Origin of the sequence: Blastococcus mobilis, from assembly GCF_900188025.1 — a bacterium.
GTDB classification, from domain to species: domain Bacteria; phylum Actinomycetota; class Actinomycetes; order Mycobacteriales; family Geodermatophilaceae; genus Blastococcus_B; species Blastococcus_B mobilis.
On sequence record NZ_FZNO01000032.1, the window covers coordinates 1 to 49,032 of the forward strand.

Sequence of the window (49,032 nt, forward strand, 5' to 3'; positions counted from 1 at the left end):
CCAGCCGGGCCCACTCCACATCAGTCAGATCGTGACGATCGCGCACACACCAGGCCTACCGAACCCGCCGGTCAAGATCGGTGAGACACGCCCTAGAGCGGCTCCGGCCGGAGCCGCTGCAGCGCCTCCGGGTGGATGTCCCGGTCGTGCAGGGGCAGGACCAGCTCGGTGACCAGGTCGGTGAGCTCGGCCACTCGCAGGTTGAGCCGTCGGGCCTCGTGCAGGCCGTCGCGCAGCTCGGCGACCTCGCCCGACAGCTCGTCGGCCCGCTCCAAGCGCTCCTCCGCTCCCCGCAGCCGCTCTCGGAGGTCCTCGACGGCCGCCTGGAGGGCGGCGTTCTCGGCGAGCAGCCGGGCGGCCTCACCCTCGAGCTCCAGCGCGGCCGGCGCGAGCACACGCCGCACCGCACGCACAGGCCCTCGCAGACGGTTGTGCCCAGCGGGCTCGTGCGGCGTACTCATCGGGTCCTCCGTCGGAACGTCATGCGATGCATCTCCACGATCTGCTCCTCGCCCTGCCCGAACCACCGCAGCGGCTCCAGGCGCGGTACTGCCTCCTCGAGCACCAGGCGGTGGTCCGCAGCCTCCGCGACGACCTGCGGCACGCTCACGTGCCGGTAGGAGTGAATCCCCGGATAGTCGTGATCGGCCACGACGTCGAAGTAGGCGGACTCACCAGCCCGCAGCAGCATGGAGGAGAGCCGGAAGACGTTGTGCCGTCCTCGGTCCTCCAGCGCATTGAGCAGGCGGCGGCCGAGAACGGTCCACGACTGCCGCGAGCTCGCCAGTTCGGCGCCGAGCCGGATGACCTGACGCGTATCGAGCAGGTTCAGGACGTCGAAGGACACGTCGAGCTCACGGCCGGCCAGACGTGCCTGCGCCGCTCGGACGGCGTACCGCGAGAAATCGACCGCGCGGACGGCGTGCCCGGCCTCGGCCAGGGCGAGGGCATCCGAGCCGATGCCGCAGCCCAGCTCCAGCAGCGCCGAGCCCTGCGGGGCCCGCTCGTGCACCCATCGGCCGAAGGCGCTGATCTGAACCGGCTCGTCGGCCGGGTCGTGGAGGGCCAGGAGCAGCTCGTCGTCCCAGTCCTCCCGCTCGACGTTGTAGTCGGCGAACCAGCCGTAGAAGCGGTCGCTGGTGGATGCCGGCAGCCGGAAGGCGAAGGACGGATCGGGCGTGCGCCAGTCCGGCCCGAAAGTGGCCTCGAGCATGAGCTCCGGCTGCCGCGGTGCCGGCTCCTCCCGGCCTTCGACCAGCACGGTGCTGGGGGGCAGCAGGTCCTCCCGCTCGGCCGCCCTGCGGATGGCGAAGTGCTGGTGCCAGCGGCCGTCCAGGACGAAGCCGGTGAAGACGTCCACGTAGTGGTCGGGCGCGCCCTCGTGCGTGAAGTGGATCTGCAGGTGTCCGGCAGAGAGTCGCACCACCTCGTAGCCGGCGGCGCCGAGCAGCCGGCCGATCTCGAAGGCCTCCAGCGCGACGTCCACCGGGTGGGACCGCCGGCTCAGGTACGCCAGGTCGGCGTCGTCGTCGTGGGGCAGCACGCGCCCTTCCCGCACCGGGCCCAGCAACGTTCCACCGGTGACGAAGACGGCCGGTCCCAGGTGCTTCTCCAGCAGCGTCCGGACGTCGTCCATGTGATCGAGCATCCGCTCGACCATGCCGGGACCGGCGTCGACGATCGCACGCCCGAGCCGACCCCACTTGTTGACGACCAGCGGCCGCCCGAACCGGTCGGTGAGTTCGGGCGACCCGGGTGCTGCGCCGAGATCCGCGGTCGCCTCCGTGCCCCGGTCGTCACCGGCCGCCACCAGCCGGACCTGGAATCGGCCGGCCAGGCGGGGCCGGAGCAGGACCGGCCAGGGCTGGAAACGGACGCAGCCCGCACCGGCCCCTGCGGGGAGTGGTCCGGGGGGTGCCGGTTCCGCGGACTCGCGGAACGACCACACCCGGCGGCCGTCGACCAGGACGTCGATGACCCGATCCCCCGGACCGTCGACCTCGAAGATCAGCCCGTCCTCGGACGGCCAGACACGACGGATCGAGTTCATGGCTCCTGCTGCGGAACGATGCGCGCTGGCTGGCCCCTTGCCGGGCCCGACGGACACGCTGCGAGTCCTCAGGCTAACAGTGCGACACCATCTTCCATACGCGTCGTTGCTTACCCGATACGTTCCGTCAGCGCAGCAGGGACCGGGCGATGACCATGCGCTGCACCTGGTTGGTGCCCTCGTAGATCTGGGTGGTCTAGGACCTCAGCGCCCTACTCCCCTGCTGACCTGGCCGTTCTCCCCGAGCCGTCACACAGTTGTCACGTACGCCGTGCCGATCGAGGCCGCTCTACGCCGCCGATCTGCGAGCGACTGACTAGCGCCCGGCAGGTCCGGACCGGTCAGATCATGGCCAACGACACCACGAGGCCCCCCGCCGACACGGCCTGGGGACCGAAGCACATCGCCCACTACCTCGACGTCAGCGAGCGGCACGTCCGCGACATTCGGCGGGAGGACGAGACGTTCCCGCCGCCGCGGATGGTCGGCAGCCGGCCGCGCTGGTGCCCCGACGCCGTCCGGCGCTGGGTCGCCGACGGCGGCTCCACCCGGCCGCCGACCCGCCAGACCGGTCCGAAGCGGAAGGGGCCGGGGCGTGTCTGAGAAGCCGAAGGTGAGGCGCAAGCCCAAGGTCACGCGGCGCCGGGACGCCGACCCGGTGCGCGTGTACGACGACGGCCGCATCGCCTACTGGACCGGCGGCCGGCCCGGCTCCGGCACGCGCAAGCTGGAGCGATGCGGCAGTCGGGAGGCGGCCGAGCTGCGCGCGGCCGACGTGCGCAAGCATCTGCTCGAGCACCGACCCGCCCCCAAGGGGAACGCCACGCTCGACGAGCTGATGCGGGCCGCGGTGAAGCACTGGGAGACGGTCGGCCACCCGACCGGCACCATCCGGCAGTACCGCTCCGACTGGAACACCCACGTCCCCTCGGCCATCGGTGCCGTCCGCTGCCGGGAGGTCGGCATCTCGCACTACACGGCCATCTTCAACAGGCTCAACGAGGAGCGGGCCTCCGAGCAGGTCATCGACGCGGTCGCTCGCACCCTCGGCGCGGTGACGGTCAAGTTCGGTGTGCTGAACGGGTACTTCTCGGACGGCCGACCCTTCGGAGGGCCGGACCTGCGGCGCGCGACGGTGTCCGGTGCCCGTGCGACCGCCGCCCGGCAGAACCGGGCCCGCAAGGAGACGCGGGTCCACCTGGACGAGTGCCCGACGCCCGCCGACGTCGACAAGTTCGCGGCGGCGTTCGAAGAGGAGTACCCCGGCTACGGCGCCCGGCTGGTCCACCTGGCCTTCGGAACCGGCCTGCGCATCAACGAGGCACTCGCCCTGCGGCACGACTCCATCAACCTCGACACCCTGGAGGTCGCGGTCGACTGGCAGCTGGACCGCTACGGGATGTGGCCGGCCTTGGCGCTGCCGAAGGGCAACAAGACGCGCACCACGCAGCTGTGGGCCTACTACGCGGACGTCGCGGCGAGCCTCATCCAGGATGCGCTCGACCGGGAGGGCCCCGACCACGGGTGGCTGTTCCCGCGCCACCGTTCGGTGAAGAAGTGGGCCGACCAGGCCGGCAAGCTGGCCGGTGCGGCGCGCGCACGTTGCGAGTGGCCGTGGAGTGGCTTCCACTGGCTGCGCCACGGCTTCGCGTCCTGGAGCCTCGCCCCGACGTCGGACGGCGGCTACGGCTTCAACGCGACGCGGGTCCAGGAGTGGCTGGGTCACGAGAAGCTGAGCACGACCACGGACACGTACGTGCACAAGCCGCGGGGCGACGACTCGCATGTCCGCGAGGCCACCCGCCGCCTGCCGGGGAGGACCGACACGTAGTGGGATGACCGCTAGGACCCGAAGGTCCGGCGGCCGGGACATGCCCCGCCGCAGTCTGGTGGCCCCCCGCCCGGTCCCGGCCCGAGAGAGAAGGGCCGGGGCCGAGCGGAGGAGGCGATCGGGTTGGTCCAGCCCCGACCGCGGCGCGCCGCCGTGTCTGGACCACGTCGCCGCGCACTGACGACATCGGCCGCATCGCCGCGGCGCTGAAGCGCGCGGCGTCCGAACTCACCCCACAGAGGTGGAGGCGCGCAGCGATCGTCCGCCCGGTGACTGCGCACCGGTGAAACGCGCCGAACGGTCCCCGGCATGACCACCCCCACCATGACTCCCTTCCAGACCGAGACCTGGCGCCTCCTGAGCAACGCGGAGATGCAGGCCGCCGAAGCCGCTCAGCTCACCGGCGCCGACGCGCTCGAGTTGTTCGCTGACGCGGCCAACCACATCTACGCCGTCGAGCGCTCCCTGCGCGGTGCGTTCGGCGACACCATCACGGACGCTGACGAGGCCACTGTCACCGAGTGGCTGACCGTCACCCGCATGACGGTCCTGCACTTCCTCGCCGACCTCGCCTGACCGCGGACAAGTCACAGCCCCTCACCCGTGCAGGTGGGGGGCCGTGACGCTGTGGAGCCAGCCACCAGAGGCGAGGAGTTCAGCCGGGCTGGCCGGGGGTGACCGCCAGCTCCACCGCAGCCCAGGCCAGGTCATCAGCCGTCCGCCGTACCGCCACGGGTGCCCAGGCCGTCGTGGGCAGCGCCACGGGGCTGCATGTGCCGGCAGCCACGCCGGCCCGGCCGGCCAACTGCGTACCGCGGCGTCTGGCGCCGTCACGCAAAGCCAGCGGAGCGCGGCGGCCTCACGGGCCGGCTCCAGCAGGGCCACCAACGGCCGATGGCACGGCCCCTTCGCCACCGGCCCGGCCGCCACCGACGCCTCGGCCCGCACCGGCGCCGAGATTCGGCGGTGCGGACACTGCCGGCCACCGGCGTAGCCGCCCTCCCTCCGGCGAGCAGCCGCCCGGCGAACGTGCTCGGCTGCGAGCCGGAACCCGCCTAGAGTGACCCGTCGTGACCGCTACACCACTCGACGTCGGACAGCTGGTGCGGGTCCGCGGTCAGCAGTGGGTCGTCTCCGAGCTGAGCACCGCCCGCCTGCCCGCCGACGAACTCGCCGCCGCGACCCTGCCGGGCCGGACCCTGGTGACGCTGACCTCGGTGTCGGAGGACGACCTGGGCGAGGAGCTCTCAGTCGTGTGGGAGGTAGAGCCCGGCCGGGCGGTCATCCCCTCCGGCGCCCTGCCGGACGTGCCCGACCCGGAGGCGTGGGACACCCCGCAGACCCTCGGCGCGCTGATCGACGCCGTCCGCTGGGGCAGCGTGGCATCGGCTGACGTCAGCACGCTGCAGGCCCCATTCCGGGCTGGCATCCAGATCAAGGACTACCAACTGGAGCCGGTGGCGAAAGCGCTACGCATGCCACGCGTGGCCCTCCTGATCGCCGATGACGTGGGGTTGGGCAAGACGATCGAGGCCGGGCTGGTCGTGCAGGAGATGCTGCTGCGTCACCGGGCCCGGCGGGTGCTGGTCGTCTGCCCGGCCCCTCTGACCCTGAAGTGGCGCGAGGAGATGCGCGAGAAGTTCGGCCTGGACTTCGTGATCCTCGACGCCGCCGCGCTCAAGGATCTGCGCCGCACCCACGGATTGCAGGCCAACCCGTTCACCGTCCACCCGCGCATGATCATCAGCTTGCCGTGGCTACGAACGCCTCGGGTTCAGCGGCTGCTGGACGAAGTACTGGACGGCTCGGCGCGGCACCCCGGGTTCGTCGACCTGCTGATCGTGGACGAGGCCCAGCACGTCGCACCGCCGGCGCCGGCGAAGGGCCGCCGCGGCTACGCGGTGGACAGCAAGCAGACCCGGGCAGTGCGCCGGCTCAGCGAGTACAGCCAGCACCGACTGCTGCTGTCCGCGACCCCGCACAACGGCTACAGCGAGTCCTGGCAGGCGCTGCTGGAGATGGTCGACCCCCGCCGGTTCGCCCGAGGCGTGGAGCCCGATCCAACCGCCCTCGCGGAGGTTCTGGTTCGGCGACTGAAGGACGAGATCGTCGACACCGACGGCCTGCCCGAGTTCGCCCCTCGACTGCCCGCCGTGGTCCTCGAGGTCGACTACACCGACGCGGAACGGGCCGGGCACGCCCTGCTGACCCGCTACGCGGAGCTGCGCACCGGATCCCCTCGACGCAACGACCTGGCCACCCTGCTGCTGAAGAAGCGTCTGTTTTCCTCACCGGCGGCCCTGAACAAGACGGTAGAGCAGCACGCCCAGACGGTGCGCGGCTTGTCCGGCGGTGGCGACGCCGACCCACTCGACGTCGACTACGACTGGGACGACGAACCGGACGACGCGGCCGGCTCCGAGGCCGAGGGCACGTTCATGATTGGCACCGCGACACCACTGTCGGCCGAGGCCGACGCCGCGCTGACGGAGCTGCAGGAGTGGGCCTGGTCCCGCGTCGGCCCGGCTGACAGCAAGGCCGAGCGGCTGGTCGCGGAGCTGAGCGCGGTGTGCCGCCCGGGCGAAGAGTGGAACGACGAGCGGATCGTCGTGTTCACCGAGTACCGCGCCACCCAGACCTGGCTGGCCGGGCTGCTCAACGCTCGCGGCCTGGGCGGGGACCGGCTGGGCCTGCTCTACGGCGGCATGGAGACCAAGACCCGAGAGCACCTCAAGGCAGCGTTCCAGGCTGCCCCCGACCGGCACCCGATCCGCATCCTGCTCGCCACTGACGCGGCCAGCGAGGGAATCGACCTGCAGGCCCACTGCTGCCGAGTGATCCACTACGACATCCCGTTCAACCCCAACCGCCTCGAGCAGCGGATCGGCCGGGTCGACCGGTTCGGGCAAACCCGCCCGGTGCACGTCGCCCACTTCGCCGGAAGGGGCTGGGAGAGCGCCGCCGCCGGCTCCTACGAGGGTGACCTGGAGTTCCTCAGCCGCGTGGCGGAGAAGGTGGCCCGCGAACGGGAAGACCTCGGCCGGGTCAACCCGGTGCTGGCCCGCGCCGTCGAATCGCGAATGCTCGGTCGGCCGGTGCTCGACGACCCGTTCACAACCCAGCCCACCACCACGGCCTTGCGTGCTGAGCAGGACCTGCGCGCGCAGGTGGCCAGACTCCGCCGACAGCTCGCCGAGAGCACGCAGACGCTGCACGTGGCGACCCCGAACGTGCGCCGCGTCGTCGATACCGCGCTGGCCCTAGCCGGGCAGCCACCGCTGGTCGACCGCGCCGACGGGCTGATCGAGCCGCCGGAACTGACCCGCGGCTGGCAGCGCACCGTCGAGGGCCTGGAGGACCCGCTCGACGCGGCCATCCGACGCCCGCTGACCTTCGACGCCGACCGCGCCGGCCCCGACGTCGTGCACGCCCACCTCGGCTCCCGGCTGGTCGAGCAGGCGCAGCGGCTGCTGCGCAGCGCCGTCTGGGGAGAGGTGGCCACGCTCAGCAGGGTGACCGGCGTGACCGCGGACCTGCCGCCCGAGGTCCGCCCCGACGAGCTGCTGGTCACCGTCGTCACCCGGCTGGTGCTCGTCGGGGCCGACGGCACGCGGCTGCACGAGGAAATCTTGCTGGCGTCCCGAGCCGTACCGGCCCGTGGCCGGTCCCGGCGCCTGGAAGTGGAGGAGCGCCGGTTCGAGGCACTACGGAGCGCGGTGGAAGCGGCGCTGGAGCCGGACGCCTGCACCCCGGCCGACCTCGCCGCCTGCCGCCGACTGGCCGCCGACTGGGCCGAACTGAACCCGCTTCTGGCCGGCGACATTGCCGCCCGCGCCGCCGTCCGCAAGGCCGCCCTCGAGCGTGACCTCGCCCGCCGCCAGGCCGACGAACTGACCCGCGTCGACGTGATCACCGAGCACATGCGGCGCAACCTGACCGAGGCTCTGGCCGAGCCCGGGTTCGTCCAACTGCGCCTCGACGAGCTCGACGAGCCCGAGCAGCGGCAGCTGGAGGTCGACCGGGCCGCCTGGCTGGCTCGGCTCGACGGGCTCGACGCAGAACGCGATCGCGAGCGGGCCACCGTGGAGCGCCGCTACACCGGGATCCGCGAGCTGACCTTCCCCGTCGCCGTCGTCCTGCTCACCCACCCGGATCGTGCATCATGACTTCCTCGGCCGCGGCCCAGCGGCACGCCTGGCTGGAGCTGCTCCAGCAGTCGGGCCCCTTCCTCACCGTCCCGGTCGCCGACGAGATCTGGCCGGCCGGACTGCCCGCGGTCCCGCAACCGGTGCGCGCCGGGCTCCGCGCCGCCGTCACCCAGCTGCTCGACGACAGCGGAGCCAGCCGAGCCGCGATCGCCCGTCACGTGTTCTGCGACGCGCTGCGCTGGGGCGATGCCCTGGTCGAGGGACCAGAGCTGCCGGCCATGCTCACCGAAGTCGTCGCTGAGCACGGGGTGGTGCTGCGCCCCGACTTCGCGTTCCGTACCCACGACGACCTCGTCCTGGACGACGAGGGCGAGGACGCCGACGAGCTGGACGACGCCGACGAGGACGAGGACGGCGGAGCGGCCGAGCCCGCTGCCGCCCCCGCGCCCGTCGGGCCCTGGCGGCTGCTGGGGATGTGGGCGCCATGGGGAACTCACCCCCTGCGGCGTACCGTCCAGGCCGGCTGGGCGGCCAGCCCAGTCGAGCGCCTCGCCGCGCTCCTGCGCGCCCGCGACGTCCCCCTCGGCCTGGTCTCCGACGGCCGGTGGTGGGCCCTGGTCTGGGCACCGCGTGGCAAGCCGGTCGGCGCCGCGGTCTTCGACGCAAGCCTGTGGAGCGAAGAGCCGGAGACGCTGGCCGCGTTCGTCGCCCTCCTCGAGCGCCGCCGGTTCCTCGGCGTGCCAGTCCGCGAGCAGCTGCCCGCGCTGCTCAAGCGCAGCGCCAGTGCCCAGGAGGAGGTCACCACCGCGCTCGGCGGGCAAGTCCGGGCCGCTGTCGAGATGCTCGTCCGCAAGCTCGACGAGCTCGACCGCAACGCCGGCGGCACCCTGCTCACCGATGTCAGCGACGACGAGCTGTACGCCGGCGTGGTCACCGTGATGATGCGGGTGGTCTTCCTGCTCTTCGCCGAGGAACGCCGGCTGCTGCCCAGCGACGACGCCCGGTATGAGGCCGCCTACTCCGTGGGCCGCCTCGTGGAACAGCTCGAGCAGCGCGCCGCCGTACACGGCGAGCAGACCCTCGAACACCGCACCGGCGCCTGGCACCGGCTGCTCGCGCTCACCCGGGCCCTACATGGCGGCGTGGCTCACGAGGACCTGCGGCTGCCGCCGTACGGCGGCGCCCTATTCGACCCGGACCGCTACGCCTGGCTGGAAGGCCACGACGGCACGCCGCCGCCGGTCGACGACCTCACCGTGCTGCGGATGCTCGACGCGGTGCAGTACGTCCGGCTCTACGGCGAACGGCGCCGGCTCAGCTTCCGCGCCCTGGACGTGGAGCAGATCGGCTACGTGTACGAGGGGCTGCTGGAGAGCGAGGTGCGCACCGCCACCGAGCCGGTGCTCCTGCTGCGACCGCAGCGCAACGGCATCGACCTCATCCCCGCCTCGATCGCTATCGAGATCGTCACCGACAACCTGCACGGCTGGGTCGCCAGCGCCTACGTCGGCAAGAGAACGGCGAGCGCCGCGACCCGCAAGCGCGCCACCCGGCTGCTCGCTGAGCCCGTCGCGCCATCCGTCCCCATGGCGCTCCACTCGGTTTTCGAGCAGCAGCTCGCCGAGCGGCTCGCGGAGTTCGGCCCGCTGCTGCGACTGGACGAACGCGACCGCCCGCTCTTGGTCCCGGTCGGCGGCCGGTACGTCGCCCCCTCCACCCGGCGGGCGGCGACCGGCGCGCACTACACGCCCCGATCGCTGGCCGAGGAGGTCGTCCAACACGCCCTGGAACCGTTGATCTACCGGCCCGGGCCACTGGAGACCCTTGAGCGGGACACGTGGGTGCTGCGACCGTCCACCGAGCTGCTGGCACTGCGGGTGGCCGACATCGCGATGGGCAGCGGCGCGTTTCTGGTCGCTGCCTGCCGGTTCCTGGCCGACCGCCTGATGGAGGCGTGGGACATCGAGGGCGACACCGAGGCCACTCGAGCCCTAATGCACCGCACTATCGACACAGCGGACGCCGAGGTCGAGGGTGTGCTGCTGCGCGCCCGCCGGCTGGTCGCGGAGCACTGCCTCTACGGAGTCGACGTCAACCCGCTCGCCGTGGAGATGGCCAAGCTCTCCCTCTGGCTGGTCACGATGGACCGCGAGCGCCCCTTCGGCTTCCTCGACGACCGGCTCGTCTGCGGCGACTCGCTGCTCGGGATCTCCTCGATGGAGCAACTGGAGGCCCTGCACCTCGATCCTGTCGCCGGGCGCCGGCTGCACGAGAACACCCTCGACTACGGCAAGGGCTGGCACGACATGCTCGCCCACGCCGCCGACGCCCGCCGGCGAATCACCGCCACCCCGGTCGTCACCGTCCGCGATGTAGAGCACAAGGCCCGGCTGCTGGCGGACGCCGAAGCGGCATCGGGCCCCCTGCAGGTCGTGGCTGATGCGCTCACCGGCGCCGGGCTCCGCGCAGCCACGCAGTCGCCGCGGCAGCGCGACGGCATCTTCCGGCAACTGTACGCGGCCGTGCTCGACTACGACTCCAGCGCCGATCCGGAGGTCTTCCGCCAGTTCACCGGCGCCGTCAACGCAGGTCTGCCGTCCGGCAAGGAGCCGCGCCGGCCACTGCACTGGCCACTTGCATTCCCAGAGGTATTCGCCGACGTCGATCAAGTTGGCTTCGATGCCATCATCGGCAATCCTCCATTCCTCGGCGGAAAGAGGATTTCACGACCACTCGGGAATGATTACTTGGCGTGGCTCACCACCTGGGACGGCCGTGGCGTCAAAGGCAATGCCGATCTAGCATCGCGATTTCTCCTCCGCGCCGACGCCCTCTTAGGCTTACGGGGCCAGCTCGGTGTCGTCGCAACCAACTCCGTGACTGAAGGCGACACGCTAACAGTAGGAGTACTCCAACTCGAGCAACGTGGATGGACGATGCGCCGAGGCGTGAGCTCCCACCCGTGGCCGAGTGCTAGCGCGAGTCTTTCGATTGTCGAACTGTGGGAAAGTAGGGCAGCAGTTCACGCTTCGGCCGTCTTGGATAACGAGCCAGTTCCTCGACTCGGGGCTGACCTCCAGCCCTACCTTCGCGAGACGGGGCGCCCCCGACCGCTCGCCGAGAACGAAGGGTTCGCCTTCCAGGGACACAACGTCTTGGGAGCCGGATTCATGCTGACTGAGGACTACGCGCTCGAGCTCATCGAGCAGGATCCCCAGAACGCCGACGTAGTCTTCCCCTACATCAGTGGGGCAGATATCAGCCGCCGACCCGACGCATCGGCAAGTCGATGGATCATCAACTTCCGCGAGCAGTCCGAAGCGTGGGCGCGGCGCTACCCCGGCCCCTGGGCGCGTGTCCAGCAGAATGTCTGGCCGGAACGGTCCACGAAGGATGCGGTCAAGTATCCGCGAATGGTGAATGAATGGTGGAAGTTCTGGCAATATCGCCAGGGGCTTGAAGAGGCAACCAAGAGCCTCAACTACGTGCTTGCGATTTCTTTGACCAGTAGCACTGTCTCACCAGTTCGCATTCCAACAGGACCGACCTTCGATCAGACTTGCGTGGTATTTGCGTTCGAGGACTGCGCCAGCCTGGCGGTGCTCGCGTCCGGCGTTCATCAGGCTTGGGTGCTGCGATACGGTTCAACTCTCGAGACACGGGTGCGCTACATTCATTCCAATGTATTCCAGACGTTCCCCCGACCGACGCTCACGCCAGAACTCCTCGTCGCTGGTGAGCATCTCGACAGGGAGCGTCGTGCGATCATGTTGGGTCGCGCGCTCGGGCTGACGAAGCTGTACAACCAGGTTCACGACCCTTCGGTGACCGACCCGGCGATTATCCGGCTGCGAGAACTGCACACCCAGATCGACCACGCGGTCCTGGCCGCCTACGGGTGGAACGACCTGGATCCGCAGATCGGGCACCATCCCACCAAGATCGGCATTCGGTGGACGGTGTCACCCGAAGCCCGGTTCGAGCTGCTCGACCGGCTGCTGGTGGAGAACCACCGTCGGGCGGCCCAGGCGTGACCTGGCGTCGGAGTGCGGCATGGCACCCCACGGCACTGTCGGCGGTCGCGGCTACCGTCCCGGTCATCGCGGCGATCGCCACGGCCTGCAGGACATCGGAGCGGAAGTGACAGAGGGCATCACGGGCTATGACGCCCGCGCGCAGCTCGAAGACATGATCGAGCGCGACCTCCACGGACCGTGGGACGGCCCCACCGAGGAGCTCCCGGCCGGCACCACCCCCGGCGAGCACTACCTGCTCGGCAAACTCGTCCCTCGGCGCGCCGACACCGACGAACCGGTCACCGACCCGGATGCGGCCGAGGATGACGACGTCGAGGACCGCCCCGAACTGCTCGACGAGGCCGGCCTGGACCTCGACCCGGACGACCCGCAGGGCCAGCCTTCCCCCGCCGCGGTCCGCAGCCGGGCGATGGCCGCCTCCTCCCTCGGCCTCGCCTTCGCTGTGCCCGAGGACGTCGACGCGGTCGCCGTGCGGGCCGACTGGGGTCGCTACGAGCGCGGCCCGTCCGCCACCCAGTTCACAGACACCGGCCGGCCGCGCACCGTCTGGCATCGTGTGCCAGCCGGCGGCGAGGTCACCGTCCCCGTCGACGCGGAGGGCGACGGGAAGGGCATCCCCGACCCCGTGCGGGACCAGGTGTTCGTCCGCTGGCGGGTCCGGCACCGCGACGCCCGCCGGGTGATCGAGGTGTTCCTGGTCAACCAACAGCCCGTCCGCGCGGACACCCCCGACCGGGAACGCCTGTTCCAAGTCACCCTCACCGTGACAGCCCTGGACGGCGCATCGGCGATCTTCCTCGGCCACAACGACCCCGACCTCCCGCTGCTGCGCCACGAGAGCGACGACGAGCTGCGGCTGCTGGCCCTGCAGCACCGCGCGCAGCGGCTGTACGCGACCGGCCGGCAGTGCGCAGTCGATGCCGACGCCCGCGACGGCGAAGCGCGGGCGTGGCGGCTGCGCACGACCAGCTTCCCGGCCGCCGACGTCCCGATGGTCGTGGCCGGTGACCCCGCCGACATGCCCGGTGTGGTCCTGGACATGGCCCGGCTCGGCAGCCCGGACCTGCACCCCGACGACCTCGTCCGTGCGCTGCGGCCGCTGGTCGAGGGGTACCGCCGCTGGCTCGACGGCCAGGCCCCACGGATCGACGCAGAGCCGGAGATCGCCCGCTTCGCCGACGTCGCCCGCCCCGCCCTCGAGCGCGCCCGGCAGGTCGCCGACCGGCTGGAGCGGGCCGTGGAGATGCTCCGCGACAACGCCCAGGCCCGGGAGGCGTTCCGGTTCGCCAACCAGGCGATGGCCCGCCAGCGCGTGCGCAGCGAGCTCGTCCGTCTGCGCGTCGCCGAGCCCGACACAAACCTGAAGAGCCTGCTGGACGCCGTGGACGTCCCGGCCAACCGCAGCTGGCGACCGTTCCAGCTGGCCTTCGTGCTGCTGTGCCTGCCCGGGCTCACCGACCCGGCCCACGCCGATGCCGGCCGCGGACCCCTGCTGGACGGGCAAGCGCAGCTGCTGTTCTTCCCCACCGGCGGTGGCAAGACCGAGGCATACCTCGGCCTGACGGCCTACACGATCGCGATCCGCCGGCTGCAGGGCATCGTCGGCGACGGCGCCCAGGCGCGAGACGGCACCCGGGGTGTCGGCATCCTCATGCGCTACACGCTGCGCCTGCTCACCGCTCAGCAGTTCCAGCGCGCGACAGCGCTGGTCGCCGCCTGCGAACTGCTCCGCCGCGAGCGAGTCGCCGGCGGGGACCTGCGCTGGGGCGCGACGCCGGTGCGGATCGGGCTGTGGGTCGGTGTCGGGGTCACCCCCAACACCTTCGAGGACGCGCTCCGCCAGCTGGAGGACGCCACCGGCCGCGCCGGCGAGGGCCAGGTTGGCGGCCTGCAGCAGTTCGCCACCTGCCCGTGGTGCGGCAGCGGCATCGACCTCGGCCGTGACGGCCACCCGGACCGAGCCCGCCGCCGGGTGCTGCTGTTCTGCGGCGACCCGGACGGCCGCTGCCCGTTCAGCCGCTCCCGCTCCGACGAGGGACTTCCGGCGCTGGTCGTCGACGAGGAGATCTACCGGCTCAGCCCCGACTTGATCATCGGCACGGTCGACAAGTTCGCCGCGCTGCCGTGGCGAGCCGCGACCGCCCACCTGTTCGGGCACGTCACCACCGAATGCGAGCGGCACGGCTTCCGCAGCGCCGACACCGCGGACTGGTGCAAGGACGGCGGCCACCCGCGCTCCGGTTCACTGCCCGGCACGCGCCCCGCCCCGGCGCAGCGGCTGCGCCCGCCGGACCTGATTATTCAGGACGAGCTGCACCTCATCAGCGACGCCCTCGGCTCGATGGTCGGCCTGTACGAGACGCTGATCGACGCCTTGTGCACCCGAGAGCAGAACGGCGTCCCGGTCCGCCCGGTGTTCGTCGCCTCGACCGCCACCGTGCGCCGGGCCCGCGCCCAGGTGCAGCAGGTCTTTGCCCGCGGGCTCACGGTGTTCCCCCCGCCGCTGTTCGACGCCGGCAACACCTTCTTCTCCCGCCGCGTCGCCCCCAGTCCGCAGACGCCCGCGCGGCGCTACCGCGGGATCATGGCGCCGGGCGAGCGGCTGACCGCGGTGGAGATCCGGGTGATGACCGCGCTGCTGGAGTTCGGGCAGTACCTGTTCGACCGGCACGGCACCGCCGTGGACCCGTACCTGACCGTCGTCGACTACTTCACCAGCACCCGGGAGCTCGCCGGCATGCGGCGCCTAACCGAGGACGACGTGACCGACCGCCTCAGCCGTCAGGGCGCGTTGGTCCGGCGCCGCCGCCCGGTGGTGGCCGAGCTGACCAGCCGGATGGACAGTCGCAAGATCACCCAGTCGCTGGCCGACCTGGAACGCCGGTTCGACCCCATGCAGGACAGCAACCCCGGCCTGCAGGCGCTGCGCCAGCTCCGGAGCACGGACAAGGCCGCGTGGGAGCGCACCGTGCGACCGGGCTACCTGCGTCCGATCGACGTGCTGCTGGCGACGTCGATGCTGCAGGTCGGTGTCGATGTTCAGCGCCTGGGACTGATGGTCGTCACCGGCCAGCCGAAGAACATGGCCGAGTACATCCAGGCCAGCTCTCGGGTCGGCCGGTCGACCGCCGGGCCGGGGTTGGTGCTGACGATCTACCAGTGGAATCGGCCTCGCGACCTCGCCCACTACGAGCACTTCGGGTACGACCACGCCACCTTCGGCCGTCGGGTGGAGGGGCTGACGACCACCCCGTTCAGCAAGCGCGCGTTGGACCGGGGCCTGGCCGGCGTGCTCGTCGGCGCGATCCGGCACGCGACCGACAGCGCACTGCCCAACCTCGGCGCGCAGGTCGCGCCGCTCGGCGCCGCCGCCGTCGCCCCGCTGCTGGACTTGCTGCGCGACCGTGCCGAGCTGGTCGCCGACTCCGCACCGGTCGGCCAGGACGTCGCCGAGCGCGCCCGGCGCCAGCTCGACCGATGGCTGCACCGACGCACTACGCTCCCGGCCGGTCAGCTCGGCTACCGCGCGGATGCACGCGCCGCCGCCGGCCTCCTCCGGGAACCCGACGAGGTGCCGTGGGACTCGTGGAGCGCGCCGATGAGCCTGCGTGACGTCGAGCCGGAGGTGCTCCTGCAGCTGCGCCGGGACGACGCCAGCTGGCAGTCCGCCCCGGCGTGGGACTTCAGCCCCGCCCCCGCCACCAACCAGGGAGGCACCCCGTGACCGCGGCCCGGCGAGACCCGACTCGCATCGGCAACGCGCGCCCGAGCCAGCTGATGACCACCGCCGGGGTCGGCGCCGTGGTGGACCTGCCCGGGATGAGCGTGATCGTCCGCGGCCTCGACGCCTGGGGCGCCGGAGGTCTGCCGATCAGCGAGCCGCGGCTGCTGGCGCAGGTCCAGCAGGCGCTCCCCGGGAGCGGCGTCACTTCACTGCGGGCCGCGCCCAACGACCCGCAGACCGCTGACGACCCGTACACCCACGTCGGCGTGCCGGTGACCACGTTCCCTCGCTGGCTGCGCTGCCCGGCTTGCTACCAGCTGCTACCGATCGACGGCGTCGACCAGCTCGAGCTGCACCACCGCTACGGGCGCCGACCGGACCTGGCCAAGTGGGTGCACCGGCACTGCCCCCGGCAGAGCGTGGCACCGGCGAAGCGGCGGGCGTGCATCCCGGCCCGGTTCGTGGTGGCGTGCAACCGCGGCCACCTCGACGAGTTCCCCTACGTCGACTTCGTCCACCAGGCCGCCCAGCGACCGTGTCCGGGACCGCAACTGGAGATGCGCGACGCCGGCAGCGTGCTCGGTCCGCGCGTGACGGTTAGCTGCACCGCCGGCTGCGGCGCCACTCGCAACATCTCCTCCGCCGCCGGCCGGGCGGGCGCCGCCAACCTGCCCCGATGCCGCGGACGCCACCCGCACCTCCAGACCTACGGCCCCTGCGACCAGGTGCTCAAGCTGATGGTCCTGGGAGCCTCGAACCTGTGGTTCGGGGTGTCCGTGAGCGCGCTGCATCTTCCGCAGGACGATCCGGTCGCCGGCACCATCGCCGAGCACTGGGACGTGCTCTCGGTGCAGCCGTCCGAGGAGGTGCTCGCCGCTGTGGTGGCCGGCATGCCCGCCCTGCACGCCTTGCGCGAGCTGTCCACCGACGAACTCACCGCGGCCATCCAGGCCGAGCGGGACCGGCGCGCGCAGGCCACCGACGACCAGCCCCTCCCCGGCCTGCTCGACGCCGAGTGGGAGCTGTTCAGCCACCCGACGACCACCCAGCACGACGACGACTTCTTGGCCGTTCCCACTCCGACGCCCGAGCGGTACACCGGCTTGCTGCGTCAGGTCGTCCAGGTGGAGCGGCTGCGCGAGGTGCAGGCGATGGTGGGCTTCACCCGGATCGACGCACCGGCACAGGGTGACCTGCAGCCGACGTTCCGCGCCCCACTGTCGGCCGGCCGGGTGGGCTGGGTGCCCGCCGTGGAGCGACGAGGTGAGGGCATCTTCCTCGAACTACGCGAGTCCGAGGTGGTCGCGTGGAGCGCCCAGGTCGAGGACCATCCACATGTCGAGGCACTGCGGTCGTCCTACGCCCGGTGGCGCAGCAACCGTGACCTCTCCCCCGACCCCGGGTTCACCATCCCGCGCTACTTGCTGATCCACACGCTCAGCCACCTGCTGCTGCGCCAGGTCGCGCTCGAGTGCGGCTACTCCTCGGCCAGCATCCGCGAACGCCTCTACGTCGGCACCCGTGACCGCCCCACCGCCGGGGTGCTGCTGTCCACCGCCGCCAGCGACAGCGAGGGCACGCTCGGCGGCCTGGTTGCACTGGCCGACGCGCGGTTCCTCGGCCGGCTGCTGGACCAGGCGCTCGAAGACGCGCAGACCTGCTCGTCGGACCCGCTGTGCCGAGAGCGTGTCCCGGAGTCGCCGAGCGACCAACTGCACGCGGCCGCCTGCCACGCCTGCCTGTTCGCCTCCGAAACCAGCTGCGAGGCCGGCAATCGGTGGCTGCACCGCGGAGTGCTGGTCGACATCGCCGACGGCCTCGCCATCAAGCTGTGACCCTCGACCCCACCGTGATCGCAGGGCGCTGGGCCGACGAGCTGCCCCGCGAGTTCGCCCGGCAGTTGGCGCTGGCACTCCGCATCGGGCCGCCTGCGCTCCTCCTCCTGCGTTCCGAGGCGGCGTTGCCCTCCTCGGCCGCCGCCGTACGCACCGCGCTGGAGTTGGCCGAGCAGGGCGAAGGCCCCTACGCGGCCGGCGTGCTGGCCGGCCGACTGGATGCACTCGACGAGCGGCCGCGGATCACAGCGGTGTGGACCGGGCCCGAGTCCGACAGCGAGTCCGGCCGACTCACTCTCGCCGTCGTCGCCGACCTCATCGACGAGGCACAGGCTGAGATCCTCTTGGTCAGCTACGCGACCCTGCCCGGCGAGAACGTGCGCCGGGCGTTGGACGCCGCGGCGAACCGCGGCGTGGCGATCACGCTGCTGCTGGAGCGGAACCTCGACAACCCGAACTTCACCGGCCACGGCGACCCGTTCCCCCATCTCCGCGCCCGCCGGCTCGCCTGGCCGGCGGAGGCTCGCCCGGCCCGGGCCTCCATGCACGGGAAGGTGCTCATCGTTGACCGGCGCACCGCCCTCGTCGGCAGCGCCAACCTGACCGGCCACGCTCTGGAGCGCAACCTTGAGTGCGGGCTCCTGGTCCGCGGCGGCGACGTCCCCGGCCGCATCGCGGACCACCTGCTCGGGGTCCGAGGGGTAGTCGAGACGTAGGTCTCCACACGGCCCGCGGACTCCGGCGTGCCGCCGCAGGTCATCGCAGGCCCGAGGCCGTCGCCGGCATTGCGCCGCTGCCGCACGCACCCGCGACCATCGTCAAGCTGCACGGCGACTACGCCGACCTGCAGTACGTGGCCGTCGGGCAGGCGACGTCGCCGCGCGGTCGTGCAGCAAGGGCTCGTCATCGGCCTCGTCGTCGTCCAGTCCGTCGCAGTCGAAGTAGCTGCACGTAGGGCGTAGGCCCTACACGTCCTGCCGACACACGGTTCTCCGGTTCGCGCTCCCGGCACGGTGCGCGGCCCGACGCGGTCGTCAATCACCGTGCCGCCCCGAGCCCCTACCGCCATCGTCGGTGAGGTGCAGAGCTGGCCACCTCATGGCGCCCTTGTGCCCCTTCCGCCGCGGCCGTCCTGGAGGGATCTGGAGCCGCAGGTCGACGGGGTCACCGCTCGGACCACCGCTGGCGTGTAGGGCGATTGGGGGATGGAGAAACCGGGTTTGCGGGCGACGCGAGCAGACCTGGTCCTCGCAGAAGCTGGGTGAGCCCCGGACACGGGGCCAGACGGACGCCGACACCGAGCCCGACCACCGGCTTCACCAGGTGATTGCCCCCGGTCGGGACATCGGCACCGTCTCCCCGCCACTCCCCGACATCCCTGGAGGCTCCCATGTCCAGCACCATCGCCACCACCGTCACCTGGCCGGCCAACACCGCGACCCCGCCCGCGGGCTGGGACCGGCTCACCGACACCGACGGCAGCCAGCCGAGCGGCTGGTTCACCGCCAACAGCGGCGAGTTCCGGCTCGTGGTGAAGGGCTACCCCACCTGGGACGACGCCCCGTGGGACATCCCCGCCGACCTGCGCCACCACGACGAGGACGACGAGTACGCGTTCCTGGCGGCCCTGTTCGACCTGACCTACACGACGTACGTCTTCCCCTACCTGAGCACCGCCGCTGGCCCCTCGACCCACAGCTTCGGCAACCTGGACTTCTGCGGCGGGTGGCAGCACCCGGTCACTGGGGTGCACAGCGGTCTGCGCCAGGACGACGCGCTCCTCGATCGCGTGCTGTCCGGCGCAAAGCCGGCGGCGGAGCTCGTCGGTTCCGACGCCGATGCGGGGAGCTGGGTGGCCGCTGCCCAGGCCGCAGGGCTGGAGGCGCTGGTCTACCGGGACTGGAACACGAAGGTGTGGATCGCCCCCGCCTGCCTCGGGGACCGCGTGAGCCACCGCGCGCTGAGGGCCACGTGGCACGCGGTCGCCGCCGGCGACCCGGACCGGGCGCGGGCCAATCGGCTGCTGGACGTCATCGACCGCGGCCTGCAGCAGGCCTTCGCCCTCGACCTGCGCCAGCCGCCGGTCAAGCGCGGCTCGATCGTGACGCCGCCGTGGTGGGACGAGGACAGCGACGAGGGCTTCGTCGTGCTCGGCGCGGTCCTCGGCTACCCGCCGGCGTCGACCTACGCCCGGCTGACCGGCAACTGACGACGCGGTCCACCCCCGAGCCCCGCACCCGGTCGACCGGGTGCGGGGCTCGACAGCGTCCACGCACCCCCCCAACCCGCTTGCGCCCGCGCGTCGCGCCCTGACGGTCCCTGCCGGACACCTGACGTGTCCCGCGCGGATCGTTCGCCGGGGCAGCAGGGCTCCCGGCACGCGCCTCTCATCGGAGGGCCCGCATGCCCGAACCGATCATCCGCACCGCGTCGAGCGCCGCTCGTGCGGTACCCCGGCAGCGCGGACGGCCGCGACCGCCGCTCGTGCGCCAGCTGCGCGAGCAGGACTGGCGGACGCTGGTCGGGACCTACCGCCTGCTGTCGCGCCTGGTGGTGGAGCGCACCAAGCACCATCTGATCGACGACGCGGACAGCTTCGCCCGAGACGCGGTACTCGTCGAGAAGGAGCTGGAGCGCGACTTCCCGTTCCGCTGGGCGCGCCGGCGGTCCGAACTCCTGCTGGAGCAGTCCACCTGGTGGGCCCAGCCGCACGAGGACGATCCCCTGAGCTGTCGGGCGTGCCAGCTGCAGCTCGGACGCTCGTCTGACCGGGCGACACCACCGCCACGGCGCCGCGTCGGCGAGTAGCCCAGACCGTTGAGGCCCCGGACCATCGTGGTCCGGGGCCTCATCGCGCTCGCTGTGTCAGGCGTTCACCTGGTTGCGGCGGCGGAGGTCGACGCGAGCACCTGCGCCCGCTCCCCGATGTAGACGTCTTCCACCAGGTTCACCATCCCGGTCAGGCTCACGGCGAGCTCGATGCGGCTGCCCTCGGGCATCGTCCCGAGCGGCGTCCCCGGCGACGCCGTCACCTGGACGTTGCCCGCTGCGGTCTCGACCCGCAGCCAGACGTTCCGGTACCCCCCGCCGTAGTGGCCGCCGCCCCGGGCGGCGACCACCCCGCGGATCCGGACGCGCTGCCGGTTGGTGGCGGCCGCGCGCAGCTGTGTGCGGGTCTTGATCATCATCAGGTCATGTGCGGGCATGACGCCTCCCTCATCACCCGGGCTGTCCCCGGCTGCATCGGAAGGTCACGGACTCGCGCCCCGGCGCACTCAGGTGAGCTCCCCTGAGTCGCGCCCAGGTCAGCGTGTCCACGGTGACCTGCGTCTCCGCCCGTCCGCTGCACAGTCCATGTACCGGCGAATGCGCAGCGGCGCGGCGGCCGCACCGTCACGGCCATGACGGCCCGGCACTCCCCCGGCGGAGAGATGGTCCCGCTCGACATGCTGCGCACGGCGGCGCGACTGCGGCCGGCGGATCCCGCGCACGTGGAGCGCCTCGCGACCGCACTCGACGACACCCCGCCGGTCCTGGTCCGGCGGGACGACGACGGCTGCTGGGTGCTCGTGGACGGATTCATGCGGGTAGACGCCGCCCGCGCCCTCGGCCGGTCCACGGTGCGCGTGCAGTGGGTGGACGGGGACGAGGCCGAGGCGTGGGAACGGGCGATTCGCGCGAATGCCAGCCACGGCCTGCCACTCACCGCGAAGCAGCGGCGCGAGGCGGCACTGCGCCTGCTGGCGCTGGCCCCGGAGTGGTCCGATCGCCGCATCAGCTCGGCCTGTGGGGTGGATGCCCGATCGGTGGCCCGGTGGCGCAAGAGCCCGGGCCGCTCAGGTGAGGAGATGCCGCACGCGAGCAGCGGGGAACGGATCGGTCGTGACGGCCGGCGATACCTCTCGGCCGAGGATCTGGAAGCCCGGCGTCAGGCGGTGCGCGAACTCCTGCGCCGCGATCCCGGACTGTCGGACCGGGAGCTGGGTCGCCGGGCAGGCTTGTCGGCGTCGGCGGTCCGCCGCGTGCGGGTGCAGTCGCTGCCTACGGCACCGGCGGTCCGAGCGGTCGGGCGCCGGCGGGCCGCCTGGGCGGTGGCAGCAGGGATGCTCCGGTCGGCGGGCAGGGCTGTCCGCCGGGCGGCTGTCCTGCTTGGGCGTCTGCTGCGAACGTGAGCTGGGGGAGGAACGTGCGTTCCTCCCCCAGCGTCAGTTCAGCCGCCCTGCGTGCCTGCCCTCAGCGCATGGTGCGCGTCCTGGATCTGCACGGTCAGGGCCTGGCGGAGCCCATCCGCTGTAGCGCGGATGTTGGTCAGCGTCTTCTCCGCGGTGGAGACGTGCTTGCTGACGTCGTCGAAACGGGACAGCAGGTCGAGCAGGTGGTCCACCGCCGTCCGGGCGCGGCCGATGTCGACCGAGCTGTCGGCGCCGGTCTGCGCCGCCGCGAGGATGGTGAGCTCGCGGACGATCCCGAGGACCAGCGTCAGCAGCTCGGGCCGGTCGGCGGCCACCACCCAGCAGGTTCGATCCACGCGTGCCCAGCTTCCCGGGCCCGGTACATCGTCTGCCGTCTCCACCACCGCGAGTGCGCTGTGCGCACCGCGGACCCGGAGGGCGTCGTTCAGCTCGTCGCGGAACGCCCGCATCGACGGCCGACGCTGGCGGCGCTTGGCCTCCACGATGAGTACCGGCCGGGTGGAGGTGCTGGTGATGATGCGCACCAGCACGTCTCCGACCCGGCGGGTGGTACCCGGTGCCGGCTGGCTGCCCACGTGCTCGATGAGGTCACCCGTGGCCTGCGCCCAGCTGGCGACGCCAACGGCGACGCGGTCCTCCCAGTCCTTGCCCACGGCAGCGGAGTTCTTCCGCGCCGCGGCCTGCCCGGCTTGCTGGGCCTGGACCAGCGCCTGCAGCGCGGCCAGACCCTCGCCGAGTTCGCGCCGTGCGCCGTCGACGGCGGCGGTGAGGTCGCGTCGAAGGGCGCTGAGCGGCGAGGCCGGGTTCTCGGTGGAGACGACGGACCGCACACTGTCGCTGTGCGTTCGCACCACGGACTCGAGCTGGCCGAGGGCCTCCCGCTGGGCGGTCACGGCGGCCTGCCGGACGGCCTCGCGGACGTCGCCGGCACCGCCGGTGAGCGCCGCAGCGAGTCCCTGCTCGATGCGGCGGGGCAGGTCGGCTAGGGCGGCCTCGGCCGCCTGACGGGTGGCCTGCTCGCTGGCCGTCACCTGGTTCAGCAGCCCATCGAGCTGCGTGAGGGTGTCGGTGGCGCGCTGCTCCAGCGCACGGTCGAAGCCGGCCAGCGCCCTCTGCATCACGGCCGCGTGGTTGCCGCCGCTGCGCTGCAGCCCGGCGGCGACCATGCCGACGACCAGGGCCGCCGACACGGTGTCGGTCAACGCCTCCGGGCCGTGCTCCGCCAGTTCGCGAGCGGCGAGCGCGACCGTCTCCGGATGATCGAGCCGCAGGTGGCGGATCACCAGCTGATCGTCGAGGACGGTGACCGGCTCGTTGCTGCCTCGCTGGGCGGGGATGGCGACGGTCATCGCGGCGCCTCCCCCATCAGCAGCTGCGTGATCGACGGCAGGCCGTCGACCGCGCGCCGGCAGTTCAGGCAGTCGCTCGGCGCCGTGGACTGGTCGCCGGCGTGCTCGGCCTCCAACAGGAGGAGCTGCAGCACCGGCTGAACCTGCCGCCAGACCTTGCGGTGACGGTGCCGAAGAGCCTCCTCGACGCCGGTGAGGGCGTCGCAGAGCTCCACCTCGTCGGCACCGCCGTGGGCCTGGGCGGTGATGAACCGGACCGCCAGCGACCGCCAGACGGCCAGCAGCCGGCGCAGGTCGCGATCGCGGTGCGCGGCGTCGGCCGCGTGCTCAGCCGGCGCAACCGCCGGCAGGAAGCGGATGGATTGGGACACGAGTGCCTCCAGATGATGTGGGCGCCGTGTTGTCGGGGGACGAACGTCCCCCGACAACACGGGGGTGGCGTTCGACCACCGCCGGCCACCGTGGCGGCGCGGCTTCCGCACACAACCCCTGGATCACCGATCGCCGTCGGGATGCTGTTCGCGCACCCACAGCAGGCCGACCAGTCCCCCGGCGTCGACCTCCTCGGCGCGGGCCTGAAGGAACTTCCAGTCCTCGTCGGTGAGGACCACAGGTCCGTACGAGGCGTAGATGGCGTCGAGCGCCACGAACGGCTGGGCGCTCAGCAGCCAGGACGGCGCGCTGCAGCTGGTCCCGAAGTCCGCACACACGCATGACCGAGCGGAGCGGGTCAGTCCGCACGCGAAACAGGTCACGCAGAGCTCGGTCGCGGCGACGTCGAGCGGCTCCACATCGGGCAACCGGTCCGAGGCGGCCTTCAGGCACACCCGGTCGCAGACCATGACATGGGCGCCGCGACCAACAGGCACGAACAACACAGGAGCCTCCGTTGGGGCTCGGCCGGCGACCCGCCGGCGGGGACGACGCCTGCCGGCGACCGCCGCCGGACGATGCCGCCGGGGCCCGGCCGTGCATTCACCCCGCAGGGCGCGGTGCCCGCTCCCCTCCCCCGGCGCCCGGGCGCCGCGCACGGAGCTGGTTCCCCGGCGATCGCAGGCCGCTGCGGGATAGCAACTCTGGCTCTCGATTAGACGAAAAATCGCGAGTCAGAGTTGGCAGTTGATTGCCGTTCTCGCAGGTCACAGCACGGTGCCTCGGGTCCGCCGCGGTGCAACCGGCACCCGGCCCGCCACCTGGAGGACCGAAGTGCCTTCCCCGTCCGACACCGCCGTGACCGACCCCACCGGGCCGGCCCCCGACCTCGCCGAAGCACTGCTCACCCGGGGCGCGCAGGCGCTCGTCGACGACCTGGTCGAGGCCGAGCTCGCGGTCGCCGGCACCCGCACCGCCATGCTCGCCTCGGTCGAGTTCACCCCCATGCCCGAGCTGGGCGAGGAGCTGCCGGTCGACCTGCGCCCCGAGCTGGCGCTGGCCCGTGAGCTCGCCCGCGAGTCGCTGGCCGAGGCCACCCGGCGGGGCTACACGAGCGGCTGGAAGCAGTTTGCCACGTGGTGCGTCGAGCACGGCGCGTCGCCGCTGCCCGCTCAGCCGGGGATCGTCGCCGCCTACCTCGCGGTGCTCGCCGTCGCGGTCGACGAGCGCGGCGACGTGCTCCGTGACGAGGAGGGTAGGCCGCTGCGCGGCAAGGTGCCGGGCACCGTGGCCCTGCGGCTGCAGGCGATCAACAAGGCGCACGAGGCGCGCGGCCTGCCCATCCCCGGGAAGGACCCGCAGGTCGCCGCCGTCCTCGCCGGCATCCGCCGCACCTACGGCGTCCGCCCCGAGCACCAGCGCGTGGCGATCGACCTCGACCGGCTCCGGGCCCTGCTCGACGCCGTCGACGCTCCGCAGGTGGCTGCGCTGACCGCCAACGCCATCCGCCTGCTGGGCGGCCGGCTGGGCTGGACCGCCGGCCAGATGGCGAGGCTGCGCTGGCCCGACATCCGGTTCGGCGACGACCGGGTCACCCTGGACGCGCCAGCCACCACCGCCCGCGGTCAGGCGACCGTGATCACCGTCCGCCGGCACCGCAACCCGAGGCTCTGCCTCGTGACCGCGCTGGCCGAGCTGCACAGCCGGCGGCGGCACAACCAGGAGGTCATCGCCGACCCCAGCGGACGGCCCTACACCCGGCAGGGCCTGCACAAGGCCCTGCTGCGGCTTGCCGCGGAGGTGCCGGGGTGGCGGCCCGGTGCCGGTCCGGTCCCCGACCGTCAGCTGCTGTCCTGCCTCCCGGAGCCGGAGCAGCGCACGACCAAGCAGCTGCGCGACCGCGCGCTGCTGCTGACCGGCTGGTCCTGCGCCCTGCGCCGGTCGAACCTGACGATGCTCACCTGGCGCGACCTCACTCCCGAAGCCGGTGAGTGGGGCCTCCTCGTCCGCCGCTCGAAGACCGACCAGACGGGGGCGAACCCGCACCGGCACTGGCTGCCCCTGGCCGGGGACGACATGCCCTGCCCGGCGACGGCGCTGACCGCCTGGCACCAGGAGGTCACCCGCCTGCTGGGCCACGACCCCCGGGTTCACCGCCCCGATCAGCCGGTGTTCTGCCCGATCGACCGGCACGGCAACGTCCGGGTCGCGGCCGGCGGCAAGCTCACGTCGCTCTCCGGGGAGGCGATCAACGAGCTGGTCCAGGATCTTGCCTACGCCGCCGGTCTGGCGGTGCGGCCCACTCGGATCCGCGGCCAGCGCGTCTACCACCAGTGGGGCGCGCACGGCCTGCGCGCCGGGTTCATCACCGAGGGGCTTCGGGACGGCAAGCTGACCATCGAGGAGGTGCAGCAGATCTCCGGGCACAAGTGCCTCGAGGTGCTGCTCGGCTACCGCCGGGAGGTCAACGCCCGGGCGAACAACCCCGCGCGCAAGCTGTTCAAGCCGCGGCCCAGCTGATCCCCCGCTGAGTCTGCCCGGGCCGCGAGCGCCCCGGGCAGGCTCATTGCGCCACGCGGCCCGCTCCGGACGTTGCGGGTCATGCCTACCACCCGCAGCACCGACCTCACGCTCGGTGCCCTCCTGACCGGCCTGCGGCAGGCCGGAGACGACCGCCTGCTCGACGAGACCGTCGGCGGTGAGCACTGGGCCGTCTTCCGCGACTGGTGCCACACCCGCGGAATCGACGGCGACGTCGACAGCCTCGCCGAGTGGTGCGCGGTCACCGAAGCCGCCCTCACCGGCGACGACTACGCCGCCCTGCGGCGCCTCGCGCAGCGGGCACGGGCATGAACAACGACCACGACGGGGCGGTCGACGCCCAGGCCGGTGACCTGCTCGGCACCGAGCCCGAGGCCAGGGCACCCCGGTATCGCCCCCCGGTACCGATGACCGACCCCGACGAGCTGGACGCCGACATCGACCGGTTCCTCGCCGAGAACCGCCGCGCGAAGTCCACCCTGACCAAGCACCCCTACCGCCTCCGGGTCTTCACCAACTGGTGCCGCAAGACCGGCCGCTCCAGCGAGCTGCCCTACCCGCCGGAACTGGTCTGCGAGTACATCGCCGCGCTCGTCGACAGCAAGGCCCTCCCCTCGGGTCGGCCGCCGTCGCCCAGCTACTTCTCCCGGCTCCTGGCGGCGATCCGGCACGAGCACACCGACAACGGCTTCGCTACCCCGACGATGAACCCGACCGTCCGCGCCGTGCGGGCCGGCGCGAAGAAGCGGCTCGCGGACCTGCACACTCCCCGCCAGGCTCCTCCCCTGCTGCCCGACGACGCGGTCCAGATCGCGGAAATCGAGGTCGAGTCCACCCTCACCGACATCCGCCGTCGGGCGGCCGTTCTGCTGGCCTGGGACACCCAGGCCTCGGCCGCCCAGATGATGCGGCTCGACCGGAGCACCATCCGAACCGGCAGTGACACGCTCACCCTCCAGCTCCCAGCGGTCCTGTTCGGATCCCATCCCGCGCCGCCGGTGGACATCACCCTGCGATGCCGTCGGGCGCTCGACTGCGGGTACGCCTGTACCCTCTGCGCGCTACGGGAGCTGGACGAGCGGCTGCCCGACGCGGCAGGCCCCCTGTTCGCCTTCGTGTTCAGCCCTGACGGCACGGTCGCGCTCCCGGTGGACCTCACCGACCTCTCGGCGCGTCGCGTCGCCACGCGGACGCTCCGGATGGCGGTTCAGCGGGTCGTCGAGCGCTGCGGAGGGCCCGTCGCGCTCGGACCGGGGGGTCGGGTCGAGGTGAAGACCGACGACCCCGCCGAACGAGATCAGGTCAAGCGTCGGCTGGGCCTCGTAGCCGACCCTGCGACCGTCCAGTACGTCCGCGACCGGGCCGCGCTACTTCTCGCGTGGCACGACGCGCTCCGCAACATCGAGGTGCGGACCATGCAGCGGGGACAGCTCGAGAGGATCCGCGATGGATTCACGGTCGCTCCTGGCGTCCGCAAGACCCGCCAGGACGGGGACAGTGACCGGCTCTCCGTGGTCAGGGCCCGTGACGAGCGCCTGTGCGCCGTGCGCGCCCTCGAGGACTGGCTCGACATCTACGACACGGCCGTGGCCGCGTCGGGCATCGGCGCCGAGGGCTACGTCTTCTGCCCCGCCAACAAGGGACGCCTGCGGCCCGAGCGCCCCATGACCTACGACAACCACCTGACCCGGATCAAGCGGCTGGGGATCCGCGCCGGCCTCGACAAGTCCCTGAGCGGGCACTCGCCCCGGCGCGGTTTCGCGCAGACGGCAGCGGCCTTCAAGGCCACCGACGAGCAGATCCGCACGACGATGGGTCTGGAGACCCCAGAGCTGGTGGCGACCTACCGCAACGGCCCGACGGTCCCGTCGGCCGCGCCGCTGCGTCGCCTGCTCACGGGGGGCGGTGGGTCCGATGCCCGTTGACCGGCCCGAGGGCGTGCCCCTCCCCGTCGATGTCCGTGACCTGCTGTCGGACACCGAGGTGAGCCTGGTCGAGGAGTTCGCCGCCCGCCACGTCTCCGCGAGACGCCGCCGTCAGCACGAGTACGCGTTCGCCGCCTTCCAGCGGTGGTGCGCGCTGCGCCCCGTGGAGGCGTTGCCGGCGTCCCCGCGCGACATCCTCCGCTACCTGCACCTCCACCGTGACCGCTGGGGATGGGGACAGATGTGGGGGGTGGTCGCCGCGATCAGCTTCATGCACCTCGAGGCGGGTCTACTCGATGCAACCCGGGAGGGGCGCATCCGCGAGTACCTGTCGGCGGTGCGCCGCAGCAAGGGCCGGTACGTGGAGAAGAAGCAGATGGACGCCATCCGCACCGAGGACGTGGCGGCGATGGCACGGACGTTGGGCGCCGCATCCCCCGACGTCGCCCGCGTCCGCTTCGTCATCGCCATCCTGTACGCGACCGGGACGGACCGACTCGCCGACGTCCTCGACAGCGGACGCCTGCGAATCCAACTCCACGATGACGCTGCCCGAGTCAGCATCGGGACCCGCCGCGGCATCCTCGACGATCTGACCCCCGGCGCGCTCGCCGCCGTCTGCGAGTTCACCAGCAGCGGTGAGCACCTCACGAAGACCGACCAGACTGGGCTCGAAAGCCAGATCGGTGATGCCTGGGCGCGCGCGGGCCTCCCCGGCTCCTGGTCGAAGAACCTGTCCCGCCTGGCCCCGGCTGACCTGCAGTGGCTGCTGGCCAACGCCGAGCCCGGCTACCATGAGACCGCGCGCGCGGTCGCGTACCTCCTCGTGGGCCACGCGCTCGGCCGCCGTCACGCCGAGATGGCCAACCTCCTGCTCTGCCACCTCACCGAGCGTCCCGGCGGCTGGCAGGTGCTGATCGCCCAGTCGAAGACGGACCCGCACGGGCGTGGAGAGACGCTCCCGCTCGACCACGACGACGACAACGGACTCGACTGCGACACGATCTGCGGCGCCTGCGCCCTCGAGGCTCTGCTCGAGGTGCACCTCCGGTGCCACGGGCGGTCCCTCGCCGACTCGGCGCGGATCTTCCCGGCCGACCTGGCCAGCGGCGCGCGGTGGTCGACGGCCCAGGCAGCGCGCTTCCTGCGGACGTGGTGGGCCGAGACCGGGCTGGATCCCGAGGCGCGCATCGGCACCCGCGGCATCCGGGCCGGCACCGCCACGTCGCTCAGCGAGCGGGAGGTGCCGCTGATCGACATCAGCCAGATCACGCTGCACCGCAACCTGACCGTGCTGCTGCGCTACATCCGCCGGTACGACCCGGTCCGGTGGCACTACCACCTGCCCGTGTAGGTCCCAGCTCTGCATCCCAGGGCGATCACCAGCCGCGCTTCCACCAGATGTCTGCGGAGTGAGGCGATCTTCGGGCTATCCGCGGCTGAACAGGCGGCCCAGGAACCCGCGGCGCCGACCTGAGTCCTCCGCCTCCGGAGGAGGCGGGTCCGCCGCGGCCGCTGGCGAAGGGAGTACGGGCTGAGACTGGCCACCCTGGCCGGCTGTGTGGCCGGCGGCGGGGCGGTCGGCCGGCACGGCAGCAGGCGCCGCGGCGGGTGTCGGCGGCGCGTTGGTCGGGGCGATGCCGCGAACCGTCGGCAGCGCGGTTCGGGCCTCGGTGACCGCGGCGGCGTAGCGCTCGAAGGTCAGGCCCTCGGGCCACCGGTGATCACCGAGGCCGAGCTCCTGGGCGGCGGGTGGCCGGTCGAGCAGCTCCTCCTGCTGCACGAACCCGATTGCGACGTGGGCGGCGCGGCGCACCGCGCAGGAGCGCTGGTAGGCGTCGTTGTTCCCGGCGGCCTGGCTGTCGGGCACGTACCGGCCGCCGAGGACGTCGAAGACGCGGTTGCAGAAGGCGGCCCGGTCGTACGGCAGCAGCCGGACCCGGGTCGGCTCGATCGGCGGCGTGTGCCCCACGGCGATGTAGACGGCGGCCAGGCCGCCGCCGAACCAGGCGTTCGCCACCGGCTCGGCGAGCTTGGCGAACTGCTTGACGGTGGGCGGCTTGCCGCGGCCAGCGATGGCCACCTGCAGCTGCCGGGCGACCTCGCGCAACGGCTCCTCCCAGGCGCGGCGCAGCGCGGACTCCAGGTGCTGCTCGGCCCAGGCCCGGCGGTGCGTGACGATGATGTCGCGGAGGATCTCGTACCCATCGCGGCGGGTGCCGCCGCCGATGGAGACCTCGAGGGTGAACCCGGGCGCGATGTCACGCGTGTGCCGGTCACGGACGATCTCCTGCGGCCGGCCGAGGCGTCGTTCGGCGGCCTGCAGCTCGGTGAACAGCGCCGTGGGCACCGGCGTGCCCATCACGGCGAGCGCGGCGACCTCCTCCGCGTAGTGCCGGGCCAGGCCGGCCAGATCGGTGCGCGCGTGCGGGCCCTCGCAGATGTGCCAGGCGGTGACGGCGAGTTCGTGCCAGAACCGCAGCGCCGTGCCGAACGCGTCCGCCATCTGCTCGTGCGGCGAGCGCGCCGAGACGATCCGGTCGGGGTAGCGCGGCTGCAGCTGGCCGCTCCACAGCGTCTCGACGTCAGCCAGCAGGGACGCCGGCAGCAGCCGCTCGTACGCCGGTGGACGGAACGGTTCGCGGTCGCCGGGCATGAGCACGCCGTCGTCGAGCAGCCCGGTCAGCGGCCGCATCCCGGGGCGCTGCTGGGCGTGCGTCGCATCCAGCGCCGCCCAGAACGCGCGCAGCGCCTCGACTCGGCGCGCCGCCGGCGAGCCGGCCTCCTCACCACCGTGGATCTCCGCCCCGGCGGCGCCCGGCTGATCCGGCGCCGGCGACTGCACGTACAGCTGCGGCTCGGGCAGCGCGGTGGTGATCTCCTCACCGGCCGCGGGCTGCTCGCCGAGGTAGTCCAACAGCGCCAGCCAGTCCCCGGCGAAGAACGCCGCCAGCGTCGGCTGCAGCGCCTTCGTCAGCACCGCCCGCGACGACGGCGCCGCCTTCTTCGCCTTCGCGTAGTACTTGTCCAGCAGCGGGCGCATCGCCACCGCCCGCCACCGGCGCACCGTGTCCGGGCCGACCGTGCCGCGCAGCGCCTCGACCAGCGCGACGCGTGCCGCGGTCTGCTCCGCGGTAGTCAGCCGCGACCAGCCGTGCCCGGGCCGCATCGCGGTCACCGCCGCGGCGACGGCGTCGCCGGTCAGGCCGAGGGCGGCGTAGGAAGTCTCGACCGCCGCCCACGCCGCGTCGCGGGCGGCCGGGGCCAGCGCTCCGGAGTCCGGGCCGCGCAGCATCAGCGGCGCGAGCAGGATGTCGGCGAACGGCGCGAGCAGTGCCCAGCAGGCCAGCGCGTCCGGGCAGCCGGGCAGCTCGACCCGGCCGGCGTCGGCTGCGGCAGCGTTCATCGCCCACCGCGGCTCGATCCCGACGTATGCGGGCAGGTTCACCGCGCCGGGCTTGAGCACCACCGACTCCGGCAGCCACCAGGCGCCCTTCGCCCGCTGCGCCTCGAGGTCGAACACCTCGCGCGCGGTGGTCCGGGCGGCCGCCGGCACGTGCTTGAGCGCGATCGGTGGCGCGGACTCCAGGTCGCTGACCTGCACCGGCGGCTTACCGGCGAACGACGCCTTCATCACGGCGGCGACCAGGGACTCCACCGCGGCGAACCGGGCACCGGCGTCGGCCTCGACGGCCAGCCACTCCTCGGGAGTGGTGGTCGCGACCAGGCGGCGGCCGAGGTCGCCGCTCATCGGGTGCTGTCCTCCGCGGCGAGCGCCGCCATCCGGGTCCGGGCCTTCTCCGTCGCGGGGGTGTCGCCCTGCCTGAACCGCTCGGCGATCGGCAGCACCCGGGCGGCGTCGCCGAGCGCGCCCTCGGTCAGATACAGATCCAGCAGCGTCTTGAACGCGGTGACGTGGGCGTACTGCTGCCCGTCCTCGGGGTGGTCGTAGATGACCACCTCCGGACACGCCTGGATCAGCTGCAGATCCAGCCAGCACAGGCGCTCCAGCTCGGCGAAGACGTGCGGCCCCTCGCCGCCGCGCGACCGCATCTGGGACACGACCCCCTGGATGGCGAAGTGGTAGTCGGCCGGCTCCCCGGGCAGCTCGAGGACCTCGGCCAGGTTGCGCAGCACCCGCGCCGTCGTGGCCTTGCGCGAATCGGCGAGCACGTGGGCGCTCGCCGGCGACTCGGTCGTGTCCCCCCACCACAGGGTCGGCGGCAGGTCCGGGTAGCGGGAGATCTCCGGGCTGGCGTTGCGCCGCCGGAGCTTGGTGACGTCCAGCTCCGCCGGCGTCGCGTAGCTGATGCCGGGCACGGCCGCCAGACGCGCAAACCACAGCGGATCCTGCAAGCCCATCCCGACGACCTCCCCGTCACAGCGGCCGGGCGCAGTCAACCCGCCGCAGAAGGGTCGCAGCGCGCCGCCCGAGTTCCGTATCGGCGTCGGACGGTACGCGCTCGACAGCACGTTGTAGTGACCGTAGCCGGACGCGTGTCGGCCGCACGGAAGCTCTACGAAGACGCCGCTGCGGCGACTGGGCTTCGCCCGGTTCCTGTCCCCGCCTGGCACCGGCGCTCCCCCCGGAGCAGCTGCGGGGGCTCCTAGACAGTGGGCGGCGGTGCGAAGGCGGGGCCGTGCACCTCGACGGTGACCGGCCCGGCGTTCAGGCCGGGCAGCTGTGGTGCCGGCATTGCCCGGGTCAGCAGACTCCGTAGCCCGGCCCGGAGGTCCTCCGCGGCGTCGTTGACCACCAGGCCCCCGCCCGCGTCAGCGGAGCTGGGCTCGAGGCCGGGCTCCCCGCGGGTCTTGGCGGCGCGCTCGGCGGCGATGGCCGCGTCGATGAGCGCGTCCTCGCTGGCCGCGGCGATCACCGCAGGGTCGGCGACGGTGAAGGTGACCGTCAGGGTGGCCGTGACCTGCTGGCCGGCCGCGGGCACCGCCGGGACGTCGGTCGGGGTCGCCCCGACAGCGGCGCGTGCCCGCGCGAGGCGCGCGTGCAGGCTACGCGGGTGCGCGGCGTCGACGAGCACGTCGCGGGTGGCCGGGTCGCCGATCTCGGCGAACGGCGTGGACGGCAGGTCGGCGGCGAGGGCGGCGATCACGCGGTGGTCGTCGCATGGATCGGCGTCGACGCGCGGCGCCGGGCCGAGCGCGACCGCGATCCCCAGTGGCAACCGGGCGGTCAGGAACCCGAACGACTGGGAGCCGTAGGGCTCGCTGTCGGCGGTATCCACGACGTCGAAGGCGTAGCCGAGCAGCTCCTGGTAGTCGGCGAGCGGCGGGTCGAGGAAGCGGCCGCGCCAGACGATGATCTGCTCGGGGGCGGCCGCGCGCTCGGCGAGCTCGTCGCGCCACAAGTCGACCACCGCCGCGACCGGCGCGGGATCGACCCCGGCCGGACGGGTCGGCTCCAGGCGTCCGAGGCGCTCGGCCAGCAGCACGCCGGCCGCGGCGGCCAGGGCGGCGACGTCGTCGCGGACCTCCTTGCCGAGCTGCCAGCAGGCGGTGGTCAGCGCCTGCGCGGCCGGGGTGTTGGGGCGCCGATCCCAGGCGCGCAGTGCGGCGATCTCGGCGAGCGGCAGGTGCACGGAGACGTGCTCGGTCAGCGCCGCGGGCAGCCACTCGGCAGCGGTCAAGGCGGCCGGGGCGGCCGCGACGAGGTCGGCGGCCCAGCCGCCGAGGGTGATCCGCTGCGCGGGCACGGTCTCCCACGAGTGGGCGGGCTGCCAGGTGCCCTCGTCGGTGCGGGTGACGGCGGCGGCGAGCTTGCGGGCGGCGTCGAGCAGCTCGAGGAGTCGGGCGGGGTCGGTGGGGGTGCCGGTGAGGACGGTCCGCAGCTCGTCGAGGGTGCGCCAGTCGGTGGTCAGGGCACGGGCGGCGGTGAGCGCGCCGAACACGTCCGCGCCGCCACAGCAGCGCCGCTCCGGCTCCCAGCCGGTGGTCAGGGCATCGTCTGGAACGACCACCTCGACCTTCGTGCCGTTCCGCTGCGCCGTCGCGGCGTGGTGGCAGCCGCGGCCCTCGGCGGCGTGCAGCGTTCCGGTGCGGGAGGCAGCGAACACGACCCGGTGCCCGGCGAAGCCCGAGGTGTCGACGTCGCCGACGGCGAACGGCGGCGCGGGTACGGGCGGTGCGGCGGTCACGAAGGTCGCCTCCTCGACGAGTGGGCGCCCGCGGTGAGCACCAGCGGGTTGCAGTGTGCACGCTGCCGGGGACAGCGCACGGCCGATCGGGGGCCGGGTCGGCGCGGGCGACGGTGCGTGGCGGCCTACCGGCAGGAGCCGCTGCGGCCGGGGGTCGTTCAGGCGCCGGGCCGCAGGCGGCCCGGGACGACGGCATGGTCCAGGCGGCGGTGCAACAGCGAGAGGGTGCCGAGCAGGTCCAGGGCGTCGTCCTCGGACAGGTGCCACAGCAGCTTCGGCGTGTGCGCTTGGGGGTTGCGGACGGCGCTGAACAGCCCCTTCAGGATGGTGGCCAGGCCGCGCTGCTCGTTGTAGTCGGTCTCGGTCTGCAGCGCGTTGAACACGAGGACCGGCTGCTGGCCTCCGAAGGCCGCGTCGACAAGCCTGGCGCCGTCGGCGTCGATGCCGGACATCTCGCGGATGCGTTGCGCGAGCCCCTTGACCGCCTCGAAGACGGCGTTGAAGCAGTCGTCGGCGAGCAGCTCGGCGTTGCAGTAGGCGAACACCTGCGCATGCCCGTTGCGGGCGGTGAGCGCATCGCGCAGTCGCCGGGTGCGGGCCGCGGCCTCGCTCAGCGTCGTCGCCGCCCGGCGGCGCGCCACCCGTCCGTCTTCGCGCACCCGGAGCCCGGCGAAGGCCAGCGCCTCGTTCAACGCCGCGCGCTGCGCCTCGAAGTGCCCGTGCTGGCCGGTCCAGCGGGCCGGGTGCATCGCGCCGTGCAGGAACGCCACCACCGCGGCGCCGGATCCGGTGCGGCGCTGCTCGGCCAGCAGCGCCTCGGTGATCCGGGCGCGCTTGGTGATGGGGCCGGGGTCGGGCAGCCGGCAGCGGGTCAGCAGCTGGGCGATCTGGCTGCCGGTGAAGCCGTTGGCCGTGTCGCCGAGGATGCCGCCGATCCGCTCGACGACGTCCTCCGGGAGCGGCGCGACCGCGCTCATCAGCCGTCCCCGCGATCACTGGAGCGGAGGTCTGACAGCAGCACCGGAAGGAGGGCCTCCTCGTAGGCCGCCGCGGCGTGCGCCCGCATCGTCCGGGACAACTCCGGTTCCCACGGTGAGTCCGGCAGCTTCTGCAGGTCCAGCGCGATCCGTGCGGAGGTATCTGCCGGCAGGCTGGCCTCGTAGTCCGCCGCGCCCATCCGCCACGGCGTCGCGCCCGCCACGTTGGCCAGCAGGGTGGTGACGTGGGTCAGGCCGGCCGGGTCGAAGTCCGCGCGGACCCGCACTGCCCAACCGGCGTCCGCAAGGCGCGCGAGCGCGGCGACCTCGCCGGCGGACGGGGTGCCCGAGGTGCAGACCAGCCGCACCGACAAGCCCTCGGCTGCGACGAGGTCGGCCGCCGCGGCGGCAACCGAGGGGTTCTCCGTCACGAATACGGTGCGGGCGGTCGTCGGGATGGGCCACTCGCAGACGGCGAGCTCGCGGGGCGGGATGGTCACGGCGACGTGCGGGGGAAGCGTCCACGCCGCCGGGTGGATGCCGACCGTGATCAGCCCGCCGGTGAGGTCGTCCCAGTCGACGCCGAGGATCTCCCACGCGGTGCGCGCCCGCTGCCCGGGCGACGTGGCCCCGGCGGCGGTGGTGAGCGCGAGCGTGAGGCCGGCCACGGGTGTGCCGTCGTCGAGCGCGTGCGGATCGTGCGCGTGATCGCTGGCGAGCCGTCGTCGGTCGACCCGGGCGCCGGCCGCGGGCAGTGCGGCGAGGACCGCGACCGCGGTGCGAAGCAGCTGCTCGGCGTCGGGCAGCGCGTGCAGGCGGGCGGCCCAGCCGCTGCGGCGCAGGTGTGCCCAGGCGATGTCGCCGCTGAGCTCCCGGAGCCGTTCCCCCGCTGCGGAGCAGTTGTCGAGGGCGGCGACCAGGGCCGCCTCGAGCTCCGCCTCGCGGCTGGCGCGTGCGGCCCGGGCGCGGGCCTTGACGGCGAGCGGTCGAGCGGCGGCGTGGGCGGCGACCACGCCCGGGGTGAGGTGCGCGCCGCGGACGTGCAGCCGCGCGGCGAGGTCGGCGAGCTCGACCAGCCGCGTCTGCCCGGCGGCGAGGGGCCGGCCGCCGAGCAGTCCGACCGCGGCCGCACGCTGCTCCGCGGCGGCCGGCGCGGTGATGCGGAGCGACCCGGCGGTCAGGTCGGGGTCGCCGCGGCGGTCCGCGGTCGCCGCGAGCTGCTCCCACAGCCAGGTCAGCGGTGCGTCGAGCAGCGCGGCGAGGTCGGCGTCGCGGCAGGCGCCGCCGCACAGGGTGCAGGTCATGCCGGCGCCGCGTCCGGGTCGCCGGGCAGCGGCAGTAGACCGCGGACCAGCATGGGGAAGGCGACGACGAGCCCGTCCGGCGCGACCTCGAGGTCATGGGCGTCGATGCCGTCCCACGCCGCCGGCGCGCCGTCCCACAGGTAGCTGGTGCAGACCAGGTCCAGGTCGAGTTCGGCGATGAACCGGGCCAGACCCTCTCGGCCGCGTTCGTCGACCTCGGCCGGGACCTCGTCGAGCGCGGCCAGCCGCAGTCCCGCCTCGCCGAACTTGTCGTAGGCGGCCGCGACCGCGGCGAGCATCGGCGCGAGGACGATCAGGCGCCGCTCTCCGCCGGACAGGCCGGTCTTCGGGCCCCAGCGGCGTGGCTCAGCTCCGGGGCGGGTGACGTAGTAGGCGACGTCGACCCACTGCCGCACGTCGACGGCGTCCGCGAGCCGCTCGGTCATCGTTTCCCCGTCCGCGGCCGCGATCAGCGCCTGCAGCGCGTCCCCGACCTGCTGCTTCTGCTCGGGGGTGCGGTCGGCGTCGGCGACCCGGCAGGACAGCTCGTGCACGGTGCGGCTGGCCGCGGGCAGGTCGTCGCGCAGCGTCACCCGCACCTGCACGCCAACCCCGGAGGAGGCGGCCGCGGTCTTCATCTTGCGGTTCACGTCGTCGACCCAGTCCCGCTGCCGCGTCCACGCGACGCCGATCGCGGACGGCAGCCGGCCGATGACGAAGTCGCGCAGCGCGGTCTCCTCCGCGGCGGCGAGCGCGGCCTCGGCGCGGTCGGCGAGGCTGTGCGCGTGCCGTGCCGCCTGCGGCGGGGTGTACACGGCGTCGGTGTGGGTGAGCACGAAGGTGTCCAGCCGGTCGTCGTCGCCCGGATCGAGCGTCCACAGGCCGGCCAGGCGGGTGCGGGCGACGTCGTACCGCTCCCGCAGCGTCTTGCGGGCCGCGCTCGACCGTCCGGCGAGGGCGGCGTCGACCTGCTCGAGCAGCCCGTCGTCGTCGGCCAGCGGCGCTCCGCCCAGCACCACGTCCTCGACGCCGGGCACACCAAGCAGGCTCCGCAGCGCGGTTCGGGCCGCAGCCGCCGCCGGCTGCACCTCCTCGAGTCGCGACTCGGCGGCGGCCAGGCGCTCCGAGGCCACGCCTTCCTCTCCGGCGGTGGAGCGCTCAAGGGCGTCCGCGGTGCCGAGCTGAGGCCGTAGTTCGGACTCCCGCTGCGTCGCCTCCGTGTACCGGCGCACCGCCCGCTCAGCCGCGGGGCCGGACACTTCGCGCAGCGTGCGGAGCGTCTGATCGGTCCGTGCGGCGGTGTCGACGGCGGACTGCGCGGTCGCACGCAACCCCGGCAGGGCGGCCGTCGCGGAGACGTCCTCGGCGGTCTCCCTGAGCAGTGCGACCAGGCGGGCACGGAGCTTGCCTGCGACCGGGGCGGCGGCCGCCTGCAGCGCCCGGGCCGTCTCGGCTCCGCGCTCCCGGAGCACCGCCAACTGCTCCATGTCGGGCGGCAGCCCCCGGGCGCGGGTGCGGCCTACCCAGTCCTCGCGGGCACGCTGCGCCTCCTCGGCGGCCCGCGACGCGGCGGCGTCAGCCTCCTCTGCCGCGATGGCCGCGCTCCGCGCAGTTCCCTCTGCCGCGACGCGAGTGGCTTCGGCGCCTCGCAGCGACTCCCGCTCCGGGAACCGCGCGGCCCGCTGCTCCACGTCCCGCGCTTGCTTCCGCAGCGCCCGGACCTGCGCGTCCAGCTCGGTCGCGTCCTGCTCGAGCCGGTCGGCCTCCTGTTCGAGCCGTTCCGCCTCTGCGACCGCGGCGGCGAGGCGCTGCCGCGCACCCAGGTGTCGCGCAGGCGGCAGCGCCGCTCGGTCGAGCGCCCCGGGCACGCGGCCGTGCAGCACCCCGGCGCGGAATGTGCCGTCGCGACCGACGGCGAGCGCGGCGGTCTCCGGCGCGGCCGCGGCGGTGTCGGCGAGCGCGATCCGGGCGAGGACGGCTGCCGCAGTCGGAGCCAGCGGATGGTCGGCGTCGACGGTGACGAGGTCGGCGAGGCTGCGGTCGACGTCGGGGCCGGTGGGGCTGACCTGCCAGCGGCTGCTGGCGGCTCCTCGGTTGGTCAGCGCCGCGCCGAGCGCGCCGGACGCCGCGAGCGCGGCTTCGAGAAGCGCCCGCTCGGTCGGGTCGGTGAAGTCGACGGCCCAGTCGAGGGCCGCGGCGAACGCCACCGTGTCGTCGCCTGGCCCGGCCCACTCCGGCCGTGGCAGTGGCAGCAGCTTGCCCGCGCGCAGCTCGGCGGCGTTCATCCGCTGATCGCCGGCCTCGGCGCGCAGTGCCTCGGCGCGGGCGGCCTCGAAGTCGGCGTCGCGCCGCGCCGCCGCGGCGGCTGCGGCCGCGGTCCGCTGTGTCGCCGCATGCAGCTCGTCCGCGGTCGCCAGCACCTGGTTCGGCTCCGCGCCGGCCAGTTCGGTGACGTCCTCGACGCTCCACCCGGACCGGGCGCCGTCGTCCCCGGGGTCGTCCGTGTCCTCGGTGCCGGCGAGGGGCACGGTGAGGTCGGGATGTTCGGTGGCCCATCCGGCGAGGCGCTCGACGAGGGTCGCGGCGGCGGTGCGCGCCGCCTGGCCGGCCCGATCGGCGGTGGCACGCTCCCGGTCGGCTCGCTCACCGGTGGCGGTGGCCTCCTCCCGCGCCCGCCGGGCGGCGTCGTCGGCGGTCGCGACCTGCTGGTGGTCGGTGAGGGCGAGCTTCGCGTCGGCGGCCTGGGTGCGGTGCGTTGTCGCGAGGGCGGTCCAGGAGGCCGCCGTCGCCTCCAGCGCGGCCGGGTCAGCGGTGACGCGAAGCGCCGGGCCCGGGTCGGCGGTCGTGTCGCCCGCGGTCTCCACCGCCCGGGGACGGTCGGCGACCGTCAGCAACGGCTCTACCGATGCGTGCGGGTCGGCGGCCGCGGCGGCGGCGGTCTGCTCGGCCAGGTCCTCGGCGAGGTCGGCGGCGGCGCGGCGCAGCGCCGCCCCCCGGCGGCGGGCGGCGGCCGCTGCGTCGGCCAGACGGGTCAGGGAACCTCGCGCCTGTGCGCTCTGCGCGTCGGCGGTCGCCTGCAGGTCTTTCAGCCGGCCGGCGGCCTTGTACTCGTCGCTGCGCTCGAGCGCCTTGATCTCGGCCTCGAGGTCACGCAGCTCCTCCTGCAGCCGCTGGTGAGCGATGCGTGCTTCCTCGGCTGCCTTCCGGGCGGCCTCCAGCGCCTTGCCGGCCTTGCCGACCTCGCCGCGCGCCCGGGTGGCCGTCTCGGCAGCGGCGCGCGCGTCGGCGACGGCGGCCCGGCTCACGTCGACGACGTGACCCGTCCACGCGTCGGCGAACTCGCCCAGGACGGAGGCGGCGTCGCTGTCGCGGCGGAACGCCTCGCGGGTCGCGTCGGACTCGACGAGGGCGTCGGCGGTGGCGCTGATGACGTCGTCGGAGACGCCGGGCAGGGAGGCGCGCAGCGCGTCGGCGGCGCCGCGCGGCGACACCTCGCCGAGGAGGGAGGGGTTGCGCAGCTCGCGCAGCCGGGTGGCGAGCAGCCGCAGCTCGGCGGCGCTGGTGCCCCACACGCGCCGGGCCAGGTGCTCGACGTAGTCCTCCTCGTCGGCGAACACCTGCCCGCCGGCGGCCTCGACGGCGGCGGTGAACTCCTCGGCCATCAGCGGCGCGCGGCCCGCAGCGCGCAGCGGCACGTCGGTGCCGGGGACGCCCGGGACGGTGAACGGCACGACCCGCACCGGCGGCGACGCCCCCTCGGAGAACTGCAGGCGCACTCCGAACGACCAGTCACCCTCCGAGCCGGGCCCGGCGAAGGTCAGCCACACGTAGCCGTACCGGCGGCGGCCGATGGCGCCCTCGCGCATCAGCTGCGACAGCGACGTCGGCCGTGCCTTGCCGGCCGCGAGCCGCTGCGCGTTGAGGTCCAGCAGGTAGGGCCACAGCGCCTCCAGCGCCGTGGTCTTGCCGGTGCCGTTGGGACCGCGCAGCAGCAGCCGCCCGGACGCGGCCGGCAGCAGCAGGTCGCCGTACCGCCACACGTCGGACAGGCCGGCGCCGACCAGCCGCCACCGGCGGCCGAACCGGTCCGGATGCCCGGCCTGCGGGACGAGGTCGTCGTCGCTGAACAGACCGATCGTCGCGTCGATGCTCACGTCTGGTCGTCTTCCGTGTCGAAGGGGAGGCCCTCGGTGGGCGGAGCGGCAGCGGCCCGCGTGCGGGCCGGCTCGGCCGACGGTGCCGGAGGGGGCGGCGCGGGCCAGCGGCCGGTCGCCGGGGAGAACCACCACACGTCGTCGTGGATGCGCAGCAGTCCGAGCCCGGTCAGCAGGCCGACGACCTCGGCGGCCAGCCGTGCCGGGTCGGACGCCAGCTCCGCCGCCCATCCGCCGCGGCCGGAGCCGTACGTGGCGGCGAGGTCGGCGAGCCGGGTGGGCACCTCGGCGGCGGCCAGGCCGCGCCATCCGGGTCCCGGGCCGCCGTCCACCCGGCCGCCGGTGGCGGCGGCGTCGCACAGCAGCAGTGCGGCGTGCGGCACGGTGCCGGACACCGGGAACGGCAGCGGCCCGAGCTCGCGCGGATGCCGGAACGCCTCGGTCGGCAGCACGAACGCCGCTCCCTCGGCGCGCCGCTCCAGGTGCAGCCCGAACGCGGTGGCGAGCGGGCCGCCGTCGTCGCCCCGCACGCGGCGGGACAGCCAGTCCGCCTCCGGGTCGTCGAGATCGACGACGTGCACCAGGGTGTCGTCGAAGAGGCGGCGGCGCATCCGCCGGGCGGCGTCGCGCTCGGTCTCGACCTGCTCCAGCCACGCGACGGGATCGGCGGCCGGGTCGAGGCTGCCGGTGTTCGCAATCACGTGCGCGAGCCGGGTGTGGTGCACGGCGAGTAGCACGGGGGCGTTCTCGTCGGCGACGAATCCGTCGACGTCGCCGTCCATCCGCACGACCACGCCGCGATCGTCGAGCATCCGAAGCGCGGCCACGATGGCGCGCCGCTCGGTGATGTCGCCGCGCACGGGCAGCTCGGCCTCGGCGGCCGCGGACCGCGCCGCGGTGACCAACTGCGCCAGCCCAACCCGCGGCGGCATGGACTCCGCCGCCGCGACGAGCAGGAAGAACCACGAGCAGGTCAGCGGCGCCGGACCGGTGGCCGCCCAGGCGTCTCGGCGGACCGGCGGGGACTTGCGCAGCCGGACCAGGTCGCGCTCGGCGACCAGCACCCAGCCGAGCCGGTCGAGCACGTCGCGGATCGCCGGCAGGTTGCGCCGGACGGCGGCGATGGCCTCGTCGTCCCGGCCGGCGACCAGCCACGAGCGCACGGCGAGCAGCCGCAGCATGGCCGCCGTCTCGGCGTCTGCCTCCGGGGCCCAGGCGCGGCGGGCCGGCCGCGGCGGGGTCGGGGGCAGGTCGCCGCCGGTCATGCCGCGCCCCCGACCATGACGGTCGCCCGCTCGTCCGGGTCGGCGATGGTCGCCACGGGCGCCATCGGCCGCACCCCGGGCCGGTGGAACACCGCGACCCGGCCGGGTAGCCAGATCCGCCAGGTGGGTGCGCGCAGCACCCCCACGCCTTCGCCGGTGTGGAACAGCGTGCAGCCCAGCCCGTCGCGGGTCGCGGTCCGCCGGTCGCCGCCGGCGCCGGCCCGGGCCGCGGCCATCAGCGACGCCAGCGCGACGTCGGCCGCGCCGAAGCTCAGCTGCTCCCCCGGCTGTGCGGCGAGGACCTCCGCGACCGCGGCGGCGTGCTCGGCGGCGCGCCGCGCCCGGGCGGCCGCGACCGCGGCGCGCGCCGCGGCGTCGTCGCGGGACGCCGGCGGCCGGCCGCGCGCGCCGGTCCGGCCGGTGGCGCGCAGCAGCGCCGGCACGCTGACCGGCGGTCCGCCCCGCCAGGAGGGGTTGCGCGGCAGGTCGGTGTCATCCGCGTCGCCGTACAGCTTCCGCCACGGGTGGTCGCCGAGCGCGGCAAGCAGCACGGCGGTGCCGACCGTCGGGTCTGCCGCTGCCTTCGCCAGCTGCAGTGCCCGGGCGCGGCTGGTCGCCGTGCCGGAGGAGCTGTGCAGCCTGCGCAGGTTCGCGTGCATGCCCGGTAGCGCCCGCACCAGCCGCAGCCCGAACCGCGCGGCGCGGCCGGTGTGCGGGTCGAACCAGCCGGCCAGCCCGGTCCAGTCCGCGACGCGGCCGCCGCGGGACGCCGTGAGGGCGCCCCGCTCGATCAGCGTCCGCGCGTCCGACGCCTCGACCGCGACGGTGGACAGCTCGGCGAAGCGGTGCGCGAGCGCGGCCAACGCCGCCGATGCGCGCGCCGAGCCGGACTCCAGCTCGCCCGCCACGCGGGTCGCGTACTCGACCAGCAGCCGCTTCAGCTCGCCGGTCGTGTCGTCGTCGAGGTCGAAGCGGTCGGCGAGGCCGGCGAGGGTGTCCTCGGCGCCGACCAGCGCGCCGTCGAGGTCGTCGTGGCTGGTGAACAGTCGGCAGATGTGCTCGGCGACCTCGGCCGCGGGCAACGTCGCGTCCGCCGCCAGTGTCTCGAGCGCGGCAACTACGCGGGCGAGGCTGGAGAGCGGAATCTCCCGCATCGTCGGGGTGCCGGCGAGCACGGTCGCGTAGAACCGTTGCACCTGGCGGCCCGCGGGGGTGGCGGTGTAGCGCCAGTTGCGGGCCAGCAGGTCCGCGTGCCGGAGGATTCGCGAGGTGTCGGTGCGGGCCGACACCGCCGTCCACTCGCGCAGCTTGTCCAGCCGGGCCTCGACCGTACGCTCGTCGAGCAGCGTCCCGGCCCCGCGAAGGGCCGCCGTGACCTCGGCCGGCGTCAAGTCGGTGACCGAGGACTCCAGCACGGCCATGATCGCGATGTAGTCGTCGGACTCGGGCGCGACGAGGTACGCCATCGTGCGGCGGGCGTCGGTCACCACCACCGTGAACGCGCCGGCAGGCGCGTGCGGCTCGGTCATTCCCAGCGTTCCCCTCTCCGCGCTGACCCCCATGTGCTGGCCGAAGCCGACCGTCCTCGTGGGGGACAGTACGGCCTGGCACCGACAGATCCGGGCGGTTTCCGCTGGTCATCCCCCTGGGGAGCTGATTGCACTTCGACTGGGCGAGGGACCCCGGCGGGTCAATCCCCGCCCGGAACAGGCTGATCGCGGGTCCCGCTTCGAGACCGGCCGGGTCGCATGTGCATCCAGCCTTGTGGAGTACGAGGAGCCGGGCATCACCGGCTGACCAGACCGCTGTCCGTGGGGCGTGATTGACCTGCCACGGGGCGCCGGGACCGTCCCCCGCAGCCGGGGACACATCACCCGGGAATCACAGGAGGACCCACATGGACCCGAACGACAACGACACCGCGCAGCCGCCCCGTCCGCTCTCGGCGAGGACCCAGCAGGACCACGTCTGGAGCTGGCGTCGGTGGGAGCGGCACTGCGCCGAACTGGCCGAGCTTCGCCTCGAGAGGATCGACCCGCTGGACGCGCCGTTCTGGGTGTTCGAGGCGCTCTTCACCAGCCACGCGAAGAGCGACCAGCCGCTGTCCGTCTCGGCCATCCGGAAGATCACGCAGGCGGTCACGCGGCAGTCGGGGGACGTCGTCCCGGCGCACAAGCGGCCGGAGCACGCCGCGCAGTGGCGGATGCTGCTGCTGACGAAGGAGCGGCATGAGGGGCGGCGCCAGCGCCGGCTCGTGCTGGATCTGTGGCGTGACGGCCGGCTCGGCCTCGCCGCGGTGCAGCGCACCACCGACCCGGAGGTCCTCGCGACGCTGCTGGGCTACGACCGTCCGATGGAGACGGACCGCATGTCCCCCACCCAGCTGCGCCGGACGCTCGGGCACCAGACGATCGAGACCACGATCCGCTACGGCAACGACGTCGGCCCCGCGGACGGCAACCGGTAGACCCGGCGCGGCCGTCCCACCCATGAAGAGGCCCGAGCAACCACGGTTGCTCGGGCCTCGTCGTGCATGCCCCCGGTGCGGCCGCCCCGAGGCTTCACGACACCCGATGAGCCTCGTCCTACAGGCCGTCGCCTTCGGTGGGCGTTCTCCTGCGCGACCAGGAGCTGGGCGTCGGCATGTTGCCGTTCACGATCAGCGTGGCGACCAAGCTGGGCGCCTCGGGGTTCTCGAGCCCGTGCAGTTGTGGACCCATCGTGAACAGGTAGTTCTCCGGGGTGCCGATCGGCAGCACCTTCGGGCTCATGTCGAGGATGGTGAGGATCGACAGCCGGGCGCCGTCGGCGGCCGCGTACTGGGTCGGCTGTCCGATGTACTTCGGGGCGCTGTCCTGGGTGACCGGCGTCTTGCGTTCGACCTTGAGCTCGGCGGTGATCCCGTCGTGCCGCACGTCGAGGAAGCCGAGCGCCAGCGGGGAGCCCCGTTCCAGGCGGTCCTCGAGCTCGGGCTCGGCCAGCAGCCGGTCGTACAGGTCGTCGTGGAACTTGCGCTCGCTCACCCGGGCGCCGCGGCGGTACTCCTTGTCCCAGGTCATCCGCAGCCCGATCCGGCAGATGGCCGTGAGGAGGCGGCAGAAGGCCTGGAGCTGGTCCTGGTCGTACCCGGATCGGGCCAAGCGCTCGTACAGGTCGAGGAGTCGCTCGTCGAAGACCGCGTAGTCGGTGAGCATGTCGCGGGTCGCGTCGAACGGGCGCAGCCGCAGCTCCCGGTGGCCGGTGACGTCGAGGGACTGCGACCTGGGCTGGCCGTCGTGCTTCCCGCGCCAGGTGAGCCGGATCAGGAAGGGGGGCGCCGACCGGCCGGCGGGCAGCCCGAACCGAAGCACCAGGGGCCCGCTCTGCAGGTACGTGTCGCCGTCGCCGGTGTGCTCGTCTCGGTGCCAGCTGAACCCCGGCGTGGTGATGTCCTCCTGCGTGAGGTGCGTCAGCAGCTCGGCGTCCAGCCTCTCGGCCCAGTCCGGCCACGGATCGGCCTGGACCTGCAACGTCAGCTCGTGCACCGTGTGCGGGGTGAGGACCTCCGGTCCGGTCACCAGCCGTCCGTCGATGGAGGCCAGGAGGACCGCGATCGGACGGCGGTCATCGTCGGTGTCGCGGTGTGGCGTCGGGTGGTCGGCACGGACGGACCGACGCGGGCCGCGGACGACGGGGACGGGGATCGGGAGGCGAGCCCACACGGCCAGCACCGGGAGCATGGGCGCGCCGGGCTCGAGTTCGGCGACGGCCTCCAGTCTGGTGATCAGCGGCCCGGCAACCGGGTCGCTCCTGTCGAAGCGGTCGGCGAGCTCGGCGACGACGATCTGCGCGCGCCGCTGAGCCGCCGTCGTGTGCGCGGTGATGGCCGCGGTGTCGGCATCGAGGACGGCGGCGTCCCCCAGCAGGAGGTGGGTGGCGACCTGGCAGAGGCCGGCAATGCCCCGGAGGTAGGCACCGGTCGCCGTGGCCGGGGGTGCGGCCGCCGCGAGCGCCTCCCCCGCTCGCTTCAGGGCCTGCGCCCGCGCGCGGCACTCCGCCACCGGCGCGTCGCCGCCGGCGCCCACGACGCCCCCGGGAGCGTCGCGGGCGGACGCCGGGTCGCCGCTGAGCAAGCGCCGCACCTCGAGGGCACTGGTCACAGCGGCGAGGAGGGCGCGGATGCTGTCGTGGTCCTCGTCGTCCAGCTCGGCCGCCGCGGCCGCCGCCCGAGCCGCGTCCGGGCGCCAGTCCTGGCCGGCCATCGCGGCCGCATCCGCCGCGGCGGCGGCGATCATCAGCTGGGTGAACCGCTGCTGCCACGCGAAGGCCGGCTGCCCGGGGATGGTGTCCGCGACGGCGCGCATCACCGTTGCCGCGTCCGCCGGACGGGCGGCCCGCCAGGCCACCTCGGCGAACTCCGCGCTGATCAGGGGGTACTGAGGGGCTTCGCCCAGCGCCGCCCGGATCAGGTCCGCGGTCGGCAGCTCGGCGAGGCCGGCGCCGCAGTCGAGCAGGGCGCACAGCTCGTCGTCGTCGCCGGCGTTGAGCCGGTCGTTGATCGCCGGGTCCGCGGCCTGGCGGAGCCGCAGCTCGGCCATCCGCGGCGACCGGCTGGTCGCCGGCAGCCAGTCCCGCTGGAGCGCGTCGCGGAGGTCGTGGCCGTCCAGCGCGGCCGCGCGCTGCACGGCGCGACCCTCCACCGCGGTGAGCAGCGCCTCATCGCCCCGGGCGAGCCGAAGAGCGGCGCCGATCGCCTCCTTGATCCCGTCCGGGTGCTTCGCCGCGTCGACGCCCTCGAGGACGAGGACGACGTAGAGCAGGAGCTGCGCCCTCGCCGGCTCGGGCCAGTCCAGCCGGCGGGCCGCGCGCAGAACGGCGTGAATGACCAGGTCGTACGGGTCGGCGGTCAGCGCCGGGAGCAGGTCCGGCAGGCTGGAGGGCAGCTGGTGCGCGCTGCCGATCTCCACCCACTGGTCGATCGCCCGCGCCCGCAAGGATGCGTCCGTGTCGACCAGGTAGCTGTACAGCGTCGGGAGGATCGCCTGCAGCACGCCGGGCTGGTCGCCGTGCCGGCGGCCGATCCGGCCCAGCGGCCGGAGCAGCCGCCAGACCACCTCGGGCCCTCGGGCGGAGTCGCGCTCCTCCGTGATGAGGGTCGTGATCACGGTGACCGCGGTGAGCGGGTCGGCGGCCGCCGCTGCCTCGACGGCATCGAGCACGTCGCGCGCCGCGGAGCTGATCGCCGTCTCCCGGTTGAGCTGCTCCAGCACCCGCAGCTGGGGCGGCTCCGCCGAGATCACCTCGAGCGTCCGCGGCGGCGGGGTCGTGAGGTCGTCCATCAGCTTGAGCACCGCGCCGAGCAGCGCCGGCAGGTTGGTCAGCATCCAGCGCGGGTCCAGCCGCGCCTGCTGCTCGATCAGCCGGGCGGCCTGGTCCCGCAGATCGTCGCCCCAGTCGCCGGACACCCGTGCCAGCGCGGCCGTAAGCACCGAGGCCATCACCTTCATGCGCCGTTCCCCGTCGGGCACCGGGTCGCCCGGCTGGCGTCGCGGCCCATCCGGGTCGAGCAGGTCGGCGGCCCGGTGGAACACCCGGAGGAGGGCCTCGCGGGACTCCGGGCTCCCGGTCCGGCCGGCGTCCTCGGCCGCCGCCACCACATCGCCGACCCCGAGCACCAGCATCACCGCGAGCGCCCGGGCGACCGCGGGTAGCGCGGGGTCGTCGAACCGGTCGTCGGCTGGAACCCCCAGGTCGAGGATCAGGGTGGGGATCATCTGCTCGGCCACCTGGGGATGCGTGGGGATGAGCGTGGCGATGGCTGCGCCCGCGGCCGCCCGTTCGAAGTCCGTGACCACCGGCCGGGGAGGTTCCGGCGTCGGCACGATCAGCGATCGCGGCCGCGCCGGCGGCGGGAGCAGCCGTCGCAGGACCGCCGTGACGACTCCGGGGGCGATCCCCGTGGCGGCTCGCAGACCGGTCGGGTCGGCCGTCTGGCTGGGTCGTGACCGGCCGATGCTGTCCCGTCGCGGTGCCCCGGCGAGGAGGACCAGTGAGCGGCACACCTGCTCGTCCAGAGCCGCCGGGGAGAGCAGCTCCGGGAAGTCCGCGACGCAGCGCCCCGCGGACGTGACCGGTCCGCGCGACAGGGCGGCGAGGGCAGCGCGGAGAACGGGCTCCGCGAACTGCCGCCGTCTGCCGGCGAGACGACGAAGCGGTTCGAGCAGCTCCGGGGCGACGCCGACGTCGGCGACGAGTTCGACGGCGAGGGCGACCACCTCGTCCGTGAAGACCTGGGGCGCTCGGTCGGCGAGGGCGGCGAGCCGCTCTTGTGCGGCCGACTGCTCGGCCCGGTCGAGGACGCTGCCCGGCTCGGCGTCGAGCAGTCCGATGTTGGCGACCGCGTCCGCCATCGCCTCGCCACCGGAGGCGGCGATCGCCCGGCGCCGCTCGGTTCGGGCGGCCCAGCGCTGCCGGGCCCGCTCGATCTCGGCGTCCCGCAGGGCCACCTGGCGGGCGTCCTCGGCGGCACGCTCCTCCATGACGGTCGCCAGGTTCGGGACCTCACCGGTCGGCCGCCGCAGGGAGCACCCGACGCAGTGCTCTTCGTAGAACGTGCCGGCGATGCCGAACAGGTTCATGGACTTGGACCCGAAGGCCACCGGGCACCGCACCTGGCGCATGTTGATCGGAAGGCCCGTCGCTTCCTCGGCCATGCCGCGGCCGCCGGACTCGACGAACTGCATGTTCAGGCAGTGCCGACGGGCGAGCTCGAGGGTCTGCTGGTTCTCCCGCCCGATGCGGATCGCGTCGTCCCACACCTGTTCGGACCGGCTCACGAACCCATCATCACCTCACCCAGCGACAGGACCCCTGACCCTTCGTGAGGGCACCGGCGCCCGGGTGTCACACACGCGTCACACAAGCCGTGCCAACTGGTTCCGGCGGGTGCCGAGATCGCTCCGGTCAGTGGCTGCTCGCGGCACCGCGGTCGATCACCGCGGGGCGACCTATCATGGCGGTGACCTGCGAAGACGCAGGCTCCTTCCCTACCGCAGGAGACTCCGTGCGATCACCATGCGCTGGACCTGGTTGGTGCCCTCGTAGATCTGGGTGATCTTCGCGTCGCGCATCATCCGCTCGACGGGGAAGTCCTGCGTGTACCCGGCGCCGCCGAAGAGCTGGACGGCGTCGGTGGTCAC

General features: G+C 73.6%; 32 protein-coding genes. 16 read left to right on the forward strand and 16 right to left on the reverse strand.

What is annotated here, in order from left to right; genetic code table 11:
• Positions 1-92: 92 nt before the first annotated feature.
• Both CHB94_RS24675 and CHB94_RS25435 read right to left on the reverse strand, forming a co-directional pair.
• Entirely contained in the window at positions 93-395 is a 303-nt protein-coding gene (locus CHB94_RS24675) for a DUF6752 domain-containing protein (RefSeq protein WP_217899421.1), read from the reverse strand.
• Between the two features lie 62 nt (positions 396-457).
• Complete coding sequence (locus tag CHB94_RS25435) at positions 458-2,050, reverse strand: class I SAM-dependent methyltransferase (RefSeq protein WP_089338540.1); 1,593 nt, start codon at positions 2,048-2,050, stop codon at positions 458-460.
• Positions 2,051-2,398: 348 nt separating this feature from the next.
• Here CHB94_RS25435 and CHB94_RS21180 point away from each other — a divergent pair, with 348 nt between their 5' ends.
• The 10 genes from CHB94_RS21180 (at position 2,399) to CHB94_RS21225 (ending at position 20,433) form a co-directional block, all read left to right on the forward strand.
• On the forward strand, positions 2,399-2,653 hold the full coding sequence (locus CHB94_RS21180) for a helix-turn-helix transcriptional regulator (protein ID WP_089338541.1): 255 nt from the start codon (positions 2,399-2,401) through the stop codon (positions 2,651-2,653).
• On the forward strand, positions 2,646-3,881 hold the full coding sequence (locus CHB94_RS21185) for a tyrosine-type recombinase/integrase (RefSeq protein WP_089338542.1): 1,236 nt from the start codon (positions 2,646-2,648) through the stop codon (positions 3,879-3,881). The genes CHB94_RS21180 and CHB94_RS21185 overlap by 8 nt, the downstream gene beginning before the upstream one ends.
• A gap of 309 nt (positions 3,882-4,190) precedes the next feature.
• On the forward strand, positions 4,191-4,457 hold the full coding sequence (locus CHB94_RS21190; protein ID WP_089338543.1) for a hypothetical protein: 267 nt from the start codon (positions 4,191-4,193) through the stop codon (positions 4,455-4,457).
• Positions 4,458-4,951: 494 nt separating this feature from the next.
• Positions 4,952-8,047 carry a DISARM system SNF2-like helicase DrmD gene (gene drmD / locus CHB94_RS21195; RefSeq protein WP_089338544.1) on the forward strand — a complete coding sequence of 1,032 codons (3,096 nt, stop codon included), beginning with the start codon at positions 4,952-4,954 and terminating at the stop codon, positions 8,045-8,047.
• Entirely contained in the window at positions 8,044-12,063 is a 4,020-nt protein-coding gene (locus CHB94_RS21200) for an Eco57I restriction-modification methylase domain-containing protein (RefSeq protein WP_089338545.1), read from the forward strand. Before drmD ends, CHB94_RS21200 begins: the two co-directional genes overlap by 4 nt.
• Before the next feature lie 106 nt (positions 12,064-12,169).
• The gene (gene drmA / locus CHB94_RS21205) at positions 12,170-15,790 is read left to right on the forward strand and encodes a DISARM system helicase DrmA (RefSeq protein ID WP_089338546.1); all 3,621 of its coding nucleotides are present in this window, start codon (positions 12,170-12,172) and stop codon (positions 15,788-15,790) included.
• On the forward strand, positions 15,787-17,625 hold the full coding sequence (drmB, locus tag CHB94_RS21210; RefSeq protein ID WP_089338547.1) for a DUF1998 domain-containing protein: 1,839 nt from the start codon (positions 15,787-15,789) through the stop codon (positions 17,623-17,625). The genes drmA and drmB overlap by 4 nt, the downstream gene beginning before the upstream one ends.
• The gene (drmC, locus tag CHB94_RS21215; RefSeq protein WP_141137592.1) at positions 17,622-18,341 is read left to right on the forward strand and encodes a DISARM system phospholipase D-like protein DrmC; all 720 of its coding nucleotides are present in this window, start codon (positions 17,622-17,624) and stop codon (positions 18,339-18,341) included. Before drmB ends, drmC begins: the two co-directional genes overlap by 4 nt.
• A gap of 674 nt (positions 18,342-19,015) precedes the next feature.
• Positions 19,016-19,834, forward strand: a complete 819-nt coding sequence (locus CHB94_RS21220; protein ID WP_089338549.1) for a hypothetical protein — start codon at positions 19,016-19,018, stop codon at positions 19,832-19,834.
• Positions 19,835-20,028: 194 nt separating this feature from the next.
• A complete protein-coding gene (locus CHB94_RS21225) occupies positions 20,029-20,433 on the forward strand; it encodes a hypothetical protein (protein ID WP_089338550.1) in 405 nt (134 codons plus the stop codon).
• A gap of 65 nt (positions 20,434-20,498) precedes the next feature.
• On the opposite strand, the gene CHB94_RS21230 is transcribed toward CHB94_RS21225, so the two are convergent.
• The gene (locus tag CHB94_RS21230; RefSeq protein WP_089338551.1) at positions 20,499-20,831 is read right to left on the reverse strand and encodes a hypothetical protein; all 333 of its coding nucleotides are present in this window, start codon (positions 20,829-20,831) and stop codon (positions 20,499-20,501) included.
• A gap of 195 nt (positions 20,832-21,026) precedes the next feature.
• Between CHB94_RS21230 and CHB94_RS21235 the strand changes: the two genes are divergently transcribed.
• The gene (locus CHB94_RS21235) at positions 21,027-21,797 is read left to right on the forward strand and encodes a ParB N-terminal domain-containing protein (protein WP_089338552.1); all 771 of its coding nucleotides are present in this window, start codon (positions 21,027-21,029) and stop codon (positions 21,795-21,797) included.
• A 38-nt stretch (positions 21,798-21,835) separates the two neighbouring features.
• Here CHB94_RS21235 and CHB94_RS21240 read toward each other — a convergent pair whose 3' ends face one another.
• The 3 genes from CHB94_RS21240 to CHB94_RS21250 all read right to left on the reverse strand — a co-directional run bounded on the left by CHB94_RS21240 (position 21,836) and on the right by CHB94_RS21250 (position 24,036).
• Complete coding sequence (locus tag CHB94_RS21240; RefSeq protein ID WP_089338553.1) at positions 21,836-23,167, reverse strand: serine/threonine-protein kinase; 1,332 nt, start codon at positions 23,165-23,167, stop codon at positions 21,836-21,838.
• The gene (locus CHB94_RS21245) at positions 23,164-23,538 is read right to left on the reverse strand and encodes a hypothetical protein (RefSeq protein ID WP_089338554.1); all 375 of its coding nucleotides are present in this window, start codon (positions 23,536-23,538) and stop codon (positions 23,164-23,166) included. The genes CHB94_RS21240 and CHB94_RS21245 overlap by 4 nt, the downstream gene beginning before the upstream one ends.
• A gap of 123 nt (positions 23,539-23,661) precedes the next feature.
• Positions 23,662-24,036: a hypothetical protein gene (locus CHB94_RS21250; RefSeq protein ID WP_141137593.1), complete on the reverse strand. Its 375-nt coding sequence runs from the start codon at positions 24,034-24,036 to the stop codon at positions 23,662-23,664.
• Positions 24,037-24,373: 337 nt separating this feature from the next.
• Between CHB94_RS21250 and CHB94_RS24685 the strand changes: the two genes are divergently transcribed.
• The 4 genes from CHB94_RS24685 (at position 24,374) to CHB94_RS21270 (ending at position 29,359) form a co-directional block, all read left to right on the forward strand.
• On the forward strand, positions 24,374-26,059 hold the full coding sequence (locus CHB94_RS24685) for a site-specific integrase (RefSeq protein ID WP_141137594.1): 1,686 nt from the start codon (positions 24,374-24,376) through the stop codon (positions 26,057-26,059).
• 81 nt (positions 26,060-26,140) lie between these two features.
• A complete protein-coding gene (locus tag CHB94_RS21260) occupies positions 26,141-26,392 on the forward strand; it encodes a hypothetical protein (protein WP_089338556.1) in 252 nt (83 codons plus the stop codon).
• Positions 26,389-28,005, forward strand: a complete 1,617-nt coding sequence (locus CHB94_RS21265) for a tyrosine-type recombinase/integrase (RefSeq protein WP_089338557.1) — start codon at positions 26,389-26,391, stop codon at positions 28,003-28,005. The genes CHB94_RS21260 and CHB94_RS21265 overlap by 4 nt, the downstream gene beginning before the upstream one ends.
• Positions 27,995-29,359, forward strand: a complete 1,365-nt coding sequence (locus CHB94_RS21270) for a site-specific integrase (protein ID WP_089338558.1) — start codon at positions 27,995-27,997, stop codon at positions 29,357-29,359. The genes CHB94_RS21265 and CHB94_RS21270 overlap by 11 nt, the downstream gene beginning before the upstream one ends.
• A gap of 75 nt (positions 29,360-29,434) precedes the next feature.
• On the opposite strand, the gene CHB94_RS21275 is transcribed toward CHB94_RS21270, so the two are convergent.
• The 8 genes from CHB94_RS21275 to CHB94_RS21310 all read right to left on the reverse strand — a co-directional run bounded on the left by CHB94_RS21275 (position 29,435) and on the right by CHB94_RS21310 (position 43,383).
• On the reverse strand, positions 29,435-31,756 hold the full coding sequence (locus CHB94_RS21275; protein WP_089338559.1) for a hypothetical protein: 2,322 nt from the start codon (positions 31,754-31,756) through the stop codon (positions 29,435-29,437).
• Entirely contained in the window at positions 31,753-32,367 is a 615-nt protein-coding gene (locus CHB94_RS21280) for a hypothetical protein (protein WP_089338560.1), read from the reverse strand. The genes CHB94_RS21275 and CHB94_RS21280 overlap by 4 nt, the downstream gene beginning before the upstream one ends.
• Before the next feature lie 245 nt (positions 32,368-32,612).
• Positions 32,613-34,154 (reverse strand): hypothetical protein, encoded by a 1,542-nt coding sequence (locus CHB94_RS21285; protein WP_089338561.1) that lies wholly within the window; start codon positions 34,152-34,154, stop codon positions 32,613-32,615.
• Positions 34,155-34,312: 158 nt separating this feature from the next.
• Complete coding sequence (locus CHB94_RS21290; protein ID WP_089338562.1) at positions 34,313-35,131, reverse strand: TIGR02391 family protein; 819 nt, start codon at positions 35,129-35,131, stop codon at positions 34,313-34,315.
• Positions 35,131-36,435, reverse strand: a complete 1,305-nt coding sequence (locus CHB94_RS21295; RefSeq protein ID WP_089338563.1) for a DUF2399 domain-containing protein — start codon at positions 36,433-36,435, stop codon at positions 35,131-35,133. The genes CHB94_RS21290 and CHB94_RS21295 overlap by 1 nt, the downstream gene beginning before the upstream one ends.
• On the reverse strand, positions 36,432-40,589 hold the full coding sequence (locus CHB94_RS21300) for an SbcC/MukB-like Walker B domain-containing protein (protein WP_089338564.1): 4,158 nt from the start codon (positions 40,587-40,589) through the stop codon (positions 36,432-36,434). The genes CHB94_RS21295 and CHB94_RS21300 overlap by 4 nt, the downstream gene beginning before the upstream one ends.
• Positions 40,586-41,854, reverse strand: coding sequence for a DUF2398 family protein (locus tag CHB94_RS21305; RefSeq protein WP_089338565.1), 1,269 nt, complete (start codon positions 41,852-41,854; stop codon positions 40,586-40,588). The genes CHB94_RS21300 and CHB94_RS21305 overlap by 4 nt, the downstream gene beginning before the upstream one ends.
• Complete coding sequence (locus CHB94_RS21310; protein ID WP_089338566.1) at positions 41,851-43,383, reverse strand: DUF2397 domain-containing protein; 1,533 nt, start codon at positions 43,381-43,383, stop codon at positions 41,851-41,853. The genes CHB94_RS21305 and CHB94_RS21310 overlap by 4 nt, the downstream gene beginning before the upstream one ends.
• A 368-nt stretch (positions 43,384-43,751) precedes the next feature.
• On the opposite strand from CHB94_RS21310, the gene CHB94_RS21315 reads away from it, so the two are divergent.
• Positions 43,752-44,321 (forward strand): hypothetical protein, encoded by a 570-nt coding sequence (locus CHB94_RS21315; RefSeq protein ID WP_089338567.1) that lies wholly within the window; start codon positions 43,752-43,754, stop codon positions 44,319-44,321.
• A 118-nt stretch (positions 44,322-44,439) separates the two neighbouring features.
• Here CHB94_RS21315 and CHB94_RS21320 read toward each other — a convergent pair whose 3' ends face one another.
• Positions 44,440-48,669: a hypothetical protein gene (locus tag CHB94_RS21320; protein ID WP_089338568.1), complete on the reverse strand. Its 4,230-nt coding sequence runs from the start codon at positions 48,667-48,669 to the stop codon at positions 44,440-44,442.
• A 210-nt stretch (positions 48,670-48,879) separates the two neighbouring features.
• A partial coding sequence (locus tag CHB94_RS21325) for an acyl-CoA dehydrogenase family protein (RefSeq protein ID WP_303395993.1) occupies positions 48,880-49,032 on the reverse strand: 153 nt, incomplete at its 5' end.

What these genes read in the sequence shown, in the direction of transcription:
- CHB94_RS21275 (WP_089338559.1), bottom strand. Translation starts at nt 31,756, where the DNA reads ATGAGCGGCGACCTCGGCCGCCGCCTGGTCGCGACCACCACTCCCGAG.
- CHB94_RS25435 (WP_089338540.1), bottom strand. Translation starts at nt 2,050, where the DNA reads ATGAACTCGATCCGTCGTGTCTGGCCGTCCGAGGACGGGCTGATCTTC.
- CHB94_RS21295 (WP_089338563.1), bottom strand. Translation starts at nt 36,435, where the DNA reads ATGACCTGCACCCTGTGCGGCGGCGCCTGCCGCGACGCCGACCTCGCC.
- CHB94_RS21180 (WP_089338541.1), top strand. Translation starts at nt 2,399, where the DNA reads ATGGCCAACGACACCACGAGGCCCCCCGCCGACACGGCCTGGGGACCG.
- CHB94_RS21225 (WP_089338550.1), top strand. Translation starts at nt 20,029, where the DNA reads ATGCCCGAACCGATCATCCGCACCGCGTCGAGCGCCGCTCGTGCGGTA.
- CHB94_RS21220 (WP_089338549.1), top strand. Translation starts at nt 19,016, where the DNA reads ATGTCCAGCACCATCGCCACCACCGTCACCTGGCCGGCCAACACCGCG.
- CHB94_RS21200 (WP_089338545.1), top strand. Translation starts at nt 8,044, where the DNA reads ATGACTTCCTCGGCCGCGGCCCAGCGGCACGCCTGGCTGGAGCTGCTC.
- CHB94_RS21260 (WP_089338556.1), top strand. Translation starts at nt 26,141, where the DNA reads ATGCCTACCACCCGCAGCACCGACCTCACGCTCGGTGCCCTCCTGACC.
- CHB94_RS21190 (WP_089338543.1), top strand. Translation starts at nt 4,191, where the DNA reads ATGACCACCCCCACCATGACTCCCTTCCAGACCGAGACCTGGCGCCTC.
- CHB94_RS21290 (WP_089338562.1), bottom strand. Translation starts at nt 35,131, where the DNA reads ATGAGCGCGGTCGCGCCGCTCCCGGAGGACGTCGTCGAGCGGATCGGC.
- CHB94_RS21240 (WP_089338553.1), bottom strand. Translation starts at nt 23,167, where the DNA reads ATGACCGTCGCCATCCCCGCCCAGCGAGGCAGCAACGAGCCGGTCACC.
- CHB94_RS21230 (WP_089338551.1), bottom strand. Translation starts at nt 20,831, where the DNA reads ATGCCCGCACATGACCTGATGATGATCAAGACCCGCACACAGCTGCGC.
- CHB94_RS21315 (WP_089338567.1), top strand. Translation starts at nt 43,752, where the DNA reads ATGGACCCGAACGACAACGACACCGCGCAGCCGCCCCGTCCGCTCTCG.
- CHB94_RS21310 (WP_089338566.1), bottom strand. Translation starts at nt 43,383, where the DNA reads ATGACCGAGCCGCACGCGCCTGCCGGCGCGTTCACGGTGGTGGTGACC.
- CHB94_RS21270 (WP_089338558.1), top strand. Translation starts at nt 27,995, where the DNA reads ATGCCCGTTGACCGGCCCGAGGGCGTGCCCCTCCCCGTCGATGTCCGT.
- CHB94_RS21235 (WP_089338552.1), top strand. Translation starts at nt 21,027, where the DNA reads ATGACGGCCCGGCACTCCCCCGGCGGAGAGATGGTCCCGCTCGACATG.
- CHB94_RS21305 (WP_089338565.1), bottom strand. Translation starts at nt 41,854, where the DNA reads ATGACCGGCGGCGACCTGCCCCCGACCCCGCCGCGGCCGGCCCGCCGC.
- CHB94_RS21280 (WP_089338560.1), bottom strand. Translation starts at nt 32,367, where the DNA reads ATGGGCTTGCAGGATCCGCTGTGGTTTGCGCGTCTGGCGGCCGTGCCC.
- CHB94_RS21265 (WP_089338557.1), top strand. Translation starts at nt 26,389, where the DNA reads ATGAACAACGACCACGACGGGGCGGTCGACGCCCAGGCCGGTGACCTG.